This is a genomic window from Ignavibacteria bacterium, from assembly GCA_025612375.1.
Taxonomy (GTDB): domain Bacteria; phylum Bacteroidota; class Ignavibacteria; order Ignavibacteriales; family SURF-24; genus JAAXKN01.
Genome location: JAAXKN010000004.1, coordinates 173,015 through 223,058 on the forward strand (window position 1 = coordinate 173,015; position 50,044 = coordinate 223,058).

Below are 50,044 nucleotides of genomic sequence, written 5' to 3' on the forward strand. Positions count from 1 at the left end.
GAGTCTTTGCATCAAGCGGAATAAACATTTTTTCTGCTATCTTTTTCCATTCGGGGTTTTTATCTGTATTTAGAAGATTAGCTGCATTTGCTGCAATCTCAAGATTCAGTTTGGCAATTGAGTTGGTATATGTTTCATTGTTTACATTCTGCATGCCCTCACTTACTGAAACAAGTTTCCCGATTTCGTAGCGGTCCTTTTCTTTATTGTAATTTACACGGCTTACCCAGAAATCTGCTGTTGCCGAAATAACCTTCCATCCGAATTCTTTTAACCAGTTTATATCTTTTGTCGCCAGGTAATACTGCCATTGTGCAAGTGCTACGTCCCCAACAATATGATTTTCCTTTGCTGCATTCTGAATGGCAAAATAAGGGGTTGTCTCGGCACCGGTTTCATCCGACTCCCATGGGTACATGGCCCCTTTGTAATTGTTCTTCTTTGCATTTTCCAAAGCTGCCGGGAGCGCGTTTACCCTGAACATTACAAGGGATTTTGCCATGCCGGGATGCATTACCAAAAGCGGGGGGAACATATAAGTATCTGCATCCCAGAATATATGCCCGTAATAGCCCGATGTTGCAAGACCCATTGGCCCAATGCTGAAGCCCGTATTTTCCATTACACTTGAAAGAAGATAAAAGATCATTGAATGAATCAACCTTTGAAAATCCTTATCCCCTTCTGCAATAATATCTGTATTCCAAAGATTACTCATGGCAGAATTATTCTCATTCAGGAGTGTTTGGAAGCCGGTATTTTTTGCCCTATTGCAAATATCCGCTGTCTTTTTCCGGATATCTGCCTTTTCATCCCTGTCGGATTCAACGGAAACGAACTTATAAAAAGTGTACTTTTGCCCCTTTACAGCCTTGAAGCTGATTTCAACGGAGGCCGAATTATTCCCCTTCCGGGAAACTATAACAGGGGAGGAAAGCTGGTCAAAAGTAACTTCTGCTGAAATAGCAACCCTGGTATCCTTGCCGTCACTTTGCGACAGGATCTGCATCCTCCCGCTGTTCTTATCATTTTCCGAGGCTGTACTAAGAACTTTCATATATCCCGGGTACCAGAAAGGCGGCCAGGTCCCCTCAACCACAGGAGCGATGTTAGTCAGTTTGGCAAGAGCTGCTCTTTTTGGCTCCTGCCTTTGTTTTAATGGAAAAACAAGCTTTACGGTGCCTGAAAAATCAGGTGTTATATTTAATTCCATGAGGGCAAGATTCTTCTGGCTTCTTGAAATTAAGCTTATTATATCAATTGCTGTTTTCTTCTTGTTTGAATTCCAGGTGTATCTGGTCTCAAGCGTTCCATTATACATATTAAGTGTCTGCGAATAATCTGAAAACTGGGTTGAGTCATTTGCGGGATCATTAAGCCATTTTGTTCCGTTATAAAAATCGATCTCATTCCAGGCAGGCAGGCAGGCAATTCTGGGAATATCATCTTTGCCATGGTCATACACTTTAACCATAAACGACTCTGCCTGCTGTGTTCCAATCGGTGTTGAAGAAAGGCTGAAATATCCGTTACCTATATAAGTCGGGAAATAAGGACGAAAGTGCCTGGCCTGAAGGATAAAACTTTCATCCTGTGCTATTGCGGCGGAGGCTGAAAATATTACCATGAAGAGGAAAATCCTTAAATGTTTCATTTTACTGCCCTCAATTATCTTTTTCGGGTTTACTGGAAAATATAAAATCTGGACAGATGAGGCGGGAAAAACCTCATCTGTTCATCAAAAGCTTCTGATAACTTCCTAGAACCGATAACTAAGTGAAGCTGTCAGTCTCCTTGGCAGTATCGGCCTTGCAACAAAATAATACGAAGAAATGCCCGGCGTCCTCGGGTTTCCTTCCTCAAGCCCCTTGGACTGGTAAACATTCAGCAAATCAACCGAGAGAACCAGCCCCTGATTTGGAAAACCGTATGCAATGCCGGCATTCATATAATTATAAGCGTGAAGCGTAAAGTACTCCTGGTACGTAGTATACTTGCCTGTGGCCTGGTCATAGATCGCGTTTACAAGAGTTCTTGCGCCGACATAATGGAAGTCTGCATAAGCAGTAAATCCCAACATAGAATAAGTTGCAGAGATATTAGCCACCCATTTAGGTATTCCGCCGGCAGTAAGGGCTGCGCCGCCGGAGCCCTCTACATTCTTTGCCTGAGTGTAAGTGCCTACTCCAATTAAGCCAAGGCCCTGAATTGGCTGAAGCGAGAGCTCAATTTCGGCGCCGTATGCCCTGTTATCCGGATTACCTCTTATAACCCATACACCCTGACCTGTTGCAGGATTCAGTTCAAAACCCTGGCTTACGATATTCGTAAGTTCCTCCCAGAATCCATTAACAGTAAAAGCATACAGCGGGTCAGAGAGCTTGATGCCGCCTTCATACGATACAAGTCTCCTGTTTCCAAAGAGGTCTATCTGCTGCTGGGCTGTTGCGTCAAGGAATTCATCTAGTGCGGGCATTTTGTATGCACGGTTTGCCTGGGCATATAAAGCAACCTGGTCCGTAAGTCCGAAATTAAGCCCTATAGATCCGGCCCAGTCTCTGATTGTACGGTTGAAATGCCTGAAGGAATAGTTTCCCCACTGTTCGTTATTATATGTGGTAGCCGGGTTATTATCCAGGTCGACTGTCGATTGATTCTCTGCGTCCTGGACGTAACTGTCGATTTCACCTCTTAAACCCAGGTCAAGGCGCAGCCTTGGGAGCAGCGCGAATGAGCCGCCGATCATTCCTGAAAAAATTGAAGTAGAGCCGCTTCCATTGCGGTAGAGGGAAACAAAATTTCTGAAGCCGTTGAATGTCGAAAAAACCGGTGCTCCGCCGCCGGTCGAAAGGGCCATGTCAACCAGCCTTGGGTTATCCCTGACATCCATCAGAATATCGGAGAAATACCATCTGTTGGTCTGCGTATAATTTGCAGCATAAAGCCCAATGGAAACAGTATGCTTCTTTTCGAATGTCTTCACTATCTGCAGCTGGTCCTGGAAAGCCGACAAAGGTTTCTGAACCGTAACCAGCTGGCTGGGAGATAAAAATGCCAGGCCGTTATTGGCAGTAAGATCAAATGGAAGCTTTTGCCCGGCTGCATTGAAGTAATTTGTATAGAAAAAGCTTGCATTTGTTCCGGCCGGAAGTTTCAGCCCTGCCACATAGTCTCTAACGCTTGTGGGCTGGCCAGTAAAAATTCCATTCCAGCCCTGTGAATCCTGCATGAACTGGGCCATGTTTCTTATGGTCAGACCTTCGTCGAAATTAAAACTTACGTCGCCCGTAAGCCAGTATGCCTGTGTTATGAGGCCATCCTCAAGCGGGTATTTTAAGTCGCCAGTAGGAGTCGGGACAACCAGATTGTTGGCCTCATTGGTGTTCATAGCGCCATAGTCTGAAAATCCCGGTACGTACTGCGGATCGTCGGGGTTCTGGAAAGGCAGTGGAAGTATGAACTGGTTCCGGTCGTTAATGACCTTAAAGCTGCCCCTGACATACCCATTATCCAAGAGTTTTGTTATGCTTCCTTTAATCTGCCCGCCCTTTATGGCAGGAAAGCCAGGATATCTTACGCCTTGGTCGTACCTGTAGAATCCGCCAAGGTTAAATCTTACGTCGTTACTTAGCGGGCCATTTACATTGAAGTCGTATCGAGCAAGGCCTTTGGTTCCCCCGGTTGCCTTTATTATGCCGCTAAAACTGGGGCCTCCGGTCTTGTTTATAAAATTAATTATTGCACCCGGCGTGTTGGATCCAAAAAGTGCTGAGGAACCGCCGCGTACAACCTCAATGCTCTGGATGTTTTCATCAGGCCTGAATAAGTTATCCGCATTCATAAAGAAGGTATGCATGGTTGGGAATACCGGAAGTCCATCTTCCATAAACATTACATATTCTACTCCCAGAATGCCGCGGACTGATATGTTTTCATTTACCTCACCGCCTGAACTTTCAACTCGTGTGAAGCCTGGTACATACCGCAAAGCTTCAGTTGTGCTTCTGGGATTTGCCTGTTCAAGTTCCCTTGGAGTGATTGTACTTATTGCAACGGAGGATTCAAGTTTGGGTATTGGGGAAATTGTACCCGTTACAACAATTTCCTGCAGATTAAGAACGTCTGCAGAGAGCGTGAAGTTATGCGACGCTGTCCTTCCGCCGGTAACTGTTACAGAAGTAGTGACAGCTTTGTAGCCAATTGCACTTGCCCTCAATTGGTATGTTCCTTCAGGAACATTGGCTATTGTGTACCTGCCCTGCGCATCAGAGGCGGCACCCATAGGGGTATTTACCAGTGCAACCGTAGCATATGAAACCGGAGTCCCATCACTTTGTGTTACAGTTCCTCTTATTGTACCGGTCGTTTGTGCAAGGTCAGTTGCAAGGAATGCTGTCAGAATTAAAACAATAATGAGCCATATTGAATTAATTAAATCTTTGAAGCTAAAAGTAGATTTCTGCATGATTGCCTCCTGCAAGTTAGTCTTTTAGGTTATTGCTGAATTATATGCCTGCATTCAAATGGACGTATATATGTCTTTGATCTCAAAAATCATCCTAAGCTGTTAGGCCGCAATTCAATCACCATAATAACTATCAGACAGATAATATATATTTCAGTTTCACTGAATAATCCTGCAACTGGAGGTAATTCCGGTATGTATTGGATAAGAAATTTCGATCTTAATTTAAGGAGTCTTTCATCGTAAGGATTTTCTGCTCCTAAAAGCGGAATTTCGATTATCCATTTACAGGAGACACCGAAATACCGAAAACGACTTGACTAAACTATTCTGCTTCAGCGGACCATTACCGGCATTATAACAAACAATGGCCCTTTTATAACTTTCTCCTCTCTTTAATTTCCAGTTAAATAGTTTATGCCTGAGATTTCCTAATTATTAAAGTATCCTAATTTTATTCAATATCAAGGATTATAAAAGGTGCTATTTTGTAATTGTAAAAGGTATGTTGCTGCTGGGTGGAAAGTTTGATTTTTAACAGGGGTTTACCCTTGAAAGCAGATAACAGGCCAGCAAAATTGGAATCTGATTTGCGGGACTAAAAAAAGGAGGCAGGATGTGGTAATTAAACCATATCCTGCCCATGCGGCACTATACCCTGATCATTTTAATAGCTTTCCTCGCTTAAGAGTACTTTGCCTTTGAATACTTTGTAAATAAAGGCAGTGTATGCTATTACTGCCGGCATTCCTATCAAGGCAATAATTAACATGACCGTTAAGGTTGCCGGTGTGGATGATGAATTATATATGGTTAAGCTATATGCCAGGTTTGTTCCTGAAGGGACAAGTCTGGGGAACAGGCTTATTGCCATCAGTCCTATCATTGATGCTATAATAACTGAAGAGGATATGATAGCAATTTTCAGTTTGCCCGCCTTAAGCGCAACCGGGAAGTATACAAATGCTGATAGGAGAAGGACAAATACGATATAGAATAACGGATTCCTTAACAGCCCTTCAAACAGGAAAGGGGATATAATAATTGAGCTCAATGTTGCAACGACATATAAAGATATGAGTGCAATCCATGAGGCTGATGCAGCGGCTTCGGCTCTTTTCTTCTGGCTGCCCGCAGATTTCATTGCCAGATAAACCGATCCCTGCATAATGAACATTGCCATGCTTAAGAGACCAATAAGGATTGAGTACGGGTTGAGCAGCCCCGGAAATGTTCCGGTAAATAATCCCTTTTCATTTATCGGGAGGCCTCTTAAGATGTTGCCGATTGCAACGCCGAAAAGAATTGAGGGAAGAAGGCTGCCAATACCGAATGCATAGTCCCAGAATCTGCGCCAGCCCGAGTCTTCCACTTTAGAGCGGAATTCCATCGATATGGCGCGTAAGATGAGTGCCAGAAGAAGAAGCATAAGTGCAATATAGTAACCGCTGAATACGGTGGCATAGACTGCAGGGAATGCCGCAAATAATGCCCCTCCGCCGGTAAGCAGCCACACTTCGTTGCCGTCCCATACGGGACCTATGGCATTAAGGCTGATCCTTTTTTCTGTCTCGTCTTTTGTAAAAAGGTGAAGAATGCCTACTCCGAGATCGAAGCCGTCTAAGATGGCATAGCCCATAATAAGCACGCCTACAAGAATAAACCAGATTGTATTTAAGTCCATCTTTATGCCTCCTCTAATTCTAATTTTACGGGTGCCCCTTTCTTAAGTTCCTCCGGTCCGTGTTTTACTTCTTTTGCCAGCAGGAATATGTACAACCCCAGAAGCGACAGATAAATAATTCCGAACATTATAATTGAGAATAATATTTCACCCGCGCTGACGGTTATTGATGCAGCAAAGCTGGTTCTTAAAAGCTTATAGACGATCCATGGCTGGCGCCCTATTTCGGCAGCCATCCATCCCACCTGGCAAGCCAGGACAGGAACGGGTATAGACCACAGTAAGATTTTAAGGAGCTTCTTGTTTTCCCAGAGCGTATTCTTCCGCATTGAAATAAACGCCCAGGCAAGCACAAGTATCATGAACATTCCTAGGCCGACCATGGTGTGGAAAGAAACAAACGTCATTACAAGAGGGGGAATTTCATCTTTAGGAAACTCATTTATTCCTCTTACCTTTGCGTTCACGTCACCGAAGGCCATATAGCTCAGGAGCTTGGGGACTTCTATTTTTGCATGCAGAGCCGGAGGCGGAGCCGAAGGAATCGCAAAAAGCACAACCGGAGCTCCTGTCTGTGTGGTATAGAGCCCTTCGATTGCGGCAAATTTTTCAGGCTGGGTGCGTGCTACCTGCTGTGCGTGCACATGCCCGAAAGGGAATACTTCCATTACGGATACAATAAGTCCGAAGATTACTGCGACCTTCATGGCCGATTTTGCAACCTCAAGGTGCTGCTTCCTAAGAAGATAATATGCTGCTATGCCAGCGACAAAGAAGGCGCCGCACATTAAAGCAGCATCTACCGTATGGAAGTATCTTGGAAGAGTTGATTCGTTGAATACAGCGTCAAAAAATGAAGTCAGTTCGGCGCGGTTATTATTGATGCGGTAGCCCGCCGGAGTCTGCTGCCATGAATTTGCTGCAATTATCCAGAAAGCCGACAAAGTTGCTCCAAATGCTACCATGAGGGCTGAGAACCAGTGTACCCCCTTTGAAACACGGTTTCTGCCGAAAAGATAAAGGCCGAGAAAGCCCGATTCGAGGAAGAAAGCAAACACGCCTTCGGCAGCAAGCGGAGCGCCAAAGATATCCCCCACAAACTTTGAGTATTCGGCCCAGTTGGTGCCGAACTGAAATTCCATTACAATACCTGTTGCCACTCCCACTGCAAATGTAAGAGCCAGAAGCTTGCCGAAAAACTTACCTGCTTTTTGATAGATCTCACTTTTCTTCTTCCAGCCTAAGCCTTCCATAATTACTACAAGCCAGGCAAGCCCGATTGAAACAGGCGGAAAAAGAAAATGAAATCCTGCTGTCATTGCAAATTGAACCCGTGCCAGAAAAACAGCATCCATTATTTCCTCCCGGAGTTTTTAAGTTTTTGTTAGAGCACAGTTTATTTTATCTATTGAGTCCTCATCAAATGCATAGTCGGAGATCCTTGCTTTCTTAAATTCGTCCAGAAGTTTCTTTTCCTGAATGGCAAGAAAGCCATGGACTTTGCAGACTGCAGGAAATGAGCATACATCTTTTGATGCCAGGCAGTCGTTAAGTGCCGCCTTAAAGTTCATTGCCTGCATTACATCATAAAAGGTTATTGCCTCAGCTGCCCGGGCAAGTGACACACCCCCATAGAGCCCCTGCGTGGTTTTAATAATGCCGCCAAGCTTAAGCGTGTGAACTATTCTTGCTGCATATGACTTGGAGACGTGAAGCCTTTCAGACAATTCTGAGACTGAAAGCTGGCTTTTGGATGTTAATCCTGCCAGAAAAACCGTTATTCTTAAAGCGTAGTCGCATTCTCTTGTTATAAAACTCTGCATATATTACTTCTTGGATTATATATTACCTGGGAGGTAATATATAATAAAAAGACAAACGTGTCAAGTTTAAGACGCAATGTCCTGTTTTATTTTGCAAATTTTTTACCCTGGAAGTTTTACACTTATAAAGTGTTTGATATTTTACGTCGGGGGAAGGTCATGTGAGATGTAATTGGGCTTGCTTTAATTACTCAAAACTATATTGACAAAATTAATAAGATTATCTACTTTCACTATGGAATCTTTCCTTTTCAATTCTAATTGACTGAACATTCCACAGGAGCGATAAAATGAAAGCTTTGTATCTTTTTTGTATTCTTCCGGTTCTGGCGGTTAATGCATCAGCTCAAAACAAAATAACTCAGGAAGAAAAAGCAGTCAGACGTGAATGGGCTGAAAAACTGCGGAAGAATATTCCGGAAGATGCTCAGCAGAAAGACATTGAAAAATTTTACTCGTCATTACCCAAAAGTACTTTGGATTCACTTCTCCAGTTTGAACTGAATACGGCGGATACTAGTCCTAAAATTGTTCCGAACAACCCAAAACATACGCCTTACCGGGTAATCCCAATTCCACCATACCAGGGGAAAGAAAAAATTATACCGATTCCGTTAAATGATCCTGACACCAGGATTACTGAGGTAAGGAAATAAGCTTAGTCTTGGTTTTTCTGTTTTCATATAAAGCTGCAACAGCAAACATATATAGAAGGAGATGTATGAAATAGTTTTACTCTCTTAGTCAATATTCTTTCTTGAAAATCAGGGAGTATAAGATGAAAACTAATGTCTCCATGCCTTCCTTCAGGTCCATTTTTGAAAAATGCTCAACTTTTGTCACTTATTTCTTTCTGTTACTTTTTACTTTATTTTGCCTGCCTGTGCACGCGCAGGTTAATCTCTCGGCAAATCATTCTGGTCAAATACCGGATACTCTTATCATTAAAATGACAAAGATAAAAGGGTATGGACCCTTCCCATTAAGTTTTGGAATGCTGCAGAATATGGACCCGTCAAATATCTGGATAAGAAGTAAACCGGAAATAAAAGGAATCCCGGAGAACCTGCGAAACTTGATGTCCGGGACATTTGAAGTTGACTTTCTGCAGTACACATATCAAAGCTATTACGCCGGAAAAATTTCTGAAAGCTTGTTTGCCTCATGCAAGAACTCCTGGCATTGGGAACCTGACCCAGCAGAGTTCACAAAGCAGGAAATAAAAGGATCGATAGCTGTTGCTGCAGGATACGATGAGAATAACAGGCTCAGGATATTTGTTGACAAAAATAACAATTATGATTTAAATGACGATGGATACTTTATTTTGCCGGATATAAAAGAAGGGCAGAATATATTTAGCAGGTATAATGATTCTTTGCTAATTGAAGCGGCATATGAATATTATGATGGACGCGATGTAAGGAAAAGTAAAGCATGGATGTATATTGATTACGGACCGGAGATGTTAATCCCAAATCTGAAAGATTCTTCGATCAAACTTTTAATTAACCATGCCGAGCATTACCTGGGCGGGTTTGTGCTTGATAACAAAAACTACTCTATTGCTCTTATGTCAGACGGCAGGCCTGTAGCAAGAGAACATTATAATATTCTCCTGGGGGAAAAGGGGAAAGGTTTTGCAGAAGGAAGTCCTGTTGATGAAAGGGGTACCGAAAAGGGAGGATTAATCAGGATTGGAGATTATTATTACAAATTCCTCGGGGCAAGTCTTGACGGAAGTAAAGTCATTCTTGCAAGAGAAAATGTTCTCGACAGCACAGAAGGCAACCAGGTGGGGTTAAAGGCCCTAAAATTTACCGGACAAACAATCGACGGCCTAAAGATAAATTTAAGTGAGTTGAAGGGAAAATATGTTTTACTTGATTTCTGGGGGACCTGGTGCAAGCCGTGCAGGGAGGAAATAAAGAGCTTAAAAGAAATTTACGAAACCTGCAAAAATAAAAATTTCCTCATGCTGGGCATAGCTAATGATGACGTTAAGACATTAAAAAGCTTCGTGGAGAAACAGGATCTCGCATGGCCGCAGATAGCACAGGATCAGGATAAAAGTATACTAAAGCTGTATAATGTACTTGGATATCCAACCACCTACCTGATTGATCCTGAGGGGCGCATAGTTGCCAAAAACCTGCGGGGTCCTGATCTGATAAGAAAGCTGAAAAGCATTTTCACTGATTAAATACGACTGAAAAAATTAATTTGAAACTTTAAGGAGGTCGCTTTTATGTTTCATGCTCTTCAAAACCAGTTAAGAAAACCTTCAGGGCTATTCGGCGCTGTTGTTGCAAAAATGATGGAAAGGCGTAACAGGAAGTTTTATAGTAAAACCATTTCTTCACTGGGGGTTAATGACGGTGACAGGATATTTGAAATTGGCTATGGTCCAGGCTACGGTATTGAACTTCTTGCCCGGAATTACGACTGCATAATTGGCGGAATTGATTTTTCCGACCTAATGTATAAAAAAGCAGCTGAGAGGAATAAGAAAAATATAGACTCAGGTAAAGTTAATCTGAGATATGGCGACCTGTTGGATTTGGATACGGGAAGCGAAAAATATGATAAGGCTTTCTGTATTAATGTAATATATTTCTGGAATGATTTGAACAAAGCATTCCAGAAAGTAAATTCGCCTCTCAATGAAAACGGCATATACTTCATCTATATGGCCACAGCCGACGAACTGAAACGGCTTGGGTTTGAAAAGGAATTTGTAAAATATTCCGTTGAACAGGTTGAGGCAGCACTCCGTCAGACGGGGTTTACTAAAGTTGAATACAAAAATGACGATGGTTATTACATAAAAGCCTGGAAGTGCTGACCTGATTTTTTAATGGGTCCAGATTCTATTTTGATGCTTTAAATAGTCATAGATTTGATTAAATTAGGAGCGCTAAAATAAGTTTTGTGCCTAAACCGAAAAAAGGGAACTTCCAATGTCCTATTACCGGAAAGTATCAGTTTTAATAATTTTTGCAATGTGTTTTATTGCCGGATGCAAAGGAAAATCATCTACTGAAAATGAGACTACAGACAACCAGGTAAAGAAAAGTCCAAAAAGGGGCATAGCATATAATCTGACAGATGCCAAAGATCTGGATACTCTTTCAAATTATCTCAGCTGGTGGTATAACTGGGGCTTAATTACCAGTGCTCCTGCAGATTACTACAAAAACTATAATATGGAATATATTCCAATGCTATGGGGAGGTAATACAAGCAGCAACGACAAGGCGCTGATAAAGTCTTTTATATTGTCTCATCCCGAGATCAAATATTTACTCGTCATGAATGAGCCCAATTTAGTGGACCAGGCAAACAGAACTCCTGAGCAGGCGGCTTCAGACTGGTATCAATATGAGCAGGTTGTTTCGGACCTGGCAAGTCAGGGGAGAACGGTTTATCTGGTTGGGCCTCAGATGAACTGGGGAACCATGACCGATTATGCTGATCCTGTTACATGGCTTGATGCTTTTTATAAAGCCTATAAAGCCGGCAGCGGCGGCCGTGAACCGAAGATAGATTACCTGGCATTTCACTGGTACGACTACGGCTTAAGCACACAGCTTGACAGGCTGAAGAAGTACGGTAAGAAAATCTGGATTACAGAAATGGCCAACTGGAATAAAAACATTGACTCTTATGAAAAACAGATGGCACAGATGACGGAAATGGTCCAAATCTGCGAATCGCGGGAGGATGTTTTCCGTTATGCATGGTTTATTGGACGTGGCAGCGGGACGGATAACCATTATACGCGGCTGTTTACAAATAACCCGGGTGAGTTATCCGCTCTGGGCAAGTATTATATAAGCCTTCCATTTAATAAATAAGTGTAAATTAAAAAGCCTCAAAAACGGCGGAAGCCCGCCATTTTGAGGCTTGAAATATAAGCCCTGCTGAGAGCAAAGGATTCTGATGTCAAACACAATAATAGTAGTAACAAAATGACACTCGGGTCTTGAACATCGGCAGCATTTCCTGCATAACCTTCCGGATATTCCTTACAAGCTAAGTAACTCTCTAACGAGTAAATATTCCTTTTCAATCATTTCCTTTGCCGGTTCAATTAAAGCCTTCCAGTTGTTTTCAACTCTCGCATTTATCCATTTGCAGCCATCTTCATAGCTTAGATTTCTTATTGAAAAAACGAAGTATAGCCAGTAGGTAATTGCACATGACAGAGTTTAGCCGGCGTTCTCCGGGAGATAAAAAAAGCCGGATGGAGATACCCATCCGGCTTTCATTTTTATGCCTTAATTGTTCATTCTGTACTTATTAAAATAGCTCTCTGCTGTCTATATAATAATATATCTTGTAAGGACCGGCATCAGGCATTGGAGTTATTTCCGGGCCAGAGTTAAAAGATACATTTCCATTTGAAATGGTAACATCAGCTTCATGTTTTCCTTTATAATCTGCCGATAAATGATACGAGCTGTTATCCTCCAGATAAAGCCCTGCGCCTCCCTGAACAAGAGTAACAGAACCGTAACTGATCCCATTTTTCGTGATGTTTACAGGAATCTGGTCCGGATTGACATGCTGGTTAAGGTCTCCAGGCTTCCTTGCTCAAGGTTCATCCCGGAGTTGTAGCCCGGGAATGTAAAATTGCAAGTCTTGAGATTTTTTACGGCTGTTGCAAAGAAAATTTGGCATGCCCTGGCCAAAGCGCTTAGAATGGATGGGTCTGTTATTTTCGAAAAATCAAGGGTTACAGAAGCGCCCTCAAGAAATGCGACGGAAGACTTGTGCATAAAACTGGCAGAGGCACCTGTGCCAACTCTTGCCTTTCCCAGTGAGTGCGGATTTCCATTTGCATCAACAAAATAAAATTCACCCTCGTCTCCTGCCTGAAAGGAAGTGCCGGTAGAAGGATTAGTTGTACTGCCTAGTGGCAATGTAATCTGTGCGTTAGTACTGCCAAGTGAGGCTGCCGTCCTGCCATTCTGGTCAGAAACCTCAACTGCGAATGACATCGCAGATCTCATGGAGCTGTTGTTAAGCGTAACATTGTGCGAAGGCAGCAGGCTTACAGCCCGCTGGCTATACGTAGTGACTGAAACATTTATCTGGCCTGTGAGCGGGTTGCCGCTTGCATCCTTCAGGACTGATCCTGTAGGAATTGTTACCTGTGTCCAGGATGGGGTACTTACTGTGACCGGAGTTAGAACTGCGCCTGTGGTGGAGTTGGTGGTCCCGCCCGTAGTTGTACTAACCTGTTCAACTCCCGCATCTTTAAGAGCAGTCTTTTTTATCATCTTTACATATATGCTCTGGCTTCCGGTACTATTTAAAATAACCGGACAATCCTCGTCCAGGTAATCATTATTATTTGCTCTGCACTGCAATACCAGTCTAACCGGGCTTGATTCAGAAATCACGGTTCCATCTTTAATTGAAAAAGCGAAACTGCCGTCGGTTGTTGAGCGCATAGTAATCTTGTTGTTTACTTCATCTATGACCTTTGCCGAATCAGGACCTGCAAACTTTACCGTAATTGGCGAACTGATATTCAGCCCGTCGGGATCACTTATATTGACTACAACAGTTGTCTGTCTGGCTATAGTATTTGCAATTACCATTAATCCTTCGGTGGGATTCTTAATGTCACAGCTTGTAGTTAGGAGTGATGAAACAGTAAGAGCAAAGATTGCGGATGCGATATATATACATTTTTTCATTTTCTTTTTTCTCCTATTTAGAACTTATATGCAATGCCGAGTGAAATAACAGGATAGAACTGGAACCATTTTATATTATCCTCTACAAGAGCCTCCTGCTCTGGTGATGCTGATGGGGAAAGAAGCCCTTCCGCAATTAAATCAACCTTAGGCTTCCCCTGGTAATAGACTCCAATGTCGAATGTCAATCCAAGGGGTGATTCACCTCCGGTTACATTACCTATTCCAATTCCAAGGTACGGGTCAATCTTGTTGAATGAGATTTTCACATCCATGTTGCCCAGGTTATCTTTATTGTATACATCTCCTCCGATTATCCTTGTAATCTGCGGTATGGCTGTTACCTGCGGCTGGTTATTGTTAATGCTGAAACCGGCTGACAATCTGAATGAAGAAGATTCAAAAGGCATGTAGTCAACAAGTGCTGTAAAGGAGTTTAGCTTGAGTTTTGCATCGAGCGAATACCGCTTGAATATCTCCTATTTTAAGTCTGATAACCTAAGGAGGAGAAGTCCCTGATTTACTGCAGAGGACTTCTCTCTTTTTAAACGTTATTCTATCTGTTCCCAACTACGCTGGGGAGTTTTGGACAGTGAGGCCTGTAGCCATAGAATAAGCCTCTGCCGCCTCCTGAATAGGAGTTAAAGCATCATGCAATGTGTTATATGAACCCTCAGACAGTAATTCGTCCGCAATCTTTTTAATAAGCAGTAGTGCCGCCTTCGTCACAGATGCGCCCAGGCTAAGTCGGGCAACACCCAGGTCCTCCAGTTCTGCAACTGTAGGAGGAAGAGAGGGCGCATTGGTCGGGTTGGCAAGAATATTTATAGGGGCCGCAATTTCCTTAACCAAAGTAGAAATGTCTTCTCTTGACCAAATGCCGGGAACGAATATGCAGTCTGCCCCCGCCTCCCGGTATTTGTTGCCGCGTTCTATGGCATGCTTTAACCGGCCTGCGGGTGCTCCCGAAGAAGTAAGAAAAACATCAGTCCTTGCGTTAATAACAAGATGAAACCCCAGATTGTCCGATAGACTTCTGATTGCCTGCAGTCTTTCACAGAACTCCGGGATTTCTACTAATTCAGGACTGAGATTACGACTGTCTTCTATGTTTATTCCTACTATTCCGGTGGCAATAATTTTATCTATGCAGGATAAAATTTCATCCGGATTATTTCCATAGCCGCCTTCAATATCTGCCGTGACCGGGATTTTTACCCTGCTTGCTATTTTCGCAAGGGTGTCCAACATTTCGCCGAATGGGATCTTCTGACAGTCGGGGTATCCTAAAGATGCCGAAATACCCATGCTGGTTGTAGCAACAGCCTTAAAGCCCATAGCTTCCACCAGTTTTGAGCTTCCGGGGTCCCATGAGTTAAGCAGTACAAGAATTTCCTTCTGAGTATGAAGTTTTAAGAATGTTTCGGCCTTTGCTTTTTGATCCTGAGAAACCATGTATGTCCTCCTTCTATTATTAAAGGGAATATAATAAAATTCCAACAGGCAGTCGTGGCAGAACAAAAGATACTCGAAGGAGGCACAGGTGGTTATGAAGTAAGCTTCAGTATCCTGGTTGGATGGCTTAGCTTAAAGTCTTTGCTCTCTCTGGCCTTGGATGGATTCAGGATCTTGGCGAGTCTTCCCTTATAGCCCCTTGTATAGCTTCTTACCCTTGCATCAAATTGGACTCTGTCACCTTCTTTAAGATTTAACTTCTCAAAACCTCTTGTTAAATTGAACCAAAGGTGATCTGTTATAAACTTTCCGGAGCTGTCGTGAATTTTCTTAAGTAAAACCGTTTCTTCTGTCCCCTTGTAGCCATTTTTTACACCAAAGCGGACAAATTCTGCAAAGAAAGTCTGGCGTTCACCGTCAATGGCTCCTAATCTGTCTCTCATATAATTTCAGCTTCCTGAAGTTTATTTGATTTATTAAATAAAATACTACTTTCCCGGAACTACGTCTATGCGAATTTAGCTAAAATTTACGTAAGGCCGAAGCACTTCTTTTCAGGCAGCTGACTGATGGTTCGGGAGGAAAAGTTCTTGTACAAAGTGAAAACGGTTATCCCTATACTAACCGGAAAAGGAGCAGGTATATGTATATTCCAGAGTGCAGAGTATAGCTATTGAGCCAATAGCCGCACGTACCTTCTACGCGGTAATATCAGGTTAAATAGACTTGTTTTTATTTAAAAACCTGGATACTATCGGGTATGTAACACGATAGGTGAGATAAAAATGGAAAATATAAAAACAAAAAGTAAAAAGATTAAGGACATACTATTATATGCCTTAATTACAATGTTTTTATTCCCCGTGGGGAGTATACTAATAATTAATGATCTATTTTCACAGGAAAATCCCCAGGTTGGGGGAACAAGTTGGGTGGCTCCTGAGAGTGCCAATAAACTAATAAATCCTCTTAAAGGTAATACTAAAGCAATTAAAGAAGGGAAGTCTTTGTTTACTACCTACTGTGTGAGTTGTCACGGCAATAAGGGTGAAGGTAACGGGGTTGCAGCTGCTTCGCTGACACCCAAGCCCAAAAACTTAACTGCCAAACAGGTTCAGGATCAGACCGATGGAGCTATATATTGGAAAATAACAACTGGAAAGCCTCCAATGATTTCCTGGCAGTCTACTCTGTCTGATAAACAACGCTGGTCGTTAGTAAATTATATTCGTGAGTTAGGGAAAAAATAAGCAAATTGAAAGAGGTGGTATATGAAAACATACAGACAATTTGTTTTATTGCCTGCCTTTGCTGCTGTTTTTATTGCTTTGTTTATAGATTCACTTATTACATATGCAATCCCAAGTTTTGCACGGCAAACTAACTTACCATGTAATACTTGTCACTCCATATTTCCTGAACTTACAGTATTCGGAAGGCAATTTAAGAGAATGGGATACTCTCTGGTTGGTGTAAGTTCTATTCAGGCAACCTCTGATAGTGAAACTGTTATAATGCGTTTACCTAATAGTCCTCCTGTTTCAGGTATGATCATGGCCTCATTCTCTCATGAAAATAAAGAGCAACCTGGTGCACAAAATGGTAATTTCTCCTTCCCGCAGCAGTTAAGCCTATTCCTGGCTGGCTCTCTGACCCCAAAGATAGGTGGATTTTTTCAGATAACCTATGATCAACAAAGTGGAACAATTGGTATGGATAATGCAGACTTGCGGTATGCCGATCAGACTGAACTTTTTTCTGAGGGATTTGTCTACGGAATAGATATAAACAATAACCCAACTGTCCAGGACCTTTGGAATAGTTTACCAGCCTGGATATTTCCTTTCGCAGCTTCGGCCACATCTCCTGCTCCTGCAGCAGCAACCTTAATTGAAGGAGGGCTGGCTCAAAAAGTTATTGGCTTGGGAATTTATAGCCTTTGGAATGATTTGCTTTATGCTGAGGTAACTTTATATAAAACAGCAATTCAGGGAGGGCATAATCCTCCTGATAGCTCTTCGAATGGCGTGCTGAAAAGTGTAGCTCCATATTGGCGGGTAGCACTTCAGAGGCAAATTAGCGATAATTATGTTGAAGTAGGCACTTTCGGTATGGCTGCAAATCAGTTTGCTGCAGGCGTTACAGGGCTTACAAATAAATATACTGATATAGGTTTTGATCTTAATTTTGAAAAACCTCTGGGTGGAAACATTTTAACAGTCCATGGATCTTATATCCATGAAACACTTTCTCCTGATTCAGCACTGAGTGCTTCAACAGCATTAAACTCATTCAATATTAATGGGAATATCATTCTGCATTCACAGATAGGATTCTCGCTGGGTTATTTTTCAATAACAGGAGATAACAATCCCGCACTAAATGCGCCGGTAAGCGTTAGCGGCAGTGCTAGTGGATCTCCAAATAGTAGTGGACTTGCTTTTGAATTTGATTATCTGCCCTGGCTTAATACTAAATTAGCACTTCAATACATCGCATATAATAAGTTCAATGGCGGCACAAGCAACTATGATGGTTCAGGTCGAAACGCATCCGACAATAATACATTATATTTATTAACCTGGGTAGCTTTCTGAGGAAGTTTTGGATAGATATACCTCCGAACTCCGGGGCTTGCGTAAAGTCCCGGAGCAAGTAGAAGCACTAAGTTAAAAACTCATTGGATTTTGGCTACAAGACTTTTTTGTAGCATCTTCTTCTTTTATGCTGACGGTTTTCAAAAAACCTCCATTGGGCCTGCACCTTCGAATTGACCTCAAGCTCTCGGTTTGTTTCCACAATTTCAATTTTATTTTTAACAAACACTTTATTCACTTCATGTATCAGAATTGCGTTTACGCCTTTGTTCTGCATTTCAGGGCTGACGGCGGTAAGATACAGATCCGCCTTTCTGCTTTTTTTCATTGCCTTTAAGATGCGGATAAAACCAAAAGGAAATAACCTGCCATTGCTTTTCAGTAGAGCCTCGGATAAAGATGGCATAGTAATACCGAATGCCACAACTTTATTATCGCTGTTGAGAACAACAGGAACGTACTCCGGCATAATATAGCCGAAATATTGTTTTACATACATGTCAATCTGCTTATCTGAAAGTTCAACAAAGCCATATAGATTTTTGTAGGCTTCATTAAGCAGGGCAAAAATTTCGTGAGCATAAGGGAGCAGTTCTTTAGCCTTCTTAACTCTCAGTACTGTAAGATTGTTCCTTTTAAGCGCAATTTGAGCTATTCTTTGAACCGTTTCATTTATTCCTGAGTTCATAGTAACTTCATATTCTACCCAGTCAGCCTCTTTTGCATAACCCGATTTTTCGATGTGTCCGGCATAATATGGATAATTATATATTGCACCCAGAGTACCTGTTTCTTCAAATCCTTCGATCAGTGTGCCCTCACCATCCATATCTGTAAAACCCAGGGGGCCATGAATACACTCCATACCGTTTGACTTTGCCCAGGCTTCGGCTGCAGATAAGAGCGCTGAAGATACTTCCGGATCGTCTATAAAATCGAACCATCCAAAGCGCGCAGATTTTGCGTCCCACCTTTCATTATACCTCCTGTTAATAATGCAGGCTATTCTTCCGGCTATTTTCCCATTCTTATAAGCCAGCCAGTATTTAGAACTGCAGAAATCGAAAGCCGGATTTTTGTCCTTTCTCAGGGAGAAAAGCTCATCTGAACGTATTGGAGGGACCCAAAATTTATTCCCATTATATAACTGATATTGAAATGAAACAAATTGTTTCAACTCATCTAAGCTATTGACTTCTTTAAGCTCAATCTGGTTATTCATACGCTGTAGATATCCTTATTATTCTGTTTTAAAATCATGCCTTCAACCGAGCAATGCAAAAATAACAACTATCTGTCCTTGTTCAAAATTTGTCCCCGGAATTTAATTTAATATCGCATAAACCCGAAGTATTCGTTTCTTATCTTTTAAGATAACCAATGTCATTTAGCCTTCGCATAAATCCCTTTACAAATACAAATATTATAAGAATATTAAAAATAAACTGTTTCTGACGTTAAACTTTTAAGGATGCAATTAAATGAGAAAAATAATCGTTCTATCTATGATTACATTGGATGGTGTTATGCAGGCACCTGGCGGACCTGAGGAAGATATATCAGGCGGTTTCAAATATGGCGGTTGGACTGCACCTTTTGCCAACGAAGATTCCGGTAAGGCAATGGAAAAGCAGCTGCAACCTGCAGATCTTCTTCTGGGCAGAAAAACATTTGAGATCTTTGCCTCTTACTGGCCTGGACATGCGGACATTTGGCCAGGGATCAATGAAGTCACAAAATATGTCCTGAGCGGGACCATGGAAAAGTCGGACTGGAAAAACTCAGTTTTCCTCAAAAGCCTGGCGGATATTGAAAAACTCAAAAATTCAAATGGTTCGGACATCAAAGTCTGGGGCAGCAGCAGGCTCGTTCAGCTGTTGCTGAAGCATGATTTAGTGGACGAATTCTGGCTCAACATTTACCCTTTGACTCTTGGTATGGGAAAGAAGTTGTTTGACGATGGCCCTTTTCCGGCAGCATTTACATTAATAGAAAGTTATGTTGCACCAAACGGTGTAATTACAGCCAATTACAAGCGGGCTGGGGAAGTCAAAACAGGTACTGTTGGAGCTTGAGGCTGCTGACATGTTAAGAATTCCCCGGATAAGCTTAAATATCTTCACCAGTTGCTTTAGTCTTTTATCATTTGTCGGCATTGGCGGCTGATAATTGCAAATTCCGGCAAAACGGAAAAGAATTGTAAGATATAATAATGCTCTTACTGATAGTTAACTGCAGCAAGGTGTTCATAATGCTGTGAATGAGAATCGAACCGTTTTAACAGAAGTTGTGCTTTGGGAGGGACATATGCCTTAGTATAGTCTTCCCCTACGAATTCTTTTACATCATTAATTCCGTCAAACTTCATTATTGTTATGAATTCAACTTCTTCCGTTTGCTCCCTTTTCAGCAGTTCAATTCCTCTGTAACCTTTGATGTTCTTCCCTTCAATGCTTTTCCATACTTCCTCATAAAGTAATTTTTCATACTTATCAGCATTTTCGGGTGTGGTAAAGCCGTGCCATATTCTTACTATCATTTTAGCTCCTAAATTTGTAAAGAATGTGAATTTTCGTCAATTATCTGTTTATTCAATTATCGACTTATATACCAATTCCCTGAATTCTTTAAAAACCGGATAATGAAAATTTGGAACAAATTGTGTCATGAATATTAATATCAAATCTTTTTCAGGATCAATATAAAAATAGGTATTTGCAGATCCTGACCACCAATAAGAACCGGCAGAGCCGGTAAAAACCGGTTGGTTATTGCTCTTTACAACCGCAAAACCGAATCCGAATCCCATTCCGGATAGCATTGGCCCAAAAAAGCTGTCATCAGGCATTATCTCATCTGATATCTGATCCGAAGTCATTAGCTCAACGGTTTTACTTTTTAAGATTCTTATCCCGTTATAGATCCCTTTATTGAGCAGCATCTGCGAAAAAATCATATAATCTTTTGCAGTCGAAATAAGCCCCCCGTTTCCTGAGAAGAACTTTACTTTTGCCGTCACATTATTTACCTCGGGATCCGTCAGAGCTTTAATCCCTCCCGAATCAGCAGGGCAGAATACCGCTGCAACCCGGTTCAGTTTTTCTACTGGAACATAATAACCCGTCTCTTCCATTTGCAAGGGTACAAATATTCTTTCTCTTAAAAACTGGTCAAAAGGCTTCCCCGAAATAACTTCTACAAGATAAGCAATTACATCCGATGACCTGCTGTAATTCCACCTCGTACCGGGCTGATATAATAAAGGAATTTTTGACAACTTCTGTATCATATCCTTTAACGTCCCGCCGGAAAGATTAGAAGCCCTGTAGATGGAATCAACAGGATTACTCTCACCGCCACTGGCCAAACCGGATGTATGCATAAGGAGGTTGCGGATTGTCATCGGTTTGGCCTGTTCCTCAAGCTTTATTCCGTCTCTATCAATTCCAGAAAATACTTTTAAGTCTTTAAATTCAGGAATATATTTAGAAACAGGATCATTTAATTTAAAACGGCCTTCATCAAACAATATCATTAAAGCCGCACTCGTGACGGGCTTGGTCATAGAGGCTATTCTGAAAAATGCATTTAGCTGCATGGGTTTTCCAACATCCATCATTCCAAACTTTTCAAAACTAACAACTTTCCCATGACGGGCAATCATTGTTATAATGCCCGGAAGTTTCTTCTCATCAACATATTTCTGCATCAAAGTATTCACAATGCCTATACTGTCTGATGAGAATCCGGTTTCCCCGGGTTTTGATAATGGCAATATGGTTCCCTGCTGCGGATATCCATTAGTGTAAATAAGAAATAGAAAAAATATCAGAGCGTTTCTCATTTTAAGCCCGAAGTTAAATGCTGATAGATTTCTGTTTATTTAGCGCTATCCCTACCCAAAATCATATGCTTGTAAGTTTAGCCAAAATTCACATATTATAGAAGGAATTATTCCTATTTGTCTAATGCAATTTATAACAATTACAATAAATATGTTAAAATTTCCGTTAAACTTTTTTGAATTTTACTTTGTCGAACTATTATTGAAACAAACTCACACATTTTGTCCTTTAATGCTTGTTTAGTATCCGGATAATGCGGTATTTTAACCGGTTAATTTTTCAAGTTTTTGTACAGATTTTTATACCAGATTATTGAGGATATTCATGAAATATAGTATTACTGTTACGTTTTTCATTTCAATTTTATTGTTTACTTCAGCTTTTGCACAGCCTGGCAAGCGGGGCGGCAGCCAGGGAGCTCCCGGCGGCGGCTCAATTACGGGAAAGGTGATGGATTCGCAGACCGGAAAGCCTGTTGAATATGCAAGCGTTGTACTCTTTAAGGCTACGGGCGGAAAACAGATCAATGGATCGATTACTGATCCTGATGGAAATTTTGAAATTAAGGACGTCGTTCCCGGAAAATATAACATAGCGGTTTCTTTTATTGGATATGAAAAGAAAAAATTAAAAGAAGTTGAACTTTCTTCTTCCAGGCTGGACCTTGGGGAAATAAAGCTTGAGGAGAAGGTCGTAAGTACGGATAATGTGGTCGTTGAAGGGCAGAGGGTCCCCTTTTCCTACCAGATCGATAAGAAAGTAATTAACGTGGATAAATTCACCACTGCCACCTCCGGAAACGCGGTAGACATTCTTGCAAATGTTCCTTCGGTTTCTGTTGACGTTGAAGGCAACGTAAGCCTGCGCGGCAGCGGCAGTTTCACACTCCTTATTGACGGCCGCCCTACGGTTGTAGACGCCCAGGATGCCCTGCAGCAGATCCCCGCCAGCGCAATACAGAATATTGAGATCATTACAAACCCTTCGGTCAAGTACGATCCCGAGGGTGTTGCCGGAATTATCAACCTCGTGCTCAAGAAAAATAAGAACCTGGGACTCTCGGGCATGGCAAACCTGAGCACGGGGCTTAAGGACAAGTATGGCGCAGAAGGTCTTTTTAACTATAAGACACCTCTGGTTGATGCAACTTTCGGCCTGAACTACAGGAAGATGAACATGGCCAGCAGCGGACTGCAGGAAAAGATTTTCGACTACCAGGGCAGCACTTCACACATCAATATGAACAGCGATGGCAACCACCGCAGGGATGGCTACGGGCTTAGAGGCAGCCTGAGTTTTACGCTTGGCGACAATGACGTGCTTGGAATTGGAGGCAGATACCAGGACAGATCCAGAACCGAAGGCTCCTCGGCAAATTACTCCGAATTCTCCACTGCGGCACCTTTAGGACTGTTTTATATAAATAAGAGCTACTCCGATCACTCGGGCAACTCTTATGAAGCCAGTTTGAATTATCAGCACAAATTTAATTCATCCGGGCACGAGATTACAGCAGACGTCCAGTACGAATCAGAAGACCAGAACGACGTATCAATCAGTGAACTGCTGAACAGCCAGGGGATTGCCGAGGGCAAAAGTACAACTGAAGGTGGCCCCGGAAGTGAGTTTAATACCAAAATCGATTATACACTGCCGTTTAGCGAAATTTCGAAGCTTGAATCGGGACTTGAAGGCCAGACTGAGCTTTCTACTGAAGATAACCAGTTCTCGCAGTTCAACCAGACGGCAGGCGCTTACCTGTTTGAGCCGCAATTCAGCTATTCCACAAAATCAAGAATTGATGAATATTCAGTCTATTCGGTATTCTCAGATATGATTGGTAACTTCGGCTACCAGGCAGGAGTAAGAGGGGAATATACATACCGTAAGATCCAGGTTCTTTCATTAGGACAGGATTTCAATATCGACAGATGGGATTTCTTCCCGACGCTGCATTTTTCTTACAAACTTGAATCCGGTATGCAGTTTATAGCCAGTTACGCAAAAAGAATACAGAGGCCGAGGTCCTGGATGCTTGAACCCTTTACAACCTGGGTCGACGCTACAACGGTCCACCGCGGCAACCCAAGCCTGAAGCCCGAGCTTATTGACTCCTATGAACTGGGGTTACAGACTCTTATAGGACCGGTATCTTTTTCAGCCGAGGGTTATTACAGGGTTAATAACAGCAAAACTGATGTCGTCAGTTCGCCATATGCCGACAACGTGACACTTCAGACATTTGCCAATATTGGAAAAGACTACTCACTCGGAACTGAAGTAATGGCCAGTTTCGACGTCCTCAAACTCTGGAGCGTTGACCTGATGGGCAACGTTTACGATTACAGGCTCAAAAGCAGCCTAAACGAAATTCCTGTTGAAAAGAGCAGCTTTAACTGGCGCCTCAGGATGAGCAACAATATTAACCTTAGCAGCACACTCCATCTTCAGCTGAACGGAAATTACGAAAGTCCAAGTGTATCGCTTCAGGAAAGAAGAAAAGGCTCATTTATGTCGGACCTCGCCTTAAAGAAAGACTTGATGGATAAGCAGCTATCAATAACCCTTCAGGTCAGGGACATATTTGGCACACACAGGCATGAATCAACTACAGAAAGCACAGGGCTTTATTCATTCAACAGGTTCTCAATGGAAGCCCCTATGGTAATGCTGAACGTTAGGTATTCTTTAAATAACTTCAAGCAGAGCGACCGCCAGAACAGAAATGAAACGGGAGAAGAGGAATTCTAAAGGCAAAGTCGCCGGTTTAAGCTGAATATTAAAAGCCGGCTTTTGCGGGCAGATGATTAACCTCTCTGCCCGCAATATAATTATTCCCGGGGCTTAAAACCCTGTTGCTCCTCTTCCTAAATTCCTTCAAAACCATAAGTCACAATCTCACATTCTCCTGCAATGAATTTTTTGCAATAGCCTCAACTATTTCTTCCCAGGCTTCTTTAGGCATATCATGCCCCATACCGTTAATTATTAATAACTTTGCGCCCGGTATAAGTCTGGCTGTATCTTTCCCGCATTCAACAGGTATCAGCGGGTCATCACTTCCATGAATTACCAGTGTCGGAACCTTAATAGTGGAAAGTAATGTGCTTCGGTCGCCGTTGACAAGAATAGCCATGTTTTGGCGTGCCATTCCCTGCGGGCAGAATGAACGGTCATAGCTTCTCTCCAGATACACTCTGGCTCTTTGTTCCTCAAATGGAAAACCGGGGCTCCATATTTTTCGCCAGATATTCATGTTGTGTTCAATGTACGCTTCGCGCTGCACTGGCGGCGGCGAGATTACTAAGGCAAGTGCGTCCGGTTTACCCTGCGGCAGATCTGGATTTCCTGTGCCCGACATTATTGAAGTGAGGCTTAAAACATGATCTGGATGCCGGTAAGCAGCAATCTGTGCTATCATACCGCCCATAGAAGCTCCGCAAATATGGGCTTCCTCAATTGCCAACGCCTCAAGCAAACCAGCTGCATCATCAGCCATATCTTCCAGATAATAGGCTGACTCAACATGCTTGCCTTCCGTTAGGTCCCTCATGGCACCCGGAAAGTCTGGAATTCCGGCTTCTTCAAATTTTGTCGAAAGTCCTGAATCGCGGTTGTCAAAGCGAATTACGAAGTAACCTTTTTTTACTAACAACTCGCAGAATTCAGCATCCCAAAAAATAGTCTGCGCGCCATTTCCTCCAATTAATAACAGTGCCGGGCATGACCTGTCCCCGAAAGTATCATACTCAATTTGAATCCCATTAGCATTTACTTTGGCCATATCTTATCCCTTTTATGAACTCACGTCAATAAGAGAAATTGACGCGCTTAAAATGCACTCAGAGCCGCAAAACCCGTTTGAAACTAAACCTTTATAGCAGAAAAAAGAGCTTTATCATTTCTTCTTATGCCTAGAATTATCAGACCAACGAAAATTATTATTGCTGCTGAATCTGTCAGTATATTACTGATTCCATTTATATCCTTCATGAGGGTGGTGCCAAAAATAATAACCCAGCGGGCAAGTATAATGATTGCAATCATCCAGGCGGCAAATTTTACTTTTGCAGAATCCTTATAAAATGCCATAATAAGAAACGTTATTCCAAAAATTAAATTCTCAATTGTAATAATGTGCCAGACGTAGAAAATTGTTGTTTTTGTGGCTATCCCGAAGGCAGCTGCCTCAGTCAAAGGTAAAACAGCAGCGTGCCCGTTCAATGCGTGTGTAATACTGAAAAGGATTGAAAGGATGCCAACGATCAAAAAATAAATATTAAATTTCATTTGATACCCTCCAACTATTATTGGCAATAAAGCTTACAAATTATACCTCAAATTTAATATTACGCACCTATTTATCAAAACTTCATATTTTAATTACTTTTTGGCACATTCTGAATGAAAATGTGTCTTAATCCTGACTTTAATAATTTTGCATAATTATGAATGCAGGCCCGGAAGCGTCTTTGACAGAAATGTCAGCAAATTTGCATGGAAAAAAATGCCCGAATAAGCGATTTTTACGGAGGAAATTTCTGAAATATTAATTTTTTGCATTATTCTGCTGATTATTCTCAAATAATTTCACAAAAATGAAATAATATACATCCGGCAGAGGAATTCTTGCTGAATTATTCATAAATTGCACAATCATGGGTGCGCAAAAACAAATTATTTTGGTTAAATTGCGAACTGGATTTAAAATATTAAAGTAAATCCCCGGGAATCATAAGAATTACCGGCATAAACCAGAAAAAAACTTAAAAACAGAGTAGTATTAAATAAATAAAGAAAAAATTATGCAGTTACCGGGAAAACCTATAGCTAATTTACAACAAGATGCCAAGGATTTTATTAACCTTTATTCTTCGCTGGGCGAAAGGGCAGAGAATTTCCTGCCTAAACATATTGTTGATAACTTAAAAAACTTCGTTGAACTCTGCTGCGAGGAACCGGACGATCCGGCCAGACAGCGAACCGAAATAGATAAATATATTTTGGAGCTGAAGGAACTGATCCCCGGCTACACAGATGTCTCACTTATGCTATTCCCGCATGAGGATTCAAAGGCCTTTCAGTACCGCACACAGAAACAGAAGTTCGCCGAAAAACTGACGTCACTCATTGATACCGAACTGGTAGATGATAAGACAAAAGCACAGTCATCAAATGTCCTGAAAACTCACGACTCATCAATAGGCACTCCGCCGGTTACACAGCGCCTTATTGATCAGATGTATAAGCTTACCCTGGGCGATGATGTGCGTGAACTGCGCAAGTTCAGGGATGTTATTGGGGTAAATGGCGACATTGAAGAAGCACAGTGGAATTACTTTATGGATGTGCTTGAACAGATGATAATTCAGAGTACCCACTATACAACAAATGCAGAGAAAAAGGATTTCCTTTCAAGGACAGAACTGACTGTAAACTTCAAGGGCTTAAATGGTTTTATACGCACGGTTGTTGGCGGCGGCGCAAATACTGTAATTGAGCTCTTATCATCCGAGGTCTTTAATGCAAATGATGTAAGGATAATAGAGTTTACAGATGCAGCATCTTTATACGAAGAGATAAAGAACGATATGACAAACATCTTTGTCGTAAAAGCTAAATACATGCGTACAAATGTGTTTAACAACATAAGATGGTTCCCTTATCTTACACGCATCATTATTGTGGATGATTCACCGGAATCGCGCAGTACGAACACTTCACTCGTATTCTGTTTCCATAACAAGATTATAAATACACTGAATAAAGTTCATACAAAGAAACTGGGTTCACTTGCAAATACTCAGCTTAATCTGCGGCTTATCATCGATAAGGTCAACGATGAAAACCTCGAAAAATTCAGAAAATGCGCTGAAAGAAAAATTGCCGATTATGAAGAAGAGCTTAATGAATTTAAGAAGGAACAGTTAGGCGAAACAGGAAATCTTAAAAAAGACATTACTTTATTTAAGTTTAATGACTATGCAAAGCAGATCATAAGAGATAAGTATGCAATTACAAAACTGCACGACTATATAGTACTCATTCAGAACTGCAAGGATCCCAAAAAGCTTCAGAAGCAGAACAAGGAACTTATACACGAATTTGAGACACGCACAAAAGCCTACTTCTATTCCAATATAGAGCAGGTGAATATTGCAACCATAGTTGAAGGCGGCGGCAGAAGCCAGCTGCGCACTTACGGGGAATACCTGCTTAACAGAACTCTTAAGGCAGTTGACCCCCTGATTGTACAGAAGTGCAAAACGATCATTGATATTATTCCGACTAATTTCCAGAGGACACTGAAGAATCATTATCACAAGAATTTCGGTATCAACCTGTTCCTGGAAAAGTATAAAGAATATATTACAAAGGTTGAGAACGAGTCCAATAATAAAGGCCGCTTTACAAATTTCCTTATTGATATCGGAATAAATGATGCTTATCAGAAAAAGTCGCCTGAAGAACAGCAGATTATAAAGGAATTTATAAGCAACCTGGCTAACCTCGATATTACTTCCATTGCAGATGACGTGCAGATGATCATCCGCGATATATTATTCCACTCTGTGCTTAAACCTTATATTTTGTTTAACGCCGAGGCTTCATGGGAATACAAGGATCTTTTCCCTGTAGACAGGTTCGATATTAATCCCTTTGATCTTGAGGTTGGACTCACTGAGGATAACAGGATAGATTTCGAAAGGCTTTATCACCGCCTGAACAGGATGAAAAATACATTCCAGCTTTTTGACGACACGGGAAACCTCTGGGACAGGTTCTGTGAAAATCTTACGATCATTATCAATGACCCTTCTAATCCATCGGGCCACACTGATTTTAATAATGTTTCACTAATTAAATTCCTGAAGTTTCTAAACAACAATAAAATTACGCTCCTTTTAGACGAGGCATACAGTGATGCAATAAAGATAGATGATCCGGATGAACCGAAATGGAGAACAATTTCACGTTATATAATGAATAACATCAGTTCGCTCCCCAATATCAGCATCGTCTCGTCACTTTCAACGACAAAGAACCTGGGGGCTACCGGCAACAGGCTTGGATCTCTTATTGCAACACCTGCAAGGAAGGACCTTATAAACTTTGCCAAGAAGCAGAATGGAATTGAAAAGGGAAATACAAACTCGCTATACATGCTTGTAAACACTATTGAGGCAGCGCAGCTTTCAAAGAAGATAAAAGACCGCATGGAAAGTGAACTCCCTAAGGATGCTTCCAGATATAAAATTAAGACTTTGATAGAAAATTATATAATCGATGAGTTAGTGAGCTACCAGGAAAGGAAATCAGAGGAAAAGAAAAATCATTCTATTAAGAGATTTTCACCCTTTGAAGGAAGTCCATTACACATATTTCTGCTTGAAGAGCTTGCATCCCTGAATAAGCTCGATGTACTCGGCCTGCCCGATGACTTTAAATACAAGGGCGAGCCTTTCTACAAGTATTATCAGGATCATATAGTAAAGGAAATAAATAAATTCAGGGTCAATAAGCTTTTCCGTCAGGAATGCAATAAGAGATTGGAGCTTATAAAGAATACGGCAAATGATGTCATACATCAGGAGGATGCTGAAAGCTACTGCGAAGTGCTTGAATCCGACGGCTCTTATCTTTTTAATATACTGCTGAAGGATTTCTTCTCATACCAGGATCTTGAGAAATTCACAAAGAAGCTGGCGTCACAAAGAGGCATTGCTGTAATTCCTTATCAGACGGGCTTCTTGAGATTCTCTCTGGGCGATTATCTGGACGGCAGTGAGCAGAGTTATGAAATATTTGTAAAAGAAATTGAGAACTCGATCCGGATCGTCTTAAAATACTGGAAGCTTTTCTACAATGAAAAATCAGATCCTGCAAATAAAGAGAAGTCAACTGATGAGGTGCTGAAGAAAATATTCAAAACAACGTCAGATATGGATTTTGTAGACAAGGTGCTCGAAGACTATAATGTCATTAAAAACCTGAACAAGGCACCCAAAAGCAGCCTTACGATCAGCGACATTATGACGCTCTACCATTCATTTCCTAAAGATTCGGGTGTCACCATCAACACAATCAGGGGATCAAAGAACTCTGTATTTGAATTCTATGAGAATATAGGAAGCTGCACGGATCTGAAGAGCTTTATAAGCAGCAGGGCATTTACAAAGATTTATGAGAACCTTCTGCCGCAGATATATAAGACAATTCCACTCCTGAAGAACCTGGATTATAATAGTGTTGTTTCAAGATTCGGAAAAGCCACTATAATTAAATACATCAACAATAAAGTTGATTTTCAGCCGAACAGCTATGTGCTTGATGATCCGGATGAAAAGAATATAATGAAAGAAATCTTAATTGAGATGGAAAGAATATTATTTTCTGATTCAAAGGTTAAGATACTCGCATTAAATGCATCGGGCGATCCGGCAGGCGACAAGGCAAAGCTGGAAGGAATTAACAGGATCTTAAGAAAATATATTGAGGAGCTGCTGCTGCATTTTAACCTTCCCTTTGAGCAGGTGGGAACTGAACCCTCGGTTAAAGAGATTATTAAGGCAACAGCGGAAAAATTTGAGGAAATTACGGGAAAGCAGCCCGCAGAATTTGGACTGGCTACTTACCTGGAAAGTTTTGCCTCACAAATCGCTTCACTCAGCTGGCCGGAAAACTTTAAGACAAAGCTTGACGGATTTGTACGCGACACATTGAAAGAGTTTGTTCTTAGGGAATCTCCTCAGGTGGAAGAGAAAATATTGAGACTATTTCTGCTTAAGAAAGAAAACCGGTTTGAGTTACAGCTGAAAGCAAAGGTCGATGCCTTGAATAATAAACTTTCTGAAAAAGACGACGCTGAAGTAAAACTGTTTACTGAAGATTTTGTTTATGGCATACTGAAAGATGAGCTTAAGGAAATCACAGGGAGTATTCTGACTCTGAAGGATAATAAGGTTACGCAGGAAAAGCTGCACGAAGAAGTGCGCGACGCTGCACTGTTCTTTATTGAGCTGATGAACAAAACAAAGGCCACAGAATATTATAACAGGTATAATCATACTCTGATTAAATTCGCAGAGACCATGTTCCTGAAGCAGAATTCCAGCATTAATGAAATGATACAGCATGGAATAACACTGCACAAGGACTTTAAGATAGAGTCGCAGCTTGAAGGTGGTCTTGAATGGGTTGCCAAAGTAATGTCGAAGTGCGGGGTGATCGGGCTTGAGCAGCCGGTGCAGGCGCATACAAGAATTGCAACCGATGCAAAGAAAAGAATATATCCTTTCCATAAAGCAGACAGGCCTGAGAACGGACACGATGGCCGTGACTTTTCGGAGCCGCATGAATATATAAAGAGCATGGATATTAAGCCGGCATCTGTATTCTTTGGACGCAGAATGGAGAAGTTCATTGAGAACATGGATGAGAATGACTACCGCTGCAAGATAATTACGCACGGACTGGTTAAAGTACTCTATGTATTTCAGAAGAGCTATTTAAAATATCTGACGGACAACTTCCGCCTTATACAGGCTGATGAGGTTACGCTTGAAGACGTAAAGAACTTTATGCCTGATGTAATACTATTCTACGGCGCACCGGAGAAAGTAATGGCATTCCCTCAGATAGGCTATTTCGATCTTAAAGGTCCGAACGGAAACATAAAGACAATGGTAACTCCGCTTAAGAAAGAAGTAGATTACTTCGGCGATATCAAGAAGCCGTGGCTTACAATGATGAATGAGAAAGTAAAAGAGATGGGAGGTATTCCTGTACACGGTTCATTGTTTGCAGTTGAGGAAGAAGACGGAAGCCTGTTTGTGGTACAGGTAGATGGTGACAGCGGCGTGGGAAAATCTGAAATGCTTGCGGCAATGATGCTTAAGTGGCTTAAAAAAGATCTGCAGGGAATTCGTTCCATTAAAATGATTGCCGGCGATATGTTCTATATTTTCCCCGATGAAAAGGGCGACCTTTACGGAATTGGTACCGAAGAAGGCGACTTTTCAAGGGTAACTGACTTTGACCCGGATTTCATTAAGTACTATTATTCACTTTTTGCAAAAGCCGCCGACAGCAACGTTGAAGACCTGAACTCAAGAAGCACAATAAGCGGCCTGTGTGATATTACAATGCCCTTTAAGATAGATATCATGCTTACTGCAAGCAACTATGCGCGCGCTGAAGCCGGAATTACAAGATATGAAAATCCTGAGAACTTCCTGCTCTACAGAGACTCGCACGGAGAAAGAAAAGAAAAAGCCACAAGTTCTGATAATCCGCACCTGCAGAGAACACTTCTCCGCTACACGGGTGATAAAAATATTGTGGATGTGATGGACAGGCATGGCAATTATATTGATGACGTGCTGGACTGGGAAAAAGACGAGCACTCCAATAAATATTATCTCTGCGCTTCATATAAGATGATAGACAAGATAGACATTGAAGATGTGGTGAATAAAATATTTGCCGGCAAGACATTCAAACAAAAGAATAATTCATATAAGATCGCAAAGGTGAACTTTGACATTATAAAGAATAAATTCATTTCATCTGCTGAATTGGTCTCCGGTGTCCCGGTAAACGGAACTGGCAATGGAAACGGTAATTCAGACGGGAAATGCGATTTTATTATAGACAAGGATATGTTCAACAGCATTTTCAACTCACTTGCTTCAACTCCTGCAGGACAGCCTTTTGTTGCAGAAGAGGGACAGATGGAGTCAAGAAAACACCTGATCAATATTCTCAAAGGCGGCAAGGAAGGCAACGGACGGGGAAGACACATTAGGCTTGGAATACTTTCAACTGATCTTGGAAGAAAAGGCAAGGAGATTACAGGTCCCCAGGTCGCGGCTGAAGATATGAAGAACATGATACATGAAGTTAGGATATTCAGAAACGATATCAATAAGAACAAGAATTATGTTCATCAGCTTGTCTATGAAAAATACAGCCACATTTTTGAAGGACACAAGCATAACAGTGAGGTCTGCCGCTATAACTTCATGCTCTTCCAGCTTGAACAGATGCGGAAGGCACGCTTTGTAAGGATAGACGATCTGAAAAAAGAAGTTGACCTTTCGGGAATAAAAGGATTTAAGCAGGAAAGCCCGGAAAAACAGTTCAGTCCGCTCTTAGTAACGCCGAACATTAATGCTGAACTGAATTCGGTAAGCGAAACCTATGAACAGCTGATGAGCCTGCCGAGCAATCCGGAGTTTGCAGAAGAGTTCTATGAGGATACAGCAAACCTCTACATTGCAGAAGGATATTCGAAGGATACTATTGTAAACAACATGGTTCTTCAAATACTCATAATAAGCGGATATCTGAATATTGAAGATATTACACGCGGAAGGATCACAGAGAAGGTAAACCGTGAGACATTAGCAGCCGCAAAGTTTGCTGCTGTTAAGAAACTAAATGAAAATAATAGATAAAATTACGGTTTGAATATAAAAAGGAAGGTTGTTCTAGTTCCATATAAGCAAATTTTACACCTCTTTCAGGTGAAAATATGGAACTAAACAACCTTCTGATTATTATATACATTATAGCAGGATCTGCTCAATATCGGAATAAGGAATTAGTTTTTAATTCATTTTATTCCTAATACTCGAAAAGGCGGACTTATAACTGGTTTGTCCTTAAACTGTTAAGTCGTTGCCGGATTTTGCATCCACGGCGCCTTTTAAAAGTCTTTCAAACACGGCTGCGGCAATAACCACTGCGGCGGAGACAAATATCAGAAAAAGACCGATTGCAACACCGCCCATAATGTCATCCTCCCGGCCTCTCTGAACTATGAATATATAGGCTTCAGCCCCCAAAAGAAAACCGACAAGAGACAATCCGCAATATTTTATGGTCCGCAGCGCTTTCACGGAACGTGCTGAAATGAGTTCATCCCGCCCTATAAATCCCAAGAGCCTGAATGCCTGATAGAGCACTGCAAAAAAGAAAATGGATGCGATGTATGCATATGCCAGAAAAGGATCGTTGAAATATATTTGAAGGAGTGTGGCATGCGCGTTTCTGCCTTCAAGGTGGGGTTCCCAAAGCATTAGAGCAAGAGCGCCGATGCCGATGAGAAAAATCCCAATCTGAAGAAAAATTATTAAGCTTCTTTTCATGTGTGGTTATTTGAATTTGCGGGTTTTAGTGTTTATAGTTTATTATTTATCAACCTGAGGCCGCTCGGCGATATACCTTAGGACCGGAATTTCTTTCATCGCCCAATTGCGGGATGCCTGGCGATACAAGCGCACGAATGCGACAAAGATCATGCTGCCTATTGCCACACCGGCCGTATTGAATATCACGTCATTGATGTCGGCTACACGGAATGTCGTATTTGCCATAAATCCCGTTATCAGCTGCAAAAGTTCGATAACGATGCTAAAGAGCGCACCAGCAGCGACTACTCTTTTCATGCTGAAACTGGTAATAAACGGCAGCCCGAAACCGAACGGTATCATAAGCAGAACGTTGAGAAGAGAGGTCTTAACGTCCTCCAGCCTGAGCGTGGCGAGCGGAATAAGATTTACGCTTTTTTCAGCGCTCAGCCCATTAAGCATCAGGCCAGGCACAAAATGCTTTAGAAGAAGCAGGGATTGAAATTGAAACAGGGTGTAGTCAAAAACCTTATAGATATAGATGTAGAATATTGTGAAGAACAGCACATGCACCAGACTCTTCCTTTTCTTCAGCAGAAGAAAGGCTGCAATGCCTAGCCAAACTAAGCCCAGAAGAAGCCCCGTTGCTATGTTTATTGTACCGCTTACAGTCTTATAATCCATACTTTTCTTCCTTTATCCCTTTTCAAAACCTGTCCATGCGAATTTACTTAATTTTAGCATTATTCTAAAGCTTTCTTCACGGTGAGAGGTTTTATACTTGTTAAATTTCTACGATTATTAGCTAAATAATATAGGTTCACTTACGAAGAATTTTATCTATTGCTTTTCCTTTTGCGAGTTCATCAATGAGTTTGTCCAAATAGCGTATTTTTTGCATTAATGGATCTTCAACTTCTTCTACACGAACACCACATACTGCACCTTTGATAAGTGAACTATTTGGATTTATGGCTGGTGCCTGCGCAAAAAAAGTTTCTAAATCATTTCCCTGTTCTATTTGATGCTGTAATCCGGCAGGGTCATAACCAGTCAGCCAGCAGATGATCTGATCAACCTCTTCTTTTGTGCGATTTTTGCGTTCGGCTTTCCCAATGTATAGTGGATATAAATTCGCAAATTCCATCTCAAATATCTTATATTTTTCCATAATCATTCCTCCTGTACGCAGGGTTAAATATTTTCGAAATCCGTCTCTCACAGATACGTGGGGCTGTTGGGTGAATTATTGCTATAATTATCCTCAGGCTGATTATATTAACAGCTGTCCTTATCCCAAATCACGCCTGTGCGAATTTAGTTAAATTTTGTATTATTCTAAAGCAATCTTTTCCTTACATTAGCCGGTTATTTAATAAATAACTATAACTGAAGAATCGGAAATGATTGAGGCATAAATGACGTCAAATTTGGAAAGTAAAAGATATTAGAACTTAAGTCCGTGTCAGGGATGGACTACTGATTAAGGACAGCAGTTTTATAAAATGAAGTTTCTATATGGATTTATCATTATAAAAAAGGTAACAGTATTAATAACTGATAAGATAAGCAAATATAAATTTACCTGAATATACCCTTTACTGGTTGCCAGTTTGCCTGAAATATGGTAATAATAACCAAGACATCCATCTGCAATTACAAAAACCGCCAGAGCAATAAAAATCGGTATGTTACTGCCTGTGATAACAGTAATAAAGACTAAACCTCTTGTGGAAATATGTATAAAAGTACATGCTATTCTTTCGACTACTGGTAAGATAACATTATAGAAGTAACTTCTAATACCCTGCGTATTATCCAGAAATTCAATCATCTTTTCAAATTGTGCTTCCAGTGCAGTTCCCTTCATAATCTTGTTGGCATTAGCTTTAACTGCAATAAATATTTCAAATGAGCCGATTGCGAGGCCGAAACTGATTATTGCATTAAAGTCAAAAGCAAATTTATCTTTCATTAGCAAAATGATAACATATGCGGCAAGCAGTTCAACAATGCCGGATAGTAAGCCATTTAACAGTGAAATGGAAAGCAAAGACTTATTCGTTTTGTGCAAAGGAGATAAAATAATTTGATAGGCCAGGAGTTTGAAAATACATCCAATGCCCCAGGATCCGGCTCCTAAAACAAAAGCCTTTAGTGGCACATTTTCAATTTGGTTGAAATAGAGAAGAGGAATAATTGCTATAAAAATAAGTATTATCTTTTGAAGATAGTTTTCAACTTTTTTACTTTTCATTTTTCTCCCAAATTGGTTGTCTTGATGGAGATTCTGCCAGTTCTTATAATCCTACCCGTGGAAATTTAACCAAATTCCTCATTATTATAAAGTTTTCTATACTTCTGTTCTCTTTACTTGCACGATACATAATGCAGAGTATCTAATTTCTCCAATCCAAACACAAAACACTTAAAATGCCCTAAAGTGGGACTCCCCAGGCCATAGGTGATCTGAAAAATCCAGGCATCCTGCCCATTATACTTTGCCCTTTCAGCATAGGTCGGCAGTACATACTCCCCCGTAAGGCTGCTTCCGCTAAGGGAAATTATCCTGTCAAAAGTTTTTGAATCTTCGCCCAATATACTTGCCTGCTGTCTCATGTAATCATTCAATGCTTTTTTTACTTCCTCCGAATAATTATTGCCCGAATAGGCGCTGGCAATATTCTTCAAAGAAACGGTGTCGGGAAAGAAGTCATTGAAACTATCCTGGCTATAATTCATATTGGAAACTTTGACAACCGGTTTAACCGGAATGGAGTCATTCGCCTCGGTTGAACTATCACTGCAGCCTGTAAAAGACAAAAAAGAAAATGAAGCTAGAAAAATGCTTAAACAATAGAAACGGGTTTTCATTTTAAATGCTTTCATCTTAATGCGCCTTAAAATATTATTGATTTTATTATTGGGATGATTTGGGATTAATCAGCTTGATAATTCTAGGTAAACCTATTGTTCCATAGACTATTAGTTCAGTGCTTGTTGTTAAGGTAACATCTTTAACGTGGCTAAATGCAACCGGTATTTCAATGTCAAAATTATTGTTTTCGATTGGAATCTCCATAGCCATTGCCAGGCCGTCCCCATATGTCATTCCTCTTAATCTATAGGCATTTGTGGTCCCTTTGATCCGTAAACGCACTGTACTGAAGGAACTCCCTTCAGCATTGTATTCCCATATACTGCTATAGATTTGTGTAGAAACTTTATCCAATGGATTAATGTCATAGCCAATTACCAATCCATGAGAATCATTTGATGATGCAGCACCTGCCTGGTCCGTTTCAATAAAATATACGTAGCCTTTGCTGCTTTTTAACGCCTTAAATGTAAAACGGTTATTTACAGTGCTGTCGGGATTGAGAGATTTTTCACTACTGATAAGCTGAACTTCAGAGTTAATCCAGGAGTCATTACTGCTGAATTTGATATCACCAAGGTCCACCAGCCATGTCTTATCTTTTTTGCAGCCTTTAATTTCTACAGTAAACGAATCGTTTTGGGATATTACAAATTCACACCTGGCTTCTTCAGGATAAGTATATTTAATAGAGTATAGATCAACTCCAATTAAATCAAGTGATGAGTATAAAACAGAATAAGATGGCGAATGCTGTGTAATTGTTGTATCTGCAAACCTTACGACATCGTCCTCCACTGGTTTTACTTGACTGTTGATCCTGGAGTTATTTTCGACGGGTTCAGTACCTTTATTGCAGCCGTAAAATGCAATTATGATAGATACAAAAATCAGGGACGGGTACCTGATTGATTTCATAATGTCTCCGGTTCAGTAATAATTAGAATATTTCCAGAAATTATTGAAAGGCAAGAAACATAACAGCCAAAGAAAGCACATGAATACAACAGATTCACAATCCAAATTAATAAAAACAAAAACCACGCCAAACTAAATTATTTGAAGGGGCTTTAATTTAAGGCGCAATATTCATGCAATCTCCATTTATACACTCAGAAATCTGATAGATTATCAAAAAACTGATAAGTCGTAGACAGCGCAATTTGTCGCTTCCTGCATCACTTGCAGTTGTGAGAAAATTATTTTAAGTTAAAATCAATTTTCCTTGAATTAATAAACAGGTGGTGTTATGAAAAAACTTGTCCTGTTTTCATCGATCATTCTATCTTTATTGTTTTTTTCCTGTAGCAAAAGTAACAACACAGAACCTGTTGCCACTCTTCCCTCTGAACCTTTTAATCCGGCCGGCATTTCAATTGACTCTTTGATTAGAACTGTCTCCGAATTAAGCGGCGAAAAAAGCGTTACTATTCTTGGGAGTAATTATACCATATCAACACGCAGCCAGTATTTCGAAGGCAATAATATGGCGGCTGAATATCTGAAATCCAGATTTAAGAGTTTGGGCCTTAATATTTTAGACCAGAAATACAGCTCCTCCGGACGGAATATACTTGCCATTCAGCAGGGGGAAGACAAGGAAAATTATTTCATTATCTGTGGTCATTACGACTGCTGCCCGGATAGTGCACTTGCTTCGGGAGCCGACGACAATGCAAGCGGATGTTCAGTAGTCCTCGAGGCAGCGCGTCTTATTTCCAAACTCAGGCCGAAGTACTCTGTTATTTATGCCCTGTGGGATGAAGAGGAAAGAGGCCAGGGAAGCCAGTATTTTGCTGACTCAGCATTTACGGCTAAAATGAAGATTAAATGTTTACTGAATGCCGATATGATAGGATATGATATCAACAACAGCAGATTGGCTGCTTTATATGAACCACACGAATATGGTTCATTGCAGTATACCAATATCATCAAGGACGTAAATAACCAGTATGGATATGGAATAAATTTAATAACAAGTGATTCTCCGGCTGCATCAGATGATGAATTCTTCCATTCTAAAGGATTTGCTACAGTTGCAATTAATGAAAAGATCAAATTTTATGCTCAGGATCCGGTGTATAACTTTAATAAATATTATCACACAAGCAGTGATAGATTAGATAAATTTGATAAAAATTATTTTGAAAACATGAGTAAACTGGCAATTACTTCCTTTGCCAAAATGATAGGATTAAATTTGTCTGCAGCTAAATAGAAGTGAATTACGGTGGAAATGGCATGTAAACCGTTTAGCAGATCCAAATAAAAAAGCCTCAAGACAGCGAAAATTGGCCATCTTGAGTCATTAAATTCAGGCTCTTAAACCCTGCTGAGACAGGGAATATCCATGCCTCTCAAAAATTTTTGAATTTAGCCTGTTTTTGAAATATCTAGAAAATCGGTGACCAAATAGTGACAACAAGTCAGTCGGTATATAACTTATACCGGCTGACTCTTAGTTTTGTACTTATTTATTCCTTTGGGTACCGTTTGATACTATTTCATGTAAATCATCTTATACGTCATATCAAACGGTTCCCTTGCTGAAGCAGAAATACCTCTGAGCCTGTAATAATATATCCCTCCCGAGACATTGCGCCCTGACTCATTTGATCCGTCCCACTTGACAGCATGTTTCCCGGCAGACTGATGCTGATTTATCAGCGTTCTCACCTGCCTGCCAAGCACGTCATAAATGGTAAGCGAAACGTCCGCATCGGACGGAAGATAATAACCGATCACTGTGGACGGGTTAAATGGGTTGGGATAGTTCTGCTGTAAGGCAAATACCGCAGGTACGTTCTTCTGCTCTTCTTTTTCAACATCCGTAGCATCGCCATACGGCTTTACAGAGATATACCAATCTTCGCTCTCCCTGGTGTAGAGAGTATGTCCGTGATAATCTAATTTTGTATCCTGCGCATATTCATTCGAAATATTGTATTCATACGTACACGTATCACCCGTACGCTTTACTGTCTTGTCCTCCAGATTTGTCCTGTTGAAATTCATAAAGAAGCCATCCGACGAGTCATTGATGCTATAAGAATCATTGGACCATCCGGTCTCAGTAGAAAAATTCCTCGTATTGCTGGCGCCTTTTCTGGAGATATCGGAAGACACATAAACCTCAGGAATGCCGTCTGACTGGTATGGGTATGTAACATCGGCCTTAATGCCCGGCCTGCTGATCCGGCCTTTTACACTTTCATTTTCTATATCTATCGTCTTTCCGGTAGTTCCACCAGCAGTTACACTGAAATCCTTGAAGAAATCCCTTTTGCGGCTGTATGTTCCTGATGGCGTTACAGAAAGCACTTTGTTATATATCTTCAGCTGCTGGACACTGTATTCCCTTTCCAGGAGAATCTTTAATTTGAATGAAGCCGTGGTATTTTCAGAAGTATTTGAATTGAAAGAAATGGTACCGGTATCGAAAGTATTTGTCCACGAAGTGTCTCCCCTTGAAGTGGTGCTGAAATTCCACACTGCATCCATTTCACACGTTTCCGGCGGCACATTGAGATAGGCCGTTCCTGTAAAAAGGTCCTTTGCTCCAGTCGGCTTTTTATGCGGGAAATTTACATACATTACCGCAAGTCCGGGCTGAAACGGTACAAACCGCGTCTTTGCCGTCCCTTGTTCATCCGTAGTGACCTCATCTTCAGTAAACTTACCATTCTGAGGTCCGGAATATTCTTCCCCGTCTTCTGTAAATTCTTTCAGATGGAGTTTCCTGCCCTTCAGCGGCACACCATCGCAATCGATCAGTTTTATCTCTACATCAACTGTATCGCCGGCATTGACCTTCTGGCGTGAAGGTGTTACTTGTACCTCCTCCGGCTGACCTCTTCTGTACAGGCTTTTTATAGCAACCGAGTTATCAGTGTCTCTTTTGTATATCTCGAACTGCCTTATTACTTCCAGTATGGACCCGAACTGTGCTGCGAGTTTCTCTCCCGCCTTCCAAGGTTCTCCAATAGTACTTTCAAACTGAACTGAAGTAGATTTAACCAGTTCCCTGGAAGTACCGGTCTCTAGTGTAAGTACAGCTTCATAGCTGCTTCCGGCGCGACTGACATAGCCGGAGAGGATATAGTCGCAGTCCAGTTCGCCGGCAGGAGGAAGATTGGTATAAGTAAGGCCGTATTTAAGTGTCCCGTTCTGCAGCGTTGAGGCATTGATCATCGCGCCGCTTAACCAGGTGATACAGCCTGAGTTCGGTTCATTTTGCCTTACACAATACCTGGCCCTGATGCCAGCCCAGAACAGCTCCATCCAGTCAGGAATTAGAGAATCAGCCTGCGGCCTCTCTACTTTCATCTCGAAATCATAAAGTGCGATTCTGGGCCGGGAGCAATCGCCGCATTCCTGCGAATAAGTATTGAGTGCAAATGCACTCAGAAAAAAACATAAGACAAAAGTTTTCATATTAAGCATCGATATATAATTGTTATTGAGGATAATTTTCAGAGAAACAACACATGCGCCTGGTTAAAACCTTGTCAATGCGAAAATAGTGAAATTTCGAACAATTATGAATTATTATTTTCTTGCCCTTTTGAGTAAGATTATTATTAAAAGTTTATATTCTTTTGAAAAATTCTTATATTCATGACATAAATAAAGGTTATGTCATGCGAACAATACTCTTCATATTCCTTATTAGTTGCACTATTATTATTCCTTCGTGCAAAAAGAACGATAATATTGTTGAAAGCAGTTTAACTCAGTCCGGAATAAGCTTTGAACCACAGAGAGTCAGAGTAGGGCAAAAAATCAAGATATCTATACAAGACGGCAACATAAATTTTAAGCCCGATGAACAGATATTTTTCAACGGCTGCTGGAATATGGCTGACAGTATTGTGGGAAACACTATATATACTTTTGTACCATACATTCCAAATGCACCAGAAGATTGGAAAGTCCGGATCGAGATGCAATCTAAAGATTCTGTTTACCAGGTTGAAGGAGTCTTGAAGGTAGAGACTGAAGCAAGCATTTCACCCGTGACAATAACATGGAATCCTTTAGATCCTGTTTCAGAAGGGGAATCTTTTTATTATCCTAAAGCATATTCTCGGCAATACGGGTGGAGCGGTAAAAAAAGCAACGATACAATTTATCTTACACAAATATATCCTGCCAGCGAATCCTATGGGGAATTTAAATTCCTGTTCCACGATAACGGTCCGGGCAAACTGCCTGAACTTATTTCAGCTGTCCAAATACTTTATCCCGATTTTTTCCCAACTGAACCATATACCATGAGAGATACAATTAAACAGGTATTAGTCCATATTGATAAATGGGGAAGCGGCAATGTCTTTAGCGGTAGAGTTTTTCCTCAGGTTGGTGAATTCGCTTCATCCGGATTTAAATACCTTAAAAGTGCGGACCCTTTTTTTGATAGTTATACTTTCTACTGCACAATTAAACCCTGAGGATAATTTCAGAACTGGTGCGCATTTTTGATATTCCCTTTTCAAAGCCGGATTAAGCACAGCATTTCATGCTTGCTACTTTGACCCGAGCTTTTTATTCTGCCTCAAAAGCTCAAGAGCTTCTGCAGCCCTTTTTGCCTGAGTCTCCTCCTTCTTTGCGCTTGTTATCCACAATACGTAGAGTCTGCGGTAAGAGGGGGCAAGACTGCTGAAGTTCTTCCATGCAAGGGCATCTGCCCTTAAGACCTTTTCAACAAGAGGCGGAATATCCAAAACTTTCTTCTTCTGCGGGGGCGTTTTGTTTTCAGAACTTTCCTCAAGTGGAAACGTAACCTTTGAAAGGCCGAACTCAGTCATCCTGCCTTCTTTGATAAGCTTTCTTACTCTAGCTTTATTTACTTCGGACCAATTATTTGTATTTGTTCTCGGCGTAAACTTCCTGGCATAACGCTCTTCATCCAGCTTCTTAATTATACTATCTATCCATCCATAGCACAGTGCCTCACCTACAGCATCTTCCAGGGGCAGAATGGGTTTATTGGCGCTCTGTTTATAAAAGACTAACCAGATAACATTTTCCTTTAGGTGATTTTTCTTTAGCCAGGCCCGCCATTCCTTGGCGGTCGTTACATGCAGGGTCTTAAGAGCTCCCATTTCGCATCCTCTGGAGGGATAGTTTGAAAATGTATGAAGATTAATAGTCCAAAGTTAAAAAGCCTTAAACCAAAAGGCAAAAGGAAAATCTGTCACTTTTCAAAACCTGATAAATGCGATTCAAAGAAATAACCTCTATGGCTTTTCTCAAGGATTATTTAAGAAGCTGTCCTTACCCAAAACCTTGTCCATGCGGGTTCAGCAAAAGCACGCATATTTTAGACACAGTTTTTCCCCATTTCCCCAATGCAAATTATATCAATTAAGAGAAGTGTGGGAAAGATGATTTAGTTTTACCGCTCAGGATATTTGGCATTATATGAATTTTTTGTTTACTTTCATGGATCGGAGAAATCAGAAATTAAAACAGGGAATACTATTAATTTATGAACGATAAAAATTTTGCAGCCATTTTTGATATGGATGGAGTTATTATTGACAATGCTTTGTATCATGAAAAAGCATGGAAAATATTTCTTAAAAAAAGGGGGATTAATCTTTCGAATAATGAGTTTAAGGAGATAGTGTTCGGACGAACCGGAAAAGATATTCTCAAGATACTTTTCAAAGATATAACAGAATCTGAAATAAAAGAGTATGCGAAGGAAATCAATGCAACATACAGAGAAGAATATGCTCCTTTTATTAAAGCAACTCCAGGACTTATTGATTTTCTTAAACTTCTGAAACAAAACAACATTACTGCCGCTATTGCCACATCAGCCCCGCCTATTAATGTTGAATATATTACGGAAAAACTGAGCATCCGTGAGTATTTTGCAAATACAATTGATGATACTCAGGTTACAAAAGGTAAACCTGATCCCGAAATATATTTGGCTTCAGCCGATGCAATTAATTATGAACCTTCACAATGTGTAGTATTTGAAGATTCCTTATCAGGAATTCAGGCAGCAAAAAATGCAGGAATGAAAGTGGTAGGAGTGGCAACTACACACGATCCTTCGGAACTGAAGAATGTTGATCTTGTAATCAAAGATTTTCATGAACTGGATATTGAAAAGATCAGAGCAATGTTTGGGAATTCACATCCATTTTAGGTCGTAATAAAATGAAAAAGCCCAAAATCAGACGACTTCGGGCTTTTCTTTTTAGATGCGGAGAAACAGTCCCCATGGAGTTACTTCGGGATCCGAAGGTCCTAAATTATTCGAACCCAGCTTATGTTGCAGGCATATTACAAAGCCTTGCCCACATTTGAGACTAAATATATTTTTTGAAAACCAGATGTAAAGCTTTTTTTGAGGGAGTAAACTCTACACACTTGTAGCCAAGCTCGTTTAAATTAACGTTTGTAAATAAGTTCTCACCTGAGTTCAAAAGAACTGGTGCTATGGCTATATGCATTTCATCCAACAGTTTTGCCTTCAGATACTGTTTAACAGTTTCAACACCTCCGCCCAGACGAATATCTTTCCCGCCAGCTTTTTCTTTTGCCATTTCCAGGGCAGTTTCTATTCCATCGGTAACAAAATAAAAAGTAGTTCCACCTGCCATTTCAATAGGGGGCCTTGCATAGTGTGTCAAAACATAAACGGAAGTGTGGTAAGGAGGATTTTCTCCCCACCATCCCTTCCATGAGAAATCTTTCCATGGACCTCTTTCCGGCGTAAACATATTTCGTCCCATAATCCAGGCACCAATATTATGGAAACCTTTATCAGCAAAGTCATCATCTATCCCCAAAATCCCTTCAGTTTTATCTCCATTCTGCATTTGGCCGTGCATCTTCTGGAAAGTATTGGTGGGAAAAAACCATTCGTGCAGCGCCATTCCATTATTCCCCATAGGGTTTTCCAGACTCTGACCGGCTCCAGCTCCAAATCCATCAACAGAAACTCCAAAGCACAATACTTTTAATTTGCTCATATATCATTCCTCATATTAAGAACAGGTATTATAGAAATAATTAAACAAAAATCTGCGTAACATTCTACCGGTCACCCAGGCGGAAGAGAATAGGGAGGTGTTGAAGAAACTTATTAATCCGAATATATATCAGGCACGTTTATTTATATTTGTCGAAATTATTCCCTTTATAATATCCTTTTTGCTGTTATATTTAAGCAGTAACAAAGCTCTCATTTACTAATGAAAGGAACAAAAATGTCATCGGTAAGTATATATCTGAATTTTAAGGGCAATACGGAAGAGGCGTTTAACTTTTATAAATCGGTCTTTGGCGGTGATTTTATGTCCCTGCAGCGCTTTAGGGATACACCGGAAGCCGGTAAAATTGCAGAAAAGGACCGGGATAAAATTATGCATATTGCACTGCCGATCCTTAATGGTTATTTGCTAATGGCAACTGATACTTTGGAATCAATGGGCCAAAAATTAACTGTAGGAAACAATTTTTCTATAGTTCTCTATTTGGATAGTGAACAGGAAGTAAACAGACTTTTTGACCTCCTCTCTTCAGGCGGCAAAGCACAAGTTAAGCCTGAGAAAGCCTTTTGGGGCGCTTATTTTGGAATGACCACTGACAGGTTTGGAATTCAGTGGATGCTAAGTTATGGCAGCAGCGTACCTCAGTAACTTCTTAACTCAAATAAACGGGGGGAATATATATTCCCCCTGTTGTTATTTCTTTACTTTTTAATTACCATTTCCAGTATTTTATTAAACTCCTCAGGCTTTTCTATCATCGGGTAATGCCCGGTTGCATGAATGTAGCTTACGTCAAATGATTTCGGGCAGTACTTCTCAAGACCCTGAGTATTGGTGGGTCCAAAGTCACTATTGACAAGATGCAGCTTATAATTAAGTTTGGATACTCTTTCGTTCAAGATCTTAAAATATTCCATCATATCGAACAAAGTTGCCAAAGCAACCTTCTCATCCGAATTAACAAAATCATCTGTTACCCTTTTTCTTACATCAGCAGGAGTTTCAGGATGGAACAAGGTTTCCGCAAAAAAAGGAACCGAATTCTTGTAATCATTTACAATTGCCTTTGACATTGAGGTTATCTCTTCAATCTGTTCGGGTGTAAAGGCAACGTCAAGCATCTTGAAATTATCAATTCCAATTATTCCTTTAATCTCATTGTGGTTTTTAAGTGCGGCTTCCAGTATCACGTCGCCGCTCATTGAATGGCCGATAAGTATAACATTCTTTAGGCTAAGCTTATCAATGAAATCAATTATATCCTGCCCATAGTTCTGTCTTGTCCACTGATTTCTATCCGACTTTGATTTTCCAAAGCCCGGGAGATCAATTGCAATTACCCTATAATCCTTAGAAAAATATTCTAACTGATCATTCCAGTAGCTGCTGTTAATTCCCCAGCCATGAATAAAAAGTAAAGTTACTCCACCTGTTCCCTTTTCAATATAATGGATAATTGCTCTATCGGTTTTAACCTCTGGCATTTAAGAGTTCCTCCTGTGTTTTTCTTTTATTGTACTATTTACTTTTTCCCTATTAGAATATTCCGCCAATGACTTGTTCCTGTTCAAAACTAAATCCATGCGAATTTAGCAAAATTCCAGACAAAATATTTAAATACTTTAACCTGGAAATAATAAATCAGAATATGATATAATAGTCATTAACTATATAACGATCGATGTCAGGGGTCAAGTCTTTTTTATTGTGTAAAAATATTTTTTTCAAAGGAGGCCTACGCTGCCAATCTATATGAAATATAGTCCCCGGTTGATTCTTCATTCGTCATCAGTTTTCTGATGTTCTTCAGTATTTTCAGTTCATCATCCCTCATCCCAATTCTCTTCCAGTTCTGTGATGCCCTGTAGAGAACTGAGAAGACCAGACCCGTAAGGGCCTTCTCACTTGCATGCTGGGGAAACACCTTGGTCCTTCTTTTCTCCTCCTCAAATGCCCTTTCCAGGAGGTTCGTAGTGCGAATGAACTTCCTGTGGCCTAAGGGATACTTGAGATTGACAAGGCATGCCTCCAGGTCCTCACTGAAGCACTTGACAGCAGAGGGGTAGTTGTCAATATTCTTGTCAATGAAGTCAGATGCCATGGTCTTTGCAGCCTCGTAATCTGTGGCATAATAGATCCCCTTTACTTTAGAGATGACTTCCGTCTGGCGGTCCCTTGGGAGCTTGGATGCAATGTTCCTCATCTTATGTGCCAGGCACCTCTGGCGGTCAGCCTTGGGGAAGCTTTTTACTATGGCCGAACCTGCCCCTTTACCCCCGTCACTTACAACAAGAAGCGGATGCCTGAGACCACGGCTTGTCATATCCAGAAAGAACACCTCCCAGGATGCCTTACTCTCACTTTCAACAGCTGCTACGTGGATTAAGCGCTTTGTCCCGTCAGAGCATATGCCCCAGGCACAGAGGAGTGCCCTATTACCCGTAAACCTGCGAACAGCCTCATAAACCCCGTCAATAAAGAGGTAGACCACGTCAAGTTCCGACAGGTCACGGCAGGTAAATTCCTCATATTCCCTTGTCATTTCAGAGTTTAGGCGGCTTACGGAGCTCTTGGACAGAAGTGCCTCTCCGCTATCATCTCTAAAGGTATCCTCTATGTCACGCGTGGACATGCCCCTTATGTACATCTCACGGGATAGGTACTTTAGATTGTCCTCCAGGCTATCCAGCCTTTCTAAGATCCTGCTCCTGAACTCTTCATCGGTGTCCCTTACTCTGGGCTGTCTAAGTTCCAGGAGGCCCTCGCTTGTCTTTACCTGCCTGTCATAGTAGCCGTTGCGGTAGCCTTTTCTTCTTCCCTCTGAACCGTTGTGCTCATACCAGCTGCGCCCCAGGAAGTCCGTCACCTCTCCTTCAAGGCTTTCCTGAAGGAGCTTTTCCATTCCTCGCTTAAAGGACTCCCGGAAGAGGTCACCTCCTCCTTCTTCCATCTTTAACATTTCCTCAAATAATTTGTTTTTCTGACTGGATGCATTTAACTTTGTGCTCATGGTGCTGTCTCCTTTTTTACTAAATTTTTTGTTTTGCACTTCAAATTTAATAAACTGGAGCGGCACCTCCTTCTTTTATTTTTTACACAAAGATAAAGACATTACCAATAAACTAAGGTAAATCATGAAAAAACTGATTGTTGTTATCTTAATTTTATCTTCGGTTATCTGTTTAGCTCAATATGAGATGAAGAGCCCCTCCCCGCAAAATGGAACACCGATATTCCGAAATAACATTGAATTTAATGCTGGAGTTGAACCGCTTAGACATTTATTCCTGGGAAGTATAGGGTATAACTTCAGCCTTCTTGATAATTACGGCTTTTATATCACCCCTTCTATCGGAGCTCATTTCTCTCCTTATATGGATGTAAGCCTGAAGTACAAGTTTCCTGTAACTAAATACTTTTATATTACCCCTCAGTCGTCATTAGGCGTATATTTTGATTTATTTACTCCTGCCCCGATGGTATCATTGGCTGGCTCCTTGGAATTCAATTTGGGAGAAAATACTTATCTGAGTTTTACTCCAAGAATGTTTTTCTTGCCGCATCATACTATTGGAATCAAGGCAGGAGCCTCTGGCCATGAATATGATCTGGATAAATATCCTCCTTTCGCATTGACAATAGGAATTTCATTTTAATCAAATCTTAATTTCAGAGGAGCAGTTAATGAAAAGGTTTTCTTCTTCGTTAATTTTGTTATAGTCCATTAAAGTATTTGCGCATCAACAGCCGTCTAGGCAGACCTTCATAAAAATAGAAAACCTCGAAAACAGCTTAAAAACGCTAAATCCGAGGTTACTATTTGGTTGCGGAGAGACAGGGAATCTCCGGATGTGCAAAAATCCTTTGAAATCCGACTGCTTTCTCCCTATTTAAAATGTCAGTGACCAAATTGTGACCAAGAGGTTTTTGAAAATATTAAACCAGTTTCTTTCCTGTTGAAAGGATTTCTTTTTTCGAATGGATTATCTTCTGTAAAGTCTTAAGTCTTGCATGGTTGTACTTCAAGATCAGCTGAAGACTTAAGGATGTATTTATTCAGCTCCCTTCGAATTAGGTTTATTTCCAACTTTTAGGATCTCTCCTTTGATACGGCAATTATTTATTGTAAACAACCGGCATCTTGTTTTTCCATTTTTGCCATAATTCATTGTTGGTTATCAAATCTGCCATAAAATGGCCAACATTAATCCGGCTGGTCTTTCCGGGATTGAATATGGGGTTTCTTTTTATTGATTCAAATACTTCGTACGGACTTACAACATCTTTATCAATTAACGAATCAGGCCGGACAACTGCCCATTCTATCTTTTCATTATCCTTTCCTACAGCTCTTGCTAAGTAATCTGCAGCCCTTACATTATCTCTCTGCGGCGGCAATAATACAGTCAGCAGTGAAAGGATAATTCTTTCCGATATTGATCTTTTTTCATTTATATCTTTATTAATACAAGCCACCGTATTCATTAAGACTATTTTTATCTTCCTTGAGGAACCCTGAAGAATTGCCTCAGAAATATTTTTTAGCGACTGATAAACTAACTGACGGGGTTCTCCAAATATACCTTTGAAAGTAATATTGTGGCCCAGACAGCATACAACAGCATCACATTCATTAATAAGAGCTTTATTTTCCATCATGTTGAATTCGGCAATATTCCCGGTAATATGTTCGACAAGCATATTATTACTTATTTCTTCCGGAATAGCTGCATTCTTCCTGGTGACAATCCTTAGGCTTATCCCTTTTTTAATTAATTGAGAAACAACCTGCTGGCCGGTTGCACCGCTTGCGCCAAGAATTAAAACTTTCATGAGAAGCCCTTTTAATAAAAGATAAAGTATTGGATTTATGCTGTGCCTGTTTTGGATAGTGCCCCTAGTATGTTCGGAAGAAGTTTATAACTCCTATCGCTATTGAAATTCCGCCTGCTATCATTAATCTTGCTGACCAGATTTTCCTAATAAGCTGTCTTCGATATTCCCGATTAAAATAATCGTAGTAGTCCAGGATTTATTCTTTTGCAAGTATAATTAATAATCCGGTTACAATAGGTATAAGATTAATCATAGTAATAAAAAGGTTTATTATAAAAATAAGACTTTTATTTCCCTTATCTCAATATAAAACTCAGTACATATGAATTTAGCTAAAATTTGCATTATTCTAAAGAAATCTTTTCTCATTATAACCAACTTTGCTCAGACTGCTCTGATCGCGGAAACAAGATAGCAATATTCCGAGGGGAATGGTTTTGATGAATTATGTTTGTTGAAGCTGACCTGACTGGAAGGAAAGTAAATGAACAATGAAAATGAGCAATAATGAGATAGGGATTTTAGATCGGATGGGCTTTTGAATATGTTGCGCCGTGAAAAGTTTGTGAGAGACAGATGGTTTGAGATAACCATAATAGTA

At 40.7% G+C, this 50,044-nt stretch carries 40 protein-coding genes (1 of these 40 only partly in view); 14 read left to right on the top strand and 26 right to left on the bottom strand.

Annotation, left to right across the window (positions count from 1 at the left end; all coding sequences use genetic code 11):
* The 5 genes from HF312_04885 to HF312_04905 all read right to left on the bottom strand — a co-directional run.
* Nucleotides 1-1,654, bottom strand: partial view of a glycoside hydrolase family 65 protein gene (locus HF312_04885; protein MCU7519529.1) — the 5' portion only. It extends 527 nt beyond the left edge of the window; only the first 1,654 of its 2,181 coding nucleotides appear in the window; the start codon lies at nt 1,652-1,654; its stop codon lies off the left edge, out of view.
* Between the two features lie 105 nt (nt 1,655-1,759).
* Entirely contained in the window at nt 1,760-4,465 is a 2,706-nt protein-coding gene (locus tag HF312_04890; GenBank protein MCU7519530.1) for a TonB-dependent receptor, read from the bottom strand.
* Nucleotides 4,466-5,132: 667 nt separating this feature from the next.
* Complete coding sequence (gene cydB / locus HF312_04895) at nt 5,133-6,149, bottom strand: cytochrome d ubiquinol oxidase subunit II (protein ID MCU7519531.1); 1,017 nt, start codon at nt 6,147-6,149, stop codon at nt 5,133-5,135.
* A 2-nt stretch (nt 6,150-6,151) separates the two neighbouring features.
* Nucleotides 6,152-7,504, bottom strand: a complete 1,353-nt coding sequence (locus HF312_04900) for a cytochrome ubiquinol oxidase subunit I (protein MCU7519532.1) — start codon at nt 7,502-7,504, stop codon at nt 6,152-6,154.
* 18 nt (nt 7,505-7,522) lie between these two features.
* Nucleotides 7,523-7,972: an Rrf2 family transcriptional regulator gene (locus tag HF312_04905; GenBank protein ID MCU7519533.1), complete on the bottom strand. Its 450-nt coding sequence runs from the start codon at nt 7,970-7,972 to the stop codon at nt 7,523-7,525.
* 290 nt (nt 7,973-8,262) lie between these two features.
* On the opposite strand from HF312_04905, the gene HF312_04910 reads away from it, so the two are divergent.
* The 4 genes from HF312_04910 to HF312_04925 all read left to right on the top strand — a co-directional run bounded on the left by HF312_04910 (nt 8,263) and on the right by HF312_04925 (nt 11,829).
* Entirely contained in the window at nt 8,263-8,628 is a 366-nt protein-coding gene (locus tag HF312_04910; protein ID MCU7519534.1) for a hypothetical protein, read from the top strand.
* A 293-nt stretch (nt 8,629-8,921) separates the two neighbouring features.
* Nucleotides 8,922-10,175, top strand: coding sequence for a TlpA family protein disulfide reductase (locus HF312_04915; protein MCU7519535.1), 1,254 nt, complete (start codon nt 8,922-8,924; stop codon nt 10,173-10,175).
* Between the two features lie 45 nt (nt 10,176-10,220).
* A complete protein-coding gene (locus HF312_04920) occupies nt 10,221-10,817 on the top strand; it encodes a class I SAM-dependent methyltransferase (GenBank protein ID MCU7519536.1) in 597 nt (198 codons plus the stop codon).
* A gap of 157 nt (nt 10,818-10,974) precedes the next feature.
* Nucleotides 10,975-11,829, top strand: a complete 855-nt coding sequence (locus HF312_04925) for a hypothetical protein (protein MCU7519537.1) — start codon at nt 10,975-10,977, stop codon at nt 11,827-11,829.
* 684 nt (nt 11,830-12,513) lie between these two features.
* On the opposite strand, the gene HF312_04930 is transcribed toward HF312_04925, so the two are convergent.
* From HF312_04930 to HF312_04945, 4 genes are all read right to left on the bottom strand, one after another.
* On the bottom strand, nt 12,514-13,680 hold the full coding sequence (locus HF312_04930; protein ID MCU7519538.1) for a hypothetical protein: 1,167 nt from the start codon (nt 13,678-13,680) through the stop codon (nt 12,514-12,516).
* 17 nt (nt 13,681-13,697) lie between these two features.
* The gene (locus tag HF312_04935; protein ID MCU7519539.1) at nt 13,698-14,090 is read right to left on the bottom strand and encodes a hypothetical protein; all 393 of its coding nucleotides are present in this window, start codon (nt 14,088-14,090) and stop codon (nt 13,698-13,700) included.
* Between the two features lie 160 nt (nt 14,091-14,250).
* On the bottom strand, nt 14,251-15,135 hold the full coding sequence (locus tag HF312_04940) for an isocitrate lyase/phosphoenolpyruvate mutase family protein (GenBank protein ID MCU7519540.1): 885 nt from the start codon (nt 15,133-15,135) through the stop codon (nt 14,251-14,253).
* Between the two features lie 92 nt (nt 15,136-15,227).
* Entirely contained in the window at nt 15,228-15,578 is a 351-nt protein-coding gene (locus HF312_04945; protein ID MCU7519541.1) for a hypothetical protein, read from the bottom strand.
* Nucleotides 15,579-15,920: 342 nt separating this feature from the next.
* Between HF312_04945 and HF312_04950 the strand changes: the two genes are divergently transcribed.
* Both HF312_04950 and HF312_04955 read left to right on the top strand, forming a co-directional pair.
* Nucleotides 15,921-16,385 carry a cytochrome c gene (locus tag HF312_04950; protein ID MCU7519542.1) on the top strand — a complete coding sequence of 155 codons (465 nt, stop codon included), beginning with the start codon at nt 15,921-15,923 and terminating at the stop codon, nt 16,383-16,385.
* A 21-nt stretch (nt 16,386-16,406) separates the two neighbouring features.
* Nucleotides 16,407-17,732 carry a cytochrome C gene (locus tag HF312_04955; GenBank protein MCU7519543.1) on the top strand — a complete coding sequence of 442 codons (1,326 nt, stop codon included), beginning with the start codon at nt 16,407-16,409 and terminating at the stop codon, nt 17,730-17,732.
* Between the two features lie 94 nt (nt 17,733-17,826).
* Here the strand turns inward: HF312_04955 and HF312_04960 are convergent, their stop codons facing one another.
* Nucleotides 17,827-18,954 carry a hypothetical protein gene (locus HF312_04960; protein MCU7519544.1) on the bottom strand — a complete coding sequence of 376 codons (1,128 nt, stop codon included), beginning with the start codon at nt 18,952-18,954 and terminating at the stop codon, nt 17,827-17,829.
* A gap of 259 nt (nt 18,955-19,213) precedes the next feature.
* Here HF312_04960 and HF312_04965 point away from each other — a divergent pair, with 259 nt between their 5' ends.
* Nucleotides 19,214-19,807 (top strand): dihydrofolate reductase family protein, encoded by a 594-nt coding sequence (locus tag HF312_04965; protein MCU7519545.1) that lies wholly within the window; start codon nt 19,214-19,216, stop codon nt 19,805-19,807.
* Nucleotides 19,808-19,950: 143 nt separating this feature from the next.
* On the opposite strand, the gene HF312_04970 is transcribed toward HF312_04965, so the two are convergent.
* Complete coding sequence (locus tag HF312_04970) at nt 19,951-20,271, bottom strand: antibiotic biosynthesis monooxygenase (protein ID MCU7519546.1); 321 nt, start codon at nt 20,269-20,271, stop codon at nt 19,951-19,953.
* A gap of 48 nt (nt 20,272-20,319) precedes the next feature.
* On the bottom strand, nt 20,320-21,507 hold the full coding sequence (locus HF312_04975; protein MCU7519547.1) for a beta-lactamase family protein: 1,188 nt from the start codon (nt 21,505-21,507) through the stop codon (nt 20,320-20,322).
* 394 nt (nt 21,508-21,901) lie between these two features.
* Here HF312_04975 and HF312_04980 point away from each other — a divergent pair, with 394 nt between their 5' ends.
* Nucleotides 21,902-24,328 (top strand): TonB-dependent receptor, encoded by a 2,427-nt coding sequence (locus tag HF312_04980; GenBank protein ID MCU7519548.1) that lies wholly within the window; start codon nt 21,902-21,904, stop codon nt 24,326-24,328.
* A gap of 139 nt (nt 24,329-24,467) precedes the next feature.
* Here the strand turns inward: HF312_04980 and HF312_04985 are convergent, their stop codons facing one another.
* Both HF312_04985 and HF312_04990 read right to left on the bottom strand, forming a co-directional pair.
* A complete protein-coding gene (locus HF312_04985; protein ID MCU7519549.1) occupies nt 24,468-25,361 on the bottom strand; it encodes an alpha/beta hydrolase in 894 nt (297 codons plus the stop codon).
* Between the two features lie 83 nt (nt 25,362-25,444).
* The gene (locus HF312_04990) at nt 25,445-25,867 is read right to left on the bottom strand and encodes a hypothetical protein (GenBank protein MCU7519550.1); all 423 of its coding nucleotides are present in this window, start codon (nt 25,865-25,867) and stop codon (nt 25,445-25,447) included.
* Nucleotides 25,868-26,382: 515 nt separating this feature from the next.
* On the opposite strand from HF312_04990, the gene HF312_04995 reads away from it, so the two are divergent.
* Nucleotides 26,383-33,036 (top strand): aminotransferase class I/II-fold pyridoxal phosphate-dependent enzyme, encoded by a 6,654-nt coding sequence (locus HF312_04995; GenBank protein MCU7519551.1) that lies wholly within the window; start codon nt 26,383-26,385, stop codon nt 33,034-33,036.
* Nucleotides 33,037-33,243: 207 nt separating this feature from the next.
* Here HF312_04995 and HF312_05000 read toward each other — a convergent pair whose 3' ends face one another.
* The 6 genes from HF312_05000 to HF312_05025 form a co-directional block, all read right to left on the bottom strand.
* Nucleotides 33,244-33,729 (bottom strand): DUF2975 domain-containing protein, encoded by a 486-nt coding sequence (locus HF312_05000; protein ID MCU7519552.1) that lies wholly within the window; start codon nt 33,727-33,729, stop codon nt 33,244-33,246.
* Nucleotides 33,730-33,771: 42 nt separating this feature from the next.
* Complete coding sequence (locus HF312_05005; GenBank protein MCU7519553.1) at nt 33,772-34,395, bottom strand: VanZ family protein; 624 nt, start codon at nt 34,393-34,395, stop codon at nt 33,772-33,774.
* A 136-nt stretch (nt 34,396-34,531) separates the two neighbouring features.
* The gene (locus HF312_05010) at nt 34,532-34,882 is read right to left on the bottom strand and encodes a DUF2200 domain-containing protein (protein MCU7519554.1); all 351 of its coding nucleotides are present in this window, start codon (nt 34,880-34,882) and stop codon (nt 34,532-34,534) included.
* Nucleotides 34,883-35,209: 327 nt separating this feature from the next.
* Nucleotides 35,210-35,968 (bottom strand): YhfC family intramembrane metalloprotease, encoded by a 759-nt coding sequence (locus HF312_05015; GenBank protein MCU7519555.1) that lies wholly within the window; start codon nt 35,966-35,968, stop codon nt 35,210-35,212.
* 113 nt (nt 35,969-36,081) lie between these two features.
* A complete protein-coding gene (locus HF312_05020; GenBank protein ID MCU7519556.1) occupies nt 36,082-36,600 on the bottom strand; it encodes a hypothetical protein in 519 nt (172 codons plus the stop codon).
* 31 nt (nt 36,601-36,631) lie between these two features.
* The gene (locus tag HF312_05025; protein MCU7519557.1) at nt 36,632-37,507 is read right to left on the bottom strand and encodes a hypothetical protein; all 876 of its coding nucleotides are present in this window, start codon (nt 37,505-37,507) and stop codon (nt 36,632-36,634) included.
* A 331-nt stretch (nt 37,508-37,838) separates the two neighbouring features.
* Here HF312_05025 and HF312_05030 point away from each other — a divergent pair, with 331 nt between their 5' ends.
* Nucleotides 37,839-38,810 (top strand): Zn-dependent exopeptidase M28, encoded by a 972-nt coding sequence (locus HF312_05030; GenBank protein MCU7519558.1) that lies wholly within the window; start codon nt 37,839-37,841, stop codon nt 38,808-38,810.
* 281 nt (nt 38,811-39,091) lie between these two features.
* Here HF312_05030 and HF312_05035 read toward each other — a convergent pair whose 3' ends face one another.
* Entirely contained in the window at nt 39,092-40,918 is a 1,827-nt protein-coding gene (locus HF312_05035) for a T9SS type A sorting domain-containing protein (GenBank protein MCU7519559.1), read from the bottom strand.
* Nucleotides 40,919-41,232: 314 nt separating this feature from the next.
* On the opposite strand from HF312_05035, the gene HF312_05040 reads away from it, so the two are divergent.
* On the top strand, nt 41,233-42,042 hold the full coding sequence (locus tag HF312_05040) for a hypothetical protein (GenBank protein MCU7519560.1): 810 nt from the start codon (nt 41,233-41,235) through the stop codon (nt 42,040-42,042).
* Nucleotides 42,043-42,117: 75 nt separating this feature from the next.
* Here the strand turns inward: HF312_05040 and HF312_05045 are convergent, their stop codons facing one another.
* The gene (locus HF312_05045) at nt 42,118-42,696 is read right to left on the bottom strand and encodes a hypothetical protein (protein ID MCU7519561.1); all 579 of its coding nucleotides are present in this window, start codon (nt 42,694-42,696) and stop codon (nt 42,118-42,120) included.
* Nucleotides 42,697-43,082: 386 nt separating this feature from the next.
* On the opposite strand from HF312_05045, the gene HF312_05050 reads away from it, so the two are divergent.
* Nucleotides 43,083-43,757 carry an HAD family phosphatase gene (locus tag HF312_05050; GenBank protein MCU7519562.1) on the top strand — a complete coding sequence of 225 codons (675 nt, stop codon included), beginning with the start codon at nt 43,083-43,085 and terminating at the stop codon, nt 43,755-43,757.
* A gap of 163 nt (nt 43,758-43,920) precedes the next feature.
* Here the strand turns inward: HF312_05050 and HF312_05055 are convergent, their stop codons facing one another.
* Entirely contained in the window at nt 43,921-44,586 is a 666-nt protein-coding gene (locus HF312_05055) for a dihydrofolate reductase (GenBank protein ID MCU7519563.1), read from the bottom strand.
* 237 nt (nt 44,587-44,823) lie between these two features.
* Between HF312_05055 and HF312_05060 the strand changes: the two genes are divergently transcribed.
* On the top strand, nt 44,824-45,255 hold the full coding sequence (locus HF312_05060) for a VOC family protein (GenBank protein ID MCU7519564.1): 432 nt from the start codon (nt 44,824-44,826) through the stop codon (nt 45,253-45,255).
* Nucleotides 45,256-45,308: 53 nt separating this feature from the next.
* Here the strand turns inward: HF312_05060 and HF312_05065 are convergent, their stop codons facing one another.
* Together HF312_05065 and HF312_05070 are read right to left on the bottom strand one after the other, a co-directional pair.
* Entirely contained in the window at nt 45,309-46,091 is a 783-nt protein-coding gene (locus tag HF312_05065) for an alpha/beta hydrolase (protein ID MCU7519565.1), read from the bottom strand.
* A gap of 251 nt (nt 46,092-46,342) precedes the next feature.
* Nucleotides 46,343-47,617, bottom strand: a complete 1,275-nt coding sequence (locus HF312_05070) for an IS256 family transposase (protein MCU7519566.1) — start codon at nt 47,615-47,617, stop codon at nt 46,343-46,345.
* Between the two features lie 124 nt (nt 47,618-47,741).
* Between HF312_05070 and HF312_05075 the strand changes: the two genes are divergently transcribed.
* Nucleotides 47,742-48,263 (top strand): hypothetical protein, encoded by a 522-nt coding sequence (locus tag HF312_05075; GenBank protein MCU7519567.1) that lies wholly within the window; start codon nt 47,742-47,744, stop codon nt 48,261-48,263.
* Between the two features lie 460 nt (nt 48,264-48,723).
* On the opposite strand, the gene HF312_05080 is transcribed toward HF312_05075, so the two are convergent.
* Nucleotides 48,724-49,440 (bottom strand): SDR family oxidoreductase, encoded by a 717-nt coding sequence (locus tag HF312_05080; GenBank protein ID MCU7519568.1) that lies wholly within the window; start codon nt 49,438-49,440, stop codon nt 48,724-48,726.
* Between the last annotated feature and the right edge of the window lie 604 nt (nt 49,441-50,044).

Coding starts and splice junctions, on each gene's coding strand:
- HF312_04890 (MCU7519530.1), bottom strand. CDS start 4,465: ATGCAGAAATCTACTTTTAGCTTCAAAGATTTAATTAATTCAATATGG.
- cydB (MCU7519531.1), bottom strand. CDS start 6,149: ATGGACTTAAATACAATCTGGTTTATTCTTGTAGGCGTGCTTATTATG.
- HF312_04900 (MCU7519532.1), bottom strand. CDS start 7,504: ATGGATGCTGTTTTTCTGGCACGGGTTCAATTTGCAATGACAGCAGGA.
- HF312_04905 (MCU7519533.1), bottom strand. CDS start 7,972: ATGCAGAGTTTTATAACAAGAGAATGCGACTACGCTTTAAGAATAACG.
- HF312_04910 (MCU7519534.1), top strand. CDS start 8,263: ATGAAAGCTTTGTATCTTTTTTGTATTCTTCCGGTTCTGGCGGTTAAT.
- HF312_04915 (MCU7519535.1), top strand. CDS start 8,922: ATGACAAAGATAAAAGGGTATGGACCCTTCCCATTAAGTTTTGGAATG.
- HF312_04920 (MCU7519536.1), top strand. CDS start 10,221: ATGTTTCATGCTCTTCAAAACCAGTTAAGAAAACCTTCAGGGCTATTC.
- HF312_04925 (MCU7519537.1), top strand. CDS start 10,975: ATGTGTTTTATTGCCGGATGCAAAGGAAAATCATCTACTGAAAATGAG.
- HF312_04930 (MCU7519538.1), bottom strand. CDS start 13,680: ATGAAAAAATGTATATATATCGCATCCGCAATCTTTGCTCTTACTGTT.
- HF312_04935 (MCU7519539.1), bottom strand. CDS start 14,090: ATGCCTTTTGAATCTTCTTCATTCAGATTGTCAGCCGGTTTCAGCATT.
- HF312_04940 (MCU7519540.1), bottom strand. CDS start 15,135: ATGGTTTCTCAGGATCAAAAAGCAAAGGCCGAAACATTCTTAAAACTT.
- HF312_04945 (MCU7519541.1), bottom strand. CDS start 15,578: ATGAGAGACAGATTAGGAGCCATTGACGGTGAACGCCAGACTTTCTTT.
- HF312_04950 (MCU7519542.1), top strand. CDS start 15,921: ATGGAAAATATAAAAACAAAAAGTAAAAAGATTAAGGACATACTATTA.
- HF312_04955 (MCU7519543.1), top strand. CDS start 16,407: ATGAAAACATACAGACAATTTGTTTTATTGCCTGCCTTTGCTGCTGTT.
- HF312_04960 (MCU7519544.1), bottom strand. CDS start 18,954: ATGAATAACCAGATTGAGCTTAAAGAAGTCAATAGCTTAGATGAGTTG.
- HF312_04965 (MCU7519545.1), top strand. CDS start 19,214: ATGAGAAAAATAATCGTTCTATCTATGATTACATTGGATGGTGTTATG.
- HF312_04970 (MCU7519546.1), bottom strand. CDS start 20,271: ATGATAGTAAGAATATGGCACGGCTTTACCACACCCGAAAATGCTGAT.
- HF312_04980 (MCU7519548.1), top strand. CDS start 21,902: ATGAAATATAGTATTACTGTTACGTTTTTCATTTCAATTTTATTGTTT.
- HF312_04985 (MCU7519549.1), bottom strand. CDS start 25,361: ATGGCCAAAGTAAATGCTAATGGGATTCAAATTGAGTATGATACTTTC.
- HF312_04990 (MCU7519550.1), bottom strand. CDS start 25,867: ATGAAATTTAATATTTATTTTTTGATCGTTGGCATCCTTTCAATCCTT.
- HF312_04995 (MCU7519551.1), top strand. CDS start 26,383: ATGCAGTTACCGGGAAAACCTATAGCTAATTTACAACAAGATGCCAAG.
- HF312_05000 (MCU7519552.1), bottom strand. CDS start 33,729: ATGAAAAGAAGCTTAATAATTTTTCTTCAGATTGGGATTTTTCTCATC.
- HF312_05005 (MCU7519553.1), bottom strand. CDS start 34,395: ATGGATTATAAGACTGTAAGCGGTACAATAAACATAGCAACGGGGCTT.
- HF312_05010 (MCU7519554.1), bottom strand. CDS start 34,882: ATGGAAAAATATAAGATATTTGAGATGGAATTTGCGAATTTATATCCA.
- HF312_05015 (MCU7519555.1), bottom strand. CDS start 35,968: ATGAAAAGTAAAAAAGTTGAAAACTATCTTCAAAAGATAATACTTATT.
- HF312_05020 (MCU7519556.1), bottom strand. CDS start 36,600: ATGAAAGCATTTAAAATGAAAACCCGTTTCTATTGTTTAAGCATTTTT.
- HF312_05025 (MCU7519557.1), bottom strand. CDS start 37,507: ATGAAATCAATCAGGTACCCGTCCCTGATTTTTGTATCTATCATAATT.
- HF312_05030 (MCU7519558.1), top strand. CDS start 37,839: ATGAAAAAACTTGTCCTGTTTTCATCGATCATTCTATCTTTATTGTTT.
- HF312_05035 (MCU7519559.1), bottom strand. CDS start 40,918: ATGAAAGTAGAGAGGCCGCAGGCTGATTCTCTAATTCCTGACTGGATG.
- HF312_05040 (MCU7519560.1), top strand. CDS start 41,233: ATGCGAACAATACTCTTCATATTCCTTATTAGTTGCACTATTATTATT.
- HF312_05045 (MCU7519561.1), bottom strand. CDS start 42,696: ATGGGAGCTCTTAAGACCCTGCATGTAACGACCGCCAAGGAATGGCGG.
- HF312_05050 (MCU7519562.1), top strand. CDS start 43,083: ATGAACGATAAAAATTTTGCAGCCATTTTTGATATGGATGGAGTTATT.
- HF312_05055 (MCU7519563.1), bottom strand. CDS start 44,586: ATGAGCAAATTAAAAGTATTGTGCTTTGGAGTTTCTGTTGATGGATTT.
- HF312_05060 (MCU7519564.1), top strand. CDS start 44,824: ATGTCATCGGTAAGTATATATCTGAATTTTAAGGGCAATACGGAAGAG.
- HF312_05065 (MCU7519565.1), bottom strand. CDS start 46,091: ATGCCAGAGGTTAAAACCGATAGAGCAATTATCCATTATATTGAAAAG.
- HF312_05070 (MCU7519566.1), bottom strand. CDS start 47,617: ATGAGCACAAAGTTAAATGCATCCAGTCAGAAAAACAAATTATTTGAG.
- HF312_05075 (MCU7519567.1), top strand. CDS start 47,742: ATGAAAAAACTGATTGTTGTTATCTTAATTTTATCTTCGGTTATCTGT.
- HF312_05080 (MCU7519568.1), bottom strand. CDS start 49,440: ATGAAAGTTTTAATTCTTGGCGCAAGCGGTGCAACCGGCCAGCAGGTT.